The sequence below is a fragment of the Streptomyces sp. NPDC045022 genome, assembly GCF_056432605.1.
Window position 1 is genome coordinate 1 of the sequence record NZ_JBWKIR010000035.1, and the last position, 55,199, is coordinate 55,199.

The window sequence follows — 55,199 nt, forward strand, 5'->3', positions numbered from 1 at the left end:
GCTACCTCGCCGGCCTCCACCTCCGTGCCTCAATGATCTGGATCAACGACCTGCTGAAGGCAACTGGCTGATCACAACGTCACACAGGCCCTAGTGGAGGACACGCTCAGAGTGTGCCCTACACCCTCGGTCAAGCTAGCTTGATCTTTAACGACCGGCGTCGAATGGTGCGTCGAACTTGATCACTCGCTCCGGTAACTGCCGTACGCGAAAGCGGCCTTCGTCTGAACATGTGCTCCGACCAAGGAACACACACGTTCAGCACGAAGGCCGTGAGGATGAGTCTGCTGCATTGCGATGTCCGGCAGGAGGCGTTGGCGGAACTGTCACGCTTCCGGGGCGAGTGCTACCCCTGTCTCACCGCCCGTTCGGACGCGCTGTTCGAGCTGGCCGATGCCGTGTTGTGCGGTGACGGTCCGGTGAGGTCGCGCGGGTCCGCCTCGCCCTGGGGCGGACCACCTACTCCTCGCAGCAGGGACCATCGCCGCGGGTGCGGGGAGCAGGCCAGCCACCGGTTGGCGAGCTCGTGGCTGTGGGGACCATCCCCGCGTGTGCGGGGAGCAGGCTCATGTCAGCACCTGCACGCATCGTCAGGAGACCATCCCGTGGGTGGGGGGAGAGAAGTACTGCAGCGGGCTCTCGTCGGCGGCGACGAAGGGACCATCCCCGCGGAAGCGGAAGACCCGCCCCCTCGCGAAGCTGCGCAAGGAGCGGAACGCGAAGCTGCGCAAGGAGCGGAAGGAGAGCGCGATCCGCACCTCCGGTGTGGTCGCCGACGTCATCAACTCCCTCCTCGAGTACGCCCGCGCCGCAGCGGCGGCGACCCGGGCCCGGGTCGCCGCCGTGGCCGACATCGCCCTGGCGGCCGTGGACGTCGCCGCGACAGTGTTCGTGATGAACGGCGGCGGCCGGTTCCACCGGCGACACCTGCTCGCCGAAGCCCGCCGTCACCTCGCTCTCGTTCTTCGCGGCCGTCGCCGCGAGCCGGGCCTGGACGAGCGAATCGTGGACGCCGCGCTCGCCACCTACTGCCTCGACATCAGCGAGCCCAAGACGCTGCGCGGCCTGAGCCGGCCTACCGCCTCTACACCGCCCGCTGGTCGCTGGCCGACCTCGAACCATGACGGCGCTGCGGGCCTTGCGGGAGTCACGCACGGACGTGGAAGCCCTCGATCTCACGGCCGAGCGGCTGCGCCGCCTCCAGGACGCGTTCACCAAGGGGGCCTACGACTCCCGTGCCCGCGCGGACCGCTACGCCGACCGGGACGATGCCGACGCAACGCACCCGGTGCGCGAGGATGACCAGTAGGCGCACCGCCCGCAGCAGCCCGGACTGCACCGCGGCCGGGAGACCGGCCACTGAGGGCACCGGCTCTGGCAGCTCCCAGGTCACGACCTATGCCTCCCGCTGCCCCGGCCCGCCGTACAGGACGTCCGGCACGGCGGGCCGGGCCAGCGGGGACCAGGCCAGGGCGGCGCCGTCGCCCGGCGGGAAGAGAGACCCGGCGCGAGCACATCGTTCTGTACTCCGCGACAGCGTGCTCGCCCAATGACAGCGCCGACGATCGACCTACCAACCGACAGTAACCCGCGAGTAGCGGGTCGAAGGCTGGCATGCGAGGGTGGCGAAAGGGGGTTTTTCCGCCTTTCTCCCGGAGTGAAGGAAATTCGCCATGGCCACGGTTGCAGAGCTTCAGCCTGACCCGAGTCGGGAGGTGCGCGTTGTCAGCTACCGCGAGAGCAGCAACGGCGTGTACTACGACGGGATCGTACGCGCGGTCACGTGCGCGAACGCCGACCAGAACCTGTACGCCGTCACGCTGTACAGCCCGACGTACAACCGTGAGTCCACGTACTACGTCTACGGCACAGACAAGGTGACCGAGCCCACCCGGACGGCGGGGCCCGCGAACACTGAGCGGTCGTACGCCGATCGCCAGCGGGCATTCGACCGGCAAAACGCCGGGTTGCCCCCGGAGGAGTAATACTCCCTGCCTGGTCGCCGCCCGGGGCTGCGACCGCGTCGGCGGACGCCTCACCGTCCCTGCTGGGCGTCTCCGCGGGCACCCTCTACGGCAGTGGACGCGTCCCGGGCATCGGCGTGGCCCCACAGCGCTCGGTTACCAACCGGCCCACTCCACCGCCGCCTTGGCCACGCTCGCTACCGGCCTCCGTCAGGCTGCGGACAAGGGGGGCCTGTGCACGCTGCTCCTCGATTCCCCGCCCACCGAAGGGTGGCCCGAGCGAAGGAGCCACCGCGATGACCAGGAGCCCTCGGAGCGGAAGCAGGCCCGCACCGCCTCACACCTCGGGGCGCTCTCCGATCTGCGCAGGCACGGCCTGGTGGAGAAGGGCGGGAAGACCTCGGGCGGGGACACCCTGCTCAACCTGACACCCATGGGCCTGGAGGCCGCCTCCTACGAGCTGGGACGCCCGGTGGAGGAGATGCGCGGCCCGGCCCGTGGCGCGGGCCGCAGCGGCGCCTCCCACCCGATGGCCGTCAACGACGCCCTGTTCGCACTGCTGCGCCCGAAGCCGGACCTCACCCAGCTCGTTGGCGAGCCGGCCGATGTCCTCGCGGCCGCACAGGCCGCCGTCGAACGCCCCGGCCGGGCTGGGCACCATCCCTCCTACGCGACGGAGGTGGCGCTGCCCGCGACGGGCACGTGGTCCAACCCCGGCAAGCGCGGCGCCCAGGCGGACATCATGCTCACCTCACCGGAGGACGGCGTGCCGCTGCTGTTCGTGGAGATCGACAACTGCTACGAGTCCGCGCAGGAACTCGCCGGGTAGATCGACAAGTACACGCGGTTCTGCCAACGGAAGGTGAAGGACGCCGACGGCCGGGAGCGGCCGATATGGCGCACCCGCTGGTGGGTGCCCGACGGGCCGCCAGGCGATCAGCCGCACCCGCCGCTGCTGCTCGTCTTCAACCGCGTCGGGCAGGACACCGCTTCCGTGGGAAGCGTCGCGCTGGTCGATTTCGACCATGCGGGCTTCCCGAACGAGGTGGCCGTCACCGTCCGGTTGAGCGAACTGAGCGGTGGCGCCGTGTACATCAACCCAGTCGTGGGGAATGCGCAGCAGATGCACCTGGCCGCCGACTGAACGAGGCGCGTTCACCCGGAGCCGGCCTCCTGCCACCTGCGCATCAACACTGACGGCATCGGTGCGCCATCCGTTGGCGGGGGGCGGCCAGTCAGTCGTGCGCTTTGCCGCCAACCCCGGGCACAGCCGTAGCGCCAGGAGCACTCGGCACCCGCCGGGCCGCGACGAGGCGAGAAGAAGAGGCTCCGGGAGCGACGCCATCTGCTCGGCGGGGGAGTGGTCCTGACAGCTGCCGCGGCCTCCTTGCCCCGCCGACCGCTGCGCGGGCCGCCGCACACCGAGACATCCGGCTATTCGGCGCCGAGGTCGCCGCTGCCCGCCGCTCTTCGCCGCCGGTGGACCGGCCGCGTCGCTGCTTTGCGTGGACCTTCCGGCTCCTCGCCCGCCACCCCGAGGTCGAGACGAGGCTGGAAGAAGAACTCGACGGTGCGCTGGGCGGCCGTCCTGTGACCTTCGACGACCTGCCCACCCTGCCGTACGCGGGGGTGCCACCTTGGGTGTTCCCCGGCTGATCCAACGCTGTGCAACGAGGGTAAATGCTGGAGGTGCCCGGCGGCCCGCATCGCTGATGGATGCATGGTGGCCGTGGCGTTGTCCGTGGCAGCGATCGGAAGGGTCGGACGGTATGGCGCGTACGCGTGCGGATGCGAGCACCAGGCATCCTCGACATGAGCGCAGGGGGGAGGCACGGCTGCCGGCAGTGGTTGCGACGCTTGCCGCTATTGCTCTGTACCTGGTTCTGCCGCAAAGGTTGCTGGTGGCTCCGCGTTACGTGCTGCCCGCCCTGGAGTGTCTGCTGCTCATTCCACTCATCGCCATCAACCCGAAACGTTTGACCCGGCAGACGAAGGCCTTCCGGGTGCTCTCGCTGACGCTCGTAGCCGTCATTGCGATCAGCAATCTCCTGGCGCTGACCATCTTGATCCATGAGCTGGTGTACGCCGGGGTGAAGGACGGCCGGTCACTGCTGGTGGCCGCGTTGCAGGTCTGGCTCACCAACATCATCGTTTTCGGTTTGGCCTACTGGGAGCTGGATCGGGGCGGCCCGGTCAGCCGCACCCAAGCGCCCCGCTCTGCTTTGCCCCTGGCGGACTTCCGTTTCTCACAGGACGAGAACGACGACGCCGTCCAAGAAGTCGCCGACGGCGCCAGCGGCAAGTCGGACTGGGTCCCCACCTTGATGGACTACCTGTATGTGTCCGTCACCAACTCCACGGCCTTCAGTCCGACCGACACGATGCCGCTTTCGACCCGTGCCAAAGTCATGATGAGCATTCAGAGCATCTCCGCCCTCTTGACCTCGCTTCTCGTGATTGCACGAGCCGTTAGCATCCTGCACTGACCGCCGTTCACGCGGCGCAAGGGAGAGATCCCGCTGCGGCGGTCCGGATCGTTCGCCTTCCTGAGCACCGCCGCCGTGGGTGCCAAACGTCCCGTAGACGTGGCCCACCTGGTCGGGGCTCGGCTGTGGCGAACGGTTAGTAACACGTCTGCCGCAAACGACCGGTCCGCCGCTTACGGCGTATCAGTGAGCCAGCAGGACCGCGGCGGCCAGCATGACGAGCACGGAGGCGCCGGCGCCACAGAATGCGGGGCTTACTTGTGTTCGACTCGTCCTACCGCGTCGGGTCCAGCCGTCAGTGCCTCGCACGCGGCCTGCCACGCGGGGGCGCCGGGGTGGAGCTGGGTGTGGAGGTAGGCCGCGGTGAGCCGGGCGAGGGCGGCGACTCGCGCGGGGTTCTCGTCGGTGGTTTCGGCGGCGTCGTATCCGGCGATCCCGCCGAGTCCGTGCTCCGCGTCGAACAGGGTGAGCAGGGTCTTGGGTCCGGGGGCGAGGGTGTAGGGGTCGGCGTGCCAGGCCGGTCCCATGTCCGTGAAATGCCGGGAGTCGTCCTTGTCGCCGGCGACAACCAGCGCGGGTGCGGTCATGGTGGCGAAGTCGACGGCGCCGATGATCGGCCACTGTTCGGTCATGGGCCCGTTGAACGCGTCGCCCCCTCTACCAGGCGCGGCGAGGAGCACGCCGGCCTTGATCCGGGGCTCGACGAGGTGCACCACGTTCCCGGTGCCGGGGTCGTTTAGCCCGGCGCCCAGCAGGAGGGCGGCGGTGAAGCCGCCGAGCGAGTGTCCGGCGATGGCGACCTTGGTGGGGTCGATCCGCCCCGCGAGCTGCGGCACGGTGCGCTCGATCACATCGAGCCGGTCGAGGACGTGGGTCATGTCCTCGGCGCGGGAGCGCCAGAAGTCGGGTGCGCCGGGGGCGTCGGCGACCAGGTGGCTCAGTGTCCTGGAGGTGAGGTGGGTGGGCTGGATGACGGCGAATCCGTGAGCGGCCCAGAAGTTGGCGAGCGGCGCGTAACCGTTGAGCGAGGAGAGGTTGTTCGAGGCGCCGTGGCCGTGGGAGAGGAGAATGACGGGGAGGTGGGTTCCGGTCGCGGGTACGGAGACGCGCACCTGGAGGTCGACGGGACGTCCGGGCACGGACAGGACCACGGGACTGAAGGACAGTACCGGGACTGGCGTGCCCAAGGCGTCGGCGCTGGTGGCAGTGGGTGTACTCACGATGTGGATTCCCTTTCGGTGGCACCTGCCGTCCGCTGGTCTCCGCGACCGGCGACGGACAAGGCGGTCAGGAGCGACCCGCTTCGGCTAACCTGAAGCGGAGCGTCGCTCCACTTAGTATCCGGAGCGTTGCTCCGTTTTGTCAATCGGTGTGGAAGGAGTGCGTGATGGCTACCGACAGCCCTGCAGGGGAGTCGCCGTCCCGAGGCAAGCGGGCCGACGCCCAGCGCAACCGGCAGACGGTGCTCACTGCCGCCGCCGAGGTGTTCGTCACCTCCGGCGTCGACGCACCGATCCGCCAGATCGCGGCCAGGGCGGGCGTCGGGATGGCCACGATCTACCGCCACTTCCCGACCCGGGCGGATCTCGTCACAGCCGTCTACCGCCACCAGATCGAGGCATGCGTGCAGGCCGGCCCGAACCTGCTGGCCAGTGCCGACTCGCCGCTCGACGCACTGCGCCAGTGGATTGACCTCTTCGTCGACTTCCTCGTCACCAAGCACGGACTCGCCGACGCCCTGCAATCCGACAACGACCGCTTCGGCGCGCTGCACGCCTACTTCCTCGACCGCCTGCTGCCCGTCTGCGACCAACTGCTCGACGCTGCGGTCGAGGCCGGCGACATCAGGCCCGGTACGCAGCCGTACGAGCTGATGCGCGGCATCGGAAACCTCTGCATCGGACGCGACAACGACCCCCGCTACGACCCCCGACGCCTGATCGCTCTCCTCCTCCAGGGACTGCAGCGACCTCACGCGCCCTGATGCCGACGAGCGGCATCGCGACCTGGTCCCTCCGCGCCTCGAGGCGATCTGAGCGGCCGCCCCTCAACAGCAGGAGATGCCGGCAGGCAACAGCGCCCCTGAGCTGGTGCGGACGACCTGGCCGCGTGCCTCGGCGTCTCGCCCCGCACCCTGGCCCGACGCTTCGCCGACCAGCTTGGCACGAGTCCGGGAGCATGGTTGCTCGGTCGCGGACGAGCTGCACATCGTCTACCGCGGCGGGTGGCCGCGGCACGCACCCCGCGGGAGGAGACGGACTTGCCGGTCGAGGCGATCGCGGCCCGTGTCGGCCTCACCTCTGCGGTCAACCTGCGCGCCGCTTCCGCGCCCAGACAGGCACGACCCCGGGCCCCTACCGGCGAGCGTTCCGGGTCCCATGATCCGCCGGACAGGCCCTGGCCAGCGGCCTGGCGCTGCTCGAGGACGCCGGGGCCGTGCGTGGTGCGTCGTAACAGGGGCACGTCCGGCGAGGAGGATGGTCATTCACCCCGGGTGCTCACCGCCCTGGTGACCGCAGGTCGCGTGCCGCCAGGGCCCAGCTGAGCTCCACCGCGGTGTCCGGGGCGTCCAGGCTGGTGCCGGTCAGCTCCTCGAAGCGGCGCAGCCGGTAGCGGACGGTGTTGACGTGGACATGCGCGCTCCGTGCGACCTCGCCGACATGCCGTCCCCCCTCCAGGTATCCCCGCACCGACTCCTCGATGAGTGCGCCGAAGTCCCCCTCCGCCTCCAGCGGGCGCAGATAGCGGTCGAGCAGCAACTCCGCGAGCTCCGGTTCGGCGACGACCGCCACGCGCCAGGACAGGTCGCTCAGGTCGTACACACCGCGCAGAGCGTACGCACGGGCGGCTTCCAGCAGCCGGCCCGCGGCACGGAAGGAACGGTGCACCGCGGCCAGTTCCGTCGCCGGACCGAGCCCCGCTGTCGCTTGCAGGTCTCCGATCCCCGGCTTCGCCTCGACGACTCCGGCGACAGCCTCGTCCAGCACGGCGAGCAGCACGCCGCGCCCGTGCATACGGCAGTGCGCGACCAGGAGCCGTTCCAGCCCGTCCGGACCGACGGTGCCGTGCGGCACAGCCCTGATGGCGCGGTACTGCCGCGACGGCTCCAGTCCGTAGATCGCCGCACCGCTGTGGATGTCCACTGCACTCAGCGTCCCGTAGAGCAGTCCGCGCAGGAAGTCGGCGCGGCGGCGGGCGTCGAACAGGGCGGCGGCGACCTCCGCCTGCCGGTGGACGGTTCCGATCTGCAGGCTCGCGACGTCCGCCAGCTCCCACAGATCCTTGGTGCGGTCGACAATGAGGCCGGGGTCCAGCCCCTGCTCGGTCGCCTCGGCAATGAACAGGTCCCGTATCGCGCTCAGCGCCCGGCGGAAGGCGCGCAGGCCGTCGCCGAGCGGGACCCCCCGGGAGACCCGGTCTCGGGCCACATCCGCTTCCTCGAAGTCCTCCGGCGTGGGTACCGCCCCCTCTCGCAACACCGCGAGCGCCCGCTGGAAGTGCCGATGCCAGATCTGGTCGAGGAGTTCGCGCGGGACGGCGCGGTAGGACGGGATGCGGCCCGTCAGATCCGCGTACAACCGCTTGCCCACTTCCTGCTGCTTCGCGGTCATCGCGGCGATGACGCGTTCGAGGGCCGCCGCGCCCGGCTGTCCGGGCATGGACCTCACCTCCGCACCTTCCGGCACCACCGTTGTGCAACTGAACAATATGCCGTGCTTCGGCCTTGGCCGGGGGGCTGTCGACATCCGCACGCTCCCGGAAGCACAGTGGCTCCCGGCGGGGCGGCGCTCGCAGCGGCGCGCACAGCACTCACCGAGGCGCCGATCGACCCGTGCACTCCCCGCCGATCGTGCAACCGACCTTCCTGGACGAACGCGGAGACTGCCATGACCGACGAGCACCACCCACCCCACCGCGCCGCGGCGGACAGCGGCCCGCGCCTCGCCCCACTACCCGAGGACGGCTGGGACCCGTCCACCCGTGAGTTGCTCGCCCCGATCGCCCGGGACGCCGGCGGCCAGGTCGCCAACATCTTCACCACGTTGGTGCGGCACCCGGACCTCTTCCGGCGGTTCCTGCCGTTCGGCAGCTATCTGCTGCGAGGTGGCCGGCTGCCGGACCGGACCCGGGAACTGCTGATCCTGCGCACCGCGTACAACACCCGGGCCGGTTACGAATGGGGGCGGCATGTGCCGCTGGCCAGGGCCGCCGGGATCACCGACGAGGAGATCCGGCGGGTCGGCGCGGGACCGGACGCCGAGGGGTGGACGTCGGTCGACGCCGGTCTGCTGCGTGCCGCCGACGAACTGCACCGGGACGCACGCCTGTCTGCGCCCACCTGGTCCGCGCTCGCTGCCGACCACGACGAGGCCCAGCTGATCGAAATCACCATGCTCGTCGGCCAGTACCACATGGTGGCGTTCTTCCTGAACTCCGCCGGTACCCGGCTCGACCCCGGCTACGACACGGAGACCCTGCCCGCACCTGCCGACGTCGCCGAGGCAGGAGCACCCGGTGATGCCTGAGCCCCGGCGCCCCGCGACCGACCCGGCCGGTGACCTGACCGGCCGGAGAGTACTGGTCATCGGCGCGGGCACCCGTCCGAGCGACGACCCGCAGGCCCCCGTGGGCAACGGACGGGCGGTGGCGGTGCTCGCCGCGCGTGCGGGAGCCTCCGTGGCCTGCGCCGACGTCTCCCCCTCCGCCGCAGCGGCCACCGCTGCCCTGGTCCGCGAGGAGGGCGCCCGTGGCGTCACCGTAGTCGGTGACGCCACGGATCCCGGCGAGTCCTCCGCCATGATCGCCGAGGCCCACCGCGAACTCGGAGCGCTCGACGCGGTCGTGGTCAACGTCGGCATCGGTCTGGGCACGGGCCTGGCGGACACCTCACCGCAGGAGTGGGACCGCGTACTCTCGCTCAACCTGAGCGCCCCCTTCCTCGCGGCCAAGTACGGGCTGGCAGCGATCGCCGACGGGGGCTCGATCGTCTTCGTCGGTTCGGTGGCCGGGCTGCGCGCGGCGACCAACTCGCCCGCCTACGACAGTTCCAAGGCGGGCCTGTTCGGCCTCACCCGCCATGTCGCCAAGGAGGGCGGGGCGCGCCGGATCCGCGCCAACCTGGTCGTCCCCGGTCTGATCGACACGCCGATGGGCCGCGAGGCCTCGGCCCGGCGGACGTCGCGCACCGCCTCGTTCGCCCGCATACCGCTCGGCCGCCAGGGCACCGCCTGGGAGGTGGCGGAGGCCGTCACCTTCCTGCTCTCCGACCGCGCCTCCTACATCACCGGGCAGAGCCTGGTGGTGGACGGAGGGATGAGCGCCGTGTGAGCACGTGCGCGCCGCTGCGCACCGCTGTCGGCACGTACCGGCCACCCCGGTTCGGCCTCGGGCTCACAGCGGCCGGCCCCGCCTCTCCCTCCTTACGGACGAGAGGCGGGGCCGGCCGCTGTGGGCCGGGCCGTGGGAAACAGCGCCACAGCTCCCCGCAAGGCCACGGCGCACGGCTACGAGGCGAGCTTCTCGGCGACCGACATCCCGCCCAGATCCCGGCGCCTCGCCTGCGCGGAAGGTGAATGCCGCCGCAAGACTCACAACGCAATCTCTCCGCGTCCCGTCACGCTCGTCGATTCCGCGGTGCGTTCCTCCATCCAGGATCACCTGGGCGTCAGTCCCGTGGCCGCAGCTGCCCGGGCAGAGACGCACCAGGCCGCGGAGCCGGCCAGGCGCGAAGCTGACGACTTGTGGGCCGCGATCAGCCACGCCGACCAGCGGGGCCCTCTGCGCTTGGCCTGGCCGCGGCATCCTGGCTCTTCGCGGCCAACCCCGGACGGTTCCGTCCGAGTGCGCAGCGCGCTCTCACTCTTCGACGTCGACCATGACCCAGTCGCTGATCTCCTTCCACTGACGGATTGCCCGCTGGTGGAAGGGGTGGACGAGATAGCGGTCGACCGCCTCCATGTCGTCCAGGAGCCCTTCGACCAGGAAGTCGTAGGCGATCTCCCGGGTGGCCACATTGCGGCCGTAACGCCACTCGCGCAGTTCCGGCACTTCGCCGCCTACCTGGGCGGCCGTGCGTTCCGCTGCCCTGGCCCGGGGGTCGGCCCAGTCCATCCCGGGCCTGAACTTGAACAGGACGACGTGCCGTATCACGACGCGGCTCCTCCGGTTCGTGCGGCGGTGGGATGTAACGTGCCGGCACCCCGGCACAGTTTGAGGACGCTCAGCGCGATCTGTGTCCCGCACTCACCGAGGCCGTCGCGGTAGCGGGCGAGGATCTGCATCTCTCGGGTGAACACCGTGCGCGGACCGCCGGAGTCGGTGCGGATTTTCTGAATGCCCGAGGACACCCGGGCGCGCTGGGTGAGCAGCTCGATGATGTGCGTGTCGATCGCGTCGATCGCGTCGCGCTCCCGTCGGATGCGGGAGGTGTTGTCGACCGTCTCGGTCATGACGGGGCTCCTTTCGGGTCACTTGCTTGGTGACTGGTGCGGAGGCCGGAAGCCGGCCAGTCGCCGGGCCGCCTCCCGGAGCCGTTCCTCCGGGGCGAGCAGGCTCACACGGACGTATCCCTCGCCGTGCTCGCCGAACCAGCGGCCGGGGGCCACCGCCACGTGCGCGCGGGACAGCAGCTCGTCGGCGAACGCGACGGATCCCTCGCCGCCGGGTGGTACCGGCAGCCAGGCGAAGATCGAGCGGGGTGTGTCGACGGACCATCCGGAGTCCCGGAGTCCGTCCAGGAAGACGTCCCGGCGTCGTTCGTACGTCTTCACCAGGTGCCGGACGCTGTCCTGCGGTCCGGTCAGGGCCGCGACCGCCGCCCGCTGGATGAACGGGGGGAGCGAGACGTAGTAGTGCTCCTGGAGGAGATTGATCGCGGCGATGACGTCACGGTGCCCGACCACGGCACCGATCCGCCATCCGGCCATGTTGAAGGTCTTCGACAGGGAGATGAACTCGACGCCCACGTCCTTGGCGCCGTCCGTCTCCAGGAAGGAGACGGGGGTCTGCCCGTCGAGGTGAGGCCTCATCCGAGGCCAGGAATCCGATCACGGCGGCGACCTCGTGTGCCTCGCCGGGCCGGTTCGTGGGGATCGTCCGCATCATCCGCTCCTCCGCTTCCGCCCGCGGGATCCCGGCGGTCCGGCTCAGGTGGTGCAGGGCCCGGTCGTACCGCCGGGTCCGGACGGTGCCGGGGTGGACGCAGTTCACGGTCACGTCGTGCGGGGCGTACCGGCTCGCCAGGTATTTACTGGCATTGGCGACGGCCGCGTTGACCAGACCGGAGAGGAACAGGCCGGGGGTGGGTTCCTTCCCGGCGTTGCCGACGATATTGACGATCCGTCCGAATCCGTTTCTGACCATGACGGGCGCAACGGTTTTGACGGTTGCGAGGTACGGCACCAGTTTCTGTTGCATCGCGGCACTCACGTCGTCGGTTCGTATGTCGTCGAAGGATCCCGGTGACGGACCTGGCGCATTGTTGACGAGCACGTCGATCCTGCCGAACCGGCGGTCGACCTCACCGGCCAGTTCCTCACAGAAGGGCGGCTCGGTGACGTCACCCGGAATCACCTGGGCGGTCTTTTCGGCGCCCGACTCCTCGACGACCTCCTCCAGGACGCTGCGACTGCGGGCGCACAGAACCGTCACACATCCTTTCGCGTTCAGGTGCAACGCGGTGGCCCGCCCGATCCCGTGGCTTGCCCCCAGAACGACCGCCACCCGTGTCACTGGGTTTCCCGCTCGGTCTCCTGCTCGTTTTTCCGCTTGGTCTTCTGCCCGGGCACCCGATGGTAGCGAGGCGGGATGAAAATGTTGACGGAGCGCGCCACGTCGGCGTGGGGATTCACGGCGCCGTGTCCCTCCTGGCCGGCGCAGAAGTACGTGCCGCCGAAACGCAGCTCGTGGCTGGATTCCTCGACCGTCATGTCGTAGCGCCCTTCCAGGCAACTCCCTATCTGCTCGTGGGAGTGCCGGTGATAGGGCATCTCGCCGCCGGCCGGGATGTCGGCGATCATGAACTCGATCCAGTCGGCGACGAAGAACGTGACGTCCATCCCGACGAACTTGCGCGATCCGAACGCTTCGAGGAAGTAGCCGCTCGGCGCAGGATAGGACTCTCCCGGCTTGTTGCGCCGGAGCTCCAGTAAGACGGCTTCGGACTCGGTGGGGTTCACGGCCGAGAACACGACGTCCGGGGGGCCACGCAGACGTGGCGCTCGGGTTCCATCAGCCGGGTCACCTCCCCGACCGTAGCGGATATCCGGCCCTGTACGACCATCCCGACCTGCGCCTGTCCACTGGGGCGGTCCGGCACCCGGGCTCCGGGGGGGTATGACGGAGATCCTCACCTCCGTGTCGTCACGCCAGTAGGACTCCACCCGCACCCCGTTGTCGTGGAGGGCTGCGTCGGCGGCCGGGAAGTAGCGTCGTTCCTGCACGTGGGTGGTCATGTCAGTCATTCCTCCACGCGAAGACGGTCCATGTCATGGGAATCCGCGAAAACCTGCGGACGAACTTCAGGTGGTGCTGCTTGGCCGCCTCCTCGTTCGTGATGGCGACGTTGTACCGGCCGTCGGCCACATCACAGGCGGCGCCTGGCTCGTGGAGTCCACGGTGGCCATGTGCAGGGGCCGGCCGAGGTGGTAGCGCAGCAGCGGAATGGGCGCGGGGTGCGCCACGACGGTTTCGTTGTCGAGCAGTTCCTCGCGGAAGACGAAGTCGTCGCGGATGGCCAGGCCGTATTCCGGGGTGCTCCCGCGGAAGACGATTGCCGGTTCCAGCCCTGGATGCATGTAGAAGGCGTTGATGCCCGGATAGGCGTGCGCGACCAGGACCAGGTCGAGCCGACCCTCGGTGAGCGCGTCCACGCATTGCTCGTATTGTGTCCTCCAGGACGATCCGTAAACGCGCACCGTCCGCGACACTGCGCGACATCATCTCGGCCACGTACTCACTGCTGGTCCCGGCCGGCCCCAGCGTCCCCAGCCGTAAGGAACGTTGCTCGTCGCCGGGAAGGCGCGCGATCAGCTCTTGCCTTTCGACATCCGGAATCCGGAATATTTCCATACTCACACTCCACCTTCGGGCGACGGGAAGTCGCAGCCCACATCTCCGGAGCCCGACCAGACGGCCTCACGGTAGCCATCCGGTTCCTGCAACCGTCAAAGACCGATGCTTCTTTCGGGCCGCTCCCCCTCGTGCCGTCGCGCACATCACCCAACGCGACAGGCGCCCGCACCACTTCGCTGACCTGGCGCACCCCGGGGGCACAACGGCGACGCAGAGTTAATTTGTATGCCGCTGAATCACGCGGGTACTCACCGCCGTCGGCGGCGTTGCGTGCCCACGCCGTTTTCACCCCTCACACAGGCCGTCGCGCGACATGCGGTTGGCCAAAGAGGGCACTTCGGAAGGCAATCGATTGCCGCGCCCCTGGAGGAGATACGACAACCCGAACCCGGACCCGGACTCGATGTGGTGCAGCAGCCGTTGACCACCGAACCGAACTGCGCTCCTGGGGGAGTCCGGCACCTGGCCGCCGACCGGATCGAGCGCGAGCGCCCGCAGGCGGGCGACGATCCGGCAAAGGCGCGACAGGCGACCGTGCTCGGCAGGCCCATCGAGCACAAACGTCGCGGTCCACCAAGTGCGGGCGCTCCAGGTCTCCCTGGCTGAATGGACGTTGCCGGCACATGGCCACCGTGACCGGTTCACGTGCCCCAGGGCCACCGTCTACGGCGGCTCCGTCGTGACGGAGGACAGGCCGGCTGCCGAGGAGGTGGGGGAGCGGCACGGAACGCCACGGCACAATCAAGGGGCGGTCGGTCAGCTCGTCGCGGATGGTTGAGGATGCGCAGCGAGGAACAGGAGGTGCGTGGGATGCGGTGGTGGACCGGATGGTGGGCGGTCGCCGGGATGGTCGTGCTGGCCGCCTGCAGCGCATCCACCGGTGGCGGATCGGCCGGAACCCCCTCCGGGAGCCGCTCGGCGGCGCTGTCGGCCGGTGCGCCGGAGAACACGTCCGCAGCCCCCTCCGCGACCGTGTCCGCGAGCCCGACCGGAGGCCGCCCGTCTGCTTCGGCCACCGCGCCGCCCGCGTCGGCACGTGGATGTGTCGCCGGGCTCACGCAGATCACCGTCCACCCCGGTGACACGGCGGAACGGCGGCTGTGCGCCCGTCCCGGGACGGTGGTGTCCCTGGTCCTGCGGCCCCGTGAGGACGACCGGCGCTGGACGGCTGTGTACAGCTCAGCGCCGGTTTTCGTCCTGCCGTCCGGCTGGCAGACGGACTCGGACGGCACCGCCCGCGTCGCTCTGCGGTGCGCTGCCGGCCGGGCCGGCGTGTCCCTCATCACTGTGCGGGCGAAGGAACCGGACGTGGCGGGCGCGGCGCGCGTCGCCTTCACGCTTCACCTGAGTGTCGTCCCGTACGCGAAGGAGGGGTGACCCCGAGAGCCGAAGTCACCCCTGTCTCATGCGCGGCTGCGGTTCAGTCGCAGTCGCGCACCTTGATCGTGTGGATGCCGCGGCCATGGGTGGCTGCGTACAGCGTGGTGCCGTCCGGGCTGAGCTTGAGCTGGAGGACGGCGACGGCCGGCAGGTCGCCGACGCGCCGCCACTTCGTCTGGCCCGGGACGCGGTAGACGACCCCGAGGTCGGTGGCGACGGCGAGGCCGCCGTTCGCCGTGACGACCGCGGAGTTGGTCGGAACATCGGGGAGGTTCGCCGAGATGTCCTTCCAGGTGGTGCCGCCGTTCTGTGACTCGAAGACGTGGCCGACGCCGGCGCCGGGCCCCTCGGTCCAGTGCCGGGAGAAGCCGTTGACCGCGAGATAGACGTGGTCGGCGTTCTTGGGATCGATGGCGAACCCGCTGAGGTAGCGGTTGGGCACCGCACCGTCCGTGCCGGTGGCCGGGAGGGTGATGTCGTGCCAGCCGGTGCCGTCCGCGTTTCCGACGGAGATACCGCGGGCGAAGCCCTGGTTGTTGCAAGGGCCGCACCAGGCCGCGTAAACCTTGTCGCCGGAGGCCGCGACGGCGGTCGCGGTGCGGCCGGCGCCGAGGTCGTAGACGCTCTTCCACTCGTCGCCGCTGCGGATGGCGTAGCCGTGGGTCTGCACCCAGATGTGGCGGCCGCCGGCGATCCACGTCGAGGCGTTCTTCGCGTCGGCGGCGAGGGGGGCGATGAAGCGCGCCTCGCCGGTGGCGTTGTCGGCCGGGGCCACGTTGTACGACGTCACCTTGCCCGGATCCGTGACCCAACCACCGTTGTTGACCGCGCAGTTCTGCGTCACCTGGATCGCGAGGTAGACGTACTCCTCGGCGATGTTGCAGCCGTTGGCCGGGTCGGTGAGCGTGTCCCCACCGTCTCCGCCGAAGTTGGAGCCCATCACCTCGTCGTTGCTGCGCAGGATGGACTGGCCGTTGTCCTGCAGGCCACCGGTGACGGAGACGCCGCCGTGGTCCAGGTCCCTGCCGACGCCCACCGAGTAGTACTGCAGGGTGTCGATGGTGCCGTCGTTGAGCGAGATCCAGTCGGTGGCGTGGCCGGAGGCGTCCTGGGCGCCGTTGACCGGGCGCTTGTAGACACCGCCGTCGTTGCCTACATAGACGAAGCTCTTGCCGTGGTAGCGGCCGATCGCGACGCCGTGCTGGTCGGAGTGGGTGGTCTGGTCGCAGTCGCCGGTCTGCTTGGCCGGGTCGATGCTCCAGCAGGAGAAGCCGAAGTTCCAGTACGGGCCCACCGTCGACCAGTTGCCGCCACCGTCCTTGGTCTCGTAGACCTCTTCCACGCCCGCGTACACATGCTGCGGGTCACTCGGGTCCACGGCCAGGAACTGGTTGTACCAAGCCTGGACGCCCGGCATGTACCCGGGGTCGGTCAGCGCCGAGCCGTCGGCTGCGAGGCCCCTGTAGTCGGCGATCTTCGTCCAGGGGCCGGTGGGGGAGCCGGACTTGGAGACGTAGATGCCTTCCAGACCGCTGTCCGGGTTCGTGTTCAGCTGCTCCGGTGACTGGTCGATGGCGTAGTAGCGCGATCCGTCGGCGGAGCGGGCGAAGGTGACGTTGCCGACGTCGTCCGGGTCGGCGGGCAGGTCGCCCAGACCAGCGGTGATCCGCGTCCAGGCGCCGTCGGCTTTGGTGTAGAAGCCGTTGTAGTCGTCACCGCTGCGCCAGCCGACCGCGAGCACCACCTTGGACGGGTCCCTGGGGTCGATCGCGATGTCGTTGGTGATGTTCTTGTACGCGGCGCTCTCGTCGTCCGCCTTCGACCCGCCCGGCAGATACTCGGGGTTGGGTGCGTACTCCAGTTTCCAGGCACCCTTGAGCTTCTTCGTGGAGTGGCTCCACACGCCCTCGCTGGTCGCCGCCCACACCTTGCCGCCGCCGAAGCGCAGCTGGTGAATGGTGGTGGACTCCAGCTCGTCGCCGCCGACCCGGCTGCGCGCGGAGAACGTGCCGTGGTGCGGATCCGACAGGACGTAGACGCCGCTGCCGAGATAGGCGTCCGCGTTGGTGGTGGCCTCGCCGGTACCCAGCCACAGCCGCCCGCCGCCGTCCAGCGCGAGCGCGCCGGTGGACTGCGAGGGAAGCCGATCACTGATGGGCTGCCAGTGCCCGCCGCCGGAACGCGAGCGCCACACTCCGCCGCCCGCGCTGCCCGCGTACACATACCCGTCGCCGTCGGCGGCCATCGCGGCCATGCGGCCGGTGACGTTGCCCGAGCCGCCGCTGGAGTTGGAGTCGTAGTCGCGGTACCGCGGGTCGTCGGAGTTGTACGGCAGGTCGGTGATGTGGCGCCAACTGCCGCCGGTGCGCGGCAGCTTGGTCAGATCGTGCCAGGCGGAGCCGTACGCGCCCGGCGCGACGACGCCTGGTGAGGTGCGGGCCTCGGCGTACTGGTCCGCGCCCTCGGCGATCTCGTCGGCCTCGTTGCCGTCGTCGTCCTCCGCCGTCACCCTGGGGCTCGTTGCCCCCACCGACTGCGCGCGGTCTGCGCCGAGTTGGGCAAGCGTTCGCGCCCCGAAGGGGTTGTTGTGCTTGCCGGGCGCGGCGCTGGCGGGTATCGCGACGAGCGCGGCGGATGCAGTGATGGCCCAGATCGTGAGCCATCGTCTCTTACGGGTTGGTGCTGACACCAGGTCCTCCCAAACGGGCAGTGATTCAGCCGTCGCAGGAGACCCGATCACGAGGGGCAAGGTGCGTCCGCGGCTTGGCCAAGACTTTGTCCAGAACCTGTCACTACGGCGCCGGGGCTGGTGAACGAGGGCGACGCCGCCGGAGATCAGCAACGGACGCGGCCGTCGGTCGACCACCTCCTGGGACCCGCGCCATCTGGCTGATCGCGACCTTGATGGCGCAACTCCCGGCCAGGAAACGGGAGTTCCCGCAGAGCGGGTGACGAGCACTGAACAAGCGCTACCAGCCGGGCAAGTTCGGGTGGTCTGCCCTACCGGCATGTGGGTGCTGAGCTGCAACAGCACGACAGCGGCGAACAGTTGGGTGGTGGACCGTTCCAAGTCATCACGTTCCGGCGGCTCTCCATCCGTCGGCCGGTAGTGAGAGGATCGCCACCCGCCCACATCGGGGCGTTGGTGCGGTTCGAACAGGGAGGCGTGCAGAGTGGGGCTGGGTACAGTGGTCGTCACCGGGGCGGCAGGGAACATCGGCTCGGTCGTGCGCCGGGCGTTGCGCAGCGAGGTGGGCCGCCTGGTTCTGCTCGACCGTGTTCCCCTCCGGGCCGAGGCCGCGAACGAAGTGGTGCACACCGTCGATCTTCGGGATGCTCCCGCCGTCGAGGCTGCGTTCGCGGGCGCGGACGCCGTACTCCATCTGGGCGGTCTGCCGGACGAGGCACCGCTTGAGCATCTTCTGGACGCCAACGTGCTGGGCACCCACCATGTCCTGGAAGCCGCCCGCCGCGCGGGGATCGAGCGGGTCGTGCTGGCCAGCAGCAACCGCGTGACCGGTTTCTATCCCGCGGCCCACCGTACCGGGCCCCAGGAGCCGGTGCGCCCCGACGGCCTGTACGGGGTGAGCAAGGCAGTTGTCGAGGCACTGGGGCGGCTGTATGCGGACAAGTTCGGTATTTCCGTGATCTGCTTGCGTATCGGCAGCTTCGAGGAGGCGCCCACCGAGTCCCGACACCTGGCGACCTGGCTCAGTCCGCGCGATGCCGTCGGCTTCTGCCGCGCCGCGCTCACTGCCCCGCTCTCCACCCGCTTTGCCACGGTGTACGCCGTTTCTGCCAACACCCGCCGCTTCTGGGAACTTCCCGCGGAGTCCGAACTGGCCTACACGCCCCTCGACAACGCTGAAACACATGCGTCGCGCATCACCGACGCCGACGTCCCCACGGATCCCGAAGCTCCGCAGGCCGGCCCATATGCCCTGCCGGAATTCACCCTGAAACACATCCGGCCGTGACCCGCCTTCGGGCCAGTGGATGATCGGCTCTGTCTGCAGGGCATCCTGCATGTCCTGCACCAGGACATCGCCCGGCAACTCCTCCCGCTGAAGCTGGGTTGCGGGTCCGGGCAGACCTGCTGGTGGCGCCCGGACCGGTGGCAGCGGGCCGGAGTCTTCGAGCGGTTGCACCGGATCCTGCTCGCCGAGCTGCGATGCGGCTGGCGAGCTCGACTGGACCCGCGCGTGCGTGGACGGCTCCACGTGCACGCGAAAAAAAAGGGGGAGCCGCGACCGGTCCGTCGCCGGTCGACCGGCGGAAGACGGGCAGCAAGCACCACCTGATCTGCGACGGCAAGGACACCCCGCCGCACATCATCACGACCGCCGCCTACATCAACGACATCACCCAGACCCTCGACCTCGTCGACGGCATCCCGCCCGTCGCCGGACGACCCGGCCAGCCCGGACAGCGGCCGGAGTGCCTCCTACGTCGTCGCGCAGACCTTCGCCCTCCTCCACCAGTTCGAAGCCCTCGCGATCCGCTGGGGTCGACGTATAGAACTCCACGACCTCTTCCTCTCGTTGGCTTGCAGCCTCATCTGCTGGAGACGCCTCAAGAGGACCGGATCGTGATCGCGTTGCGAGTCATCGGAAAGGATTTGAGCGAGGCGGCGCCCCGCTGCTACTTTCATGGTGGACCGTGAAGTCGTCGTATGGAGGTGAGCCCCGTGAACACAGTTACCCGTGGGTGCTCCCTCAACCCGTCACGGTCCGGCGGCTGACGTTCGGTGTCGCCAGGAGCGCCTGAGATCGAGGCACTCCTGGAGGGAGACTCCGATGAACACGAAGCCTTTCACATCTGGCCTGAGCGAGAACGCGGTGATGATCACGCGCGTCGCGGACAGGCAATGGCATGCACTGGATGACGACCTGGTGGTCGGCCGCGGGCATGCGGAGCACCGGCCCGACGGACGCTTGTTCGTCAGCATCGATGCCTGGCACGACGCCGCCTTCGACCGGCTCGCCGAGGCGATGCTGGTGGAACTGCCGGCGCCGCTGTACACGGTGGTCGACGAAGCCGACGTCGAGCTGACGGCCGGCTGGCGGCGGGCCGGATTCACGATCCGGCGCCGCGAGTGGGAGTACGTCGTGCCGACCGACCCGCGGGTCACAGGGCTCGAAGCAGTCGTGCCGCCTTCGGGCGTGACGATCGTGCCCGCCGGTCAGGCGGACGAGAGTCTGCTGCGGGCGGTGGACCGCGCGATCCGTGACGAAGTCGAGGCGACCGTCGGGTGGCAGTCGATGCCCGCGGAGGTAATTCCCCGTCCCGCAGGCGACACCATCGTCGACCCGTCGAAGTACGCGGTGGCCGCGGCGCCGGACCACTACCTGGGGCTGATCCGGGTGGTGACGGTGAACCGGCCGCGCATCGGGCTGGTCGCGGTCCGGGCCGGCGAGCAGCGCCGCGGCATCGCGCGGGCGTTGCTGGCCCACGCCCTGGGGACGCTGCACCGCTCCGGGCTCGCCGCGGCCTGGACCGAAGTCCACGAGTCCAACCAAGCAGCCTCGGCGCTGTTCGAGGGCATCGGCGCCCGGCCGATGAGCAGCAACCTGGAGCTGGTGCGATGACGAAGAACAAGAACGTCATCGAAGTCGAGGGCAAGGTCGTCGAGTGCCTGCGCAGCGCCATGTTCACCGTTGAGCTCGAGAACGGCCACCAGGTGCTCGCGCACATCAGCGGGAAGATCCGCAAGAACTACATCAAGATCATGCTGGAGGACCGGGTGCTGGTGGAGCTCCCGCCGTACGACCTGACGCGTGGCCGGATCGTGTTCCGGTACCGGAACTAGCGGCGGTCGCCGCCTTCCGCGGTAGCTGATCCTGGGGCTCCGGTCACGGCGTTTCCGTGACCGGGCCCCGACGATGGCTCGCACGGCCGCGGCGGCCACCGCTCCGGCGGCGGCCAGCACGTCTGGCCCGAGCCGAACCCCAGCTCCGGGGGCGGCAGTTGCCAGGCGATGTCGTTGTGCAGCACGTACAGGATGCGCCCGGATCACTATGAGCTCGTAACACGGTCTTGTTGAACGGCCCTGTTCGGCCATGTCCCGTGTGACGATTCGACCGTGGCTTGCGGTGTTGTCGGCGGTGTCCGCCAGGGTGGAGGTACTGTTCTGCCGCGTCGGTCCGGCTGGGTCCGGCCGGCCGCGTCTTCCTGGGCGTGCCGTACGGCCTTCTTCACGGCCTGCACCGATCCCTGACGACGATGTCCTGGTCGGTTCATGCTCGGTGATCGTTGGTGTGGGTGAGTACTTGGATGCCGCGCCCTCGGTGTGGACGACCGCCGTGAGGGTTTGCGGGCTCGGCGGCTCGACCCCGCTCGCACGCGGCTGGAACCGTCCGCTACCTGTGTCCGTCTTGTGCGCTGACTGTGCACGGAACAAGGGGGCGTTGTGACGCGGAACGTGACGAAGGCCGGTCTGATGGTGGTCGCCGTGGTGACGGTGCTCGGGGCCTCGGCCTGCGGCGGGGAAGCCGGCGCGGCGGCCGGGGGGAGCGGCGGGAAGCTGCCTGCGCACGGGACGGCGGAGTCCGTGGCGCCTTCCAGGGACGCGGCGTCGTCCGGCTCGGTGCCGACGCCTTCCCCCACCGTGGGGAAGTTGTCCGGGATCCCGCGGACCGCGACGTCGCCGATCACCCGGCACGTGCCGTGGAACCTGGACATCCTGGACCAGCGGTCGCGGCCCCTGAACGGGCAGTTCACCACCGCCGCCACGGGCAAGGGAGTTCACGTCTACGTAATCGACACCGGGATGGACATCGCCCACAAGGAGTTCGGCGAACGCGCCCACCTCGGCGCCGACTTCGTGGGCCCCAAGGACTCCGGTGACTGCTTCAGCGAGGCAGGGACCGGCCACGGCACGTTCGTCGCGGGCATCATCGGCGGGGCGAGGTACGGGGTGGCGCCCGAAGCGGAGCTGGTACGGGTGCAGGGCATCCTGTGCGAGAGTGAGGGCGGCGGCTCCCCGGCGCTGGCCGAGGCGGCCCTGGTGAAGTCGGTCAAGTGGGTCACCGCGCACGCGCAGAAGCCTGCGGTGGTGAACATGTCGCTCAACCTTGACCACCGGTCGGTGGCTCTGGAGTCGGCCGTGAAGAAGATGGTCGACGCAGGAATCCCGACGGTGGTGTCGGCCGGCAACTTCCACGATGACGCCTGCAAGCACTCTCCGGCTGGCGTCCCCGGCACGATCGTCGTGGCGGCCTCCACCTCGAACGACCGCGCGTGGAGCGACAGCGGCTCCTATGGATCGGGCTACGGACGATGTGTGGACCTGTACGCTCCCGGCCAGAAGGTGACCGCCGCTCTCGCAGGCGGCGGTACGACCACGGAGAACGACGGCGCGACGTCCTGGGCCGCCCCGCATGCGACCGGCGTGATCGCGCTGTACTTGTCCGCACACCCCCACGCCACGGCCAACGAGGTCCATGTCTGGCTCGACCACACGGCCACCCGGGGTGCCGTGCGCGGTGTCCGCTCCGACACTCCCAACCGGCTGCTGAACACGGGTGGCCTCTGACCCGCCCCGGCCGCTCACCGTACGCCCTGGAAACTACCGTCATGGTCTGGGTGACCACACGGCTGAGACGGGCCGCGACGTGTCCGGGATGACCCGGGTGAGCTGCCCGGACGCACGTGGCAGGGTGCTCACTGTCCTGTGCGGCCGGACCGGAGCACGGTCGCGCGGAACGACTCGACCACGGGGTGCAGATCGACTCGGTGCCATGTCGCCCACAGTTGGACGCACCGGTCGTGCCAGGGCAGTTGGCGTACCGCGACGGTTTCCGACATGCCGCGGACCATGCTCTGCTGCACGAGCGCGAGTCCGAGCCCGGAGGCGACCACACCGAGTGCGGTCAGTGGCTCCGCGGCTTCCATGCGGATGTCCGGGGTGAACCCGGAGGCGGCGCACGAAGCGACGAAGGTGTCGCGCCAGCCCGGGTCCTGAGGGTTCTCGACGGCGATCCACGGCTGGCCGTCGAGGTCCTGCGGTGTCAGCTCCGCCAGGTCGGCCAGAGGATGGCGTGCCGGCAGGGCGAGCAGCAGGGGGTCCTCCAGCAAGGGCGCGGCCAGCAGGTCGGGATCATCGCCGGGCGGGGGTTCCTGGACGAGGGCGATGTCGAGGCTGCGTTGCCGCAGGCCCTCGAACTGCTCGGCGGGAGGCAGGCTGTACAGGGCGACGTGGATTCCTGGGCGTTCGTCGTGCAGAGCGCGCAGCGCACCGTGCAGGATGCCGGTGTGCATGGCGTCGGCGGTGTAGCCGATGCAGAGACCGCCCTCCTCACCTCGGCCGAGTCGGCGCCCCAGGTTCTCCAGGCGGTCCGCGTGCCGCAGCAGCGCCTGGGCCTCCGCCAGGAAGACCCGCCCGTCCGACGTCAGCCGGATCCTCTGCTGGCCCCGCTCGAAGAGGGTGAGTCCGAGGTTCTTCTCCAGCTGGGCGATCTGCCGGCTGAGCGGTGACTGGGAGATGTGCAGCCGCTCGGCGGCGCGGCCGACGTCCTCGACGAGCCGAAGCCGGACGCGTTCCTGCTCGCCGGCCGCTACACCCTTCTCGATCACGAGCGCGCCCTGCAGCGGCCGCTGCCGGCAGCAGCCGTACAGAACGTCGACATCGTGGTCGGCGGGCCGTACAGCTCCGGCGTCCTCGCCGGCGGGCAGCACTTCGAGTACCAGCAGGCACCGCCTTCCGTCATCGCCAGGTGGAGCGGATCAAGGCCCTCGCCGCGGAGCACGGCGTCAGCATGAAGGCGGCCGCACTGCAGTTCTCCCTCGCCCATCCGGCCACCGCGGCGGTCATCCCCGGAGCCACGCGGCCGAGCCGCATCGCCGAGGACGTCGCCGCGCTCGGTGAGACCGTTCCGGCGGCCTTCTTGACGGCGCTGCGCGAGGATGGGCTGATCGCCGAGGACGCCCCCGTACCCACCGTCTGACCCCTGCGTCCGCCAAGGAGACGATCATGGCCCACACCACCGCGTCCCTCGACATCCCCGCCGACCCCGACCGGGTCTGGCAGCTCGTCGGCGGCTTCGGCTCGCTGCCGTACATCCCGCAGAGAAGGCTCGGTGAGGGCGGTCGCGTCCGCACCCTCACCAACGAGGAAGGCGGCGTCATCGTCGAACGTCTCGAAGCGTTCGACAACGAGGCACGCACCTACAGCTACTCCATCCTTCAGGCGCCCTTCCCCGTCACCGACTACCGCTCCACGCTGACCGTGCACGAGGTGCCCGGCTCCGGGGCGTCGCGAGTGCAGTGGTCCGGCACCTTCACCCCCGCAGGGGTCGGCGACGACGAGGCGACCGCCCTCTTCCGCGACATCTACACCGAGGGGCTGGCCGCACTGAGGCAGGCGCTCGGCGCCTGAGGACGTGCGCGGGCAGTGCCCCGGGTCGTGCCGCCGGGCAGGCATCAGCTACCCGGCGCGGCCCGGTACAACCTGGTAACGCCCCGGCGCTCGGCGTGCAGGGGTATGGACGCCACCGACTTCCCCGACGGAGCAGCAGGAGCGGCTGTCCCGGCTGGGCGTTACTGCCTGACACTCATCCCGGCGTACTGACGGCGTACTGACGACGGCGACGACATCGGGCGATGGCTCGAACGGCAGAGGCAGCCGGCCACCTGGGCGCGGCTGTCGAGTGGGGACCGCGGGAACACATCGGTTCAGCGGAACCGCTGACCTTGTGCCCCTCCACACCGGGGTGCCCTGCTGGAGACCTGCATGGCTGTCCCGGCTGGGGCCGATCGGATGCCTCGGCAGTGGACCGGCGGTGACCAACCGGCGGCGTTCGGGCATCGCCCCTACGGTTGGTGGCATGGCAGTGAGCAACGGTTGGCGACGGGGAGTAGGAGCCCCGGTCGGCACGCTGGACGGACTGGGGCCGGTTGTGCTGTTCGTCCTGTCGGTCGTGGCCGCCTCCGTCATCCCGCACGAGCACCGTTTCTCGATCCAATGGCCTGCCGTCGCGCTGGCGGCGGTCGGCTGCTTCGCGTTGCTGTGGCGGCGCCGCCACCCGTTCGGGGTACTGGCCACCGCCCTCGCCTGCGGGGTGGTTTTCCAGGTGCTCGGCGTTCGGGAGAGTCCACTGGTGACGAGCCCGGTCATCGTGTCCGTCTACACCGTGGCCGCCCGCACCGACCGGCGGACCACCTGGATGGTGGCATCTGCCTCCGCTGCCCTGCTGGTCGGAGCAGCCATGGTGTTCGGCCCCGGCTCATGGCTCGCCCCGGACAACGCGGCGATGCTGGCCTGGACGGCCCTGCCCGCCGCCGTAGGGGATGGGGTGCGTTCCCGCCGCGCATACGTGGCGGCTGTGGAGGAACGGGCGGCGCACGCGGAGCGGACGCGTGAGCAGGAGGCGCGGCAGCGGGTGGCGGCCGAGCGGGTCCGGATCGCACGGGAGTTGCACGACGTGGTGGCGCACCACATCGCGTTGATCAACGCGCAGGCCGGTGTTGCTGTTCACCTGGTGGAGCGGCGGCCGGAGCAGCTGGTCACCGCTCTGGAGGGCATCCGGGACACCAGCCGGTCGGCTCTGGAGGAACTCCGGGTGACCGTGGGCCTCTTGCGGCAGTCCGACGATCCCGAAGCGCCACGGGATCCGATGCCGGGCCTGGCGCAGGTACCGGCGCTTCTGGCGTCCTTCGAGCGTGTCGGCCTGTCCGTCAGACACACATGCCACGGCCTGGCCGAGCCGCTCGCGCCGGCGGTCGACCTGGCCGCGTATCGCATCGTGCAGGAGGCCCTGACGAATGTGCGCAAGCACGCCGGAGCCGACCACGCCCGCTTGTGCCTGCACTACCGGCCTCAATGGCTGACGATCACCGTGGAGGACGACGGCCGCGCCGGACTGCACCGGCCCCACCCCGGGACCGGACACGGGTTGATCGGGATGCGCGAGCGTGCGACCAGCGTCGGAGGAAAGGTGGAGGCCGCAGCACGCCCGGACGGTGGCTTCACCGTGACCGCCGAACTGCCGCTGCGGCGCGGCGCGGCTGCGGGGGCGCCGATCGGGCAGATCACCGAGGAGAGATGGGTGTGACGATCCGCGTACTGCTCGCCGATGACCAGGCTTTGTTGCGGGGCACCTTCAGGATGCTGTTCGATTCCGCCGACGACATGGAGACCGTGGGCGAGGCGTCCAACGGCCGCGAGGCAGTCGAGCTGGCGCGGACGCAGCAACCTGATGTGATCCTGATGGACATCCGCATGCCCGAGATGGACGGCCTCGTCGCCACGCGGCTGATCGGCGAGGCGGAGGACCTCGTCGGGGTGAAGGTCCTCATCCTGACCACCTTCGAGGACGACGAGTACGTGGCAGAGGCACTGCGGGCGGGCGCGAGCGGCTTTCTCGGCAAGGGTGCCAGCCCCGAGGAGCTGCTTGATGCTGTCCGCACGGTCGCCGCCGGGGACGCGCTGCTGTCCCCCTCGGCGACCCGGGGGCTGATCAGGCGATTTCTAGCGCAGCCGGAACCGTGCACGGCAGCCGTGCACGAGCGGCTGGGATGCCTGACGCCACGGGAACGCGATGTCGTGGGGCTTGTCGCGCTGGGACTGTCGAACGACGAGATGGCCGAGCGTCTGTTTGTGAGCCCGCTGACGGCCAAGACCCACGTCAACCGGGCCATGACCAAGCTGGCCGCCCGCGACCGGGCCCAGCTTGTGGTCATCGCCTACCAATGCGGACTGGTCAGCCCGGGGGCGACCACGACTCGTCCCTCAGTGCCTGGCTGAACGCCCAGCGCAGCCGCGGAACGCCCTGTCCGGGTGGTAGGCCGACCTACCGCATACCGCGCCCGCAGTACCCGGGAATCGCCGCACGAGGACGACGCGCGAGGGCCCTTTCCTGGGCGATGGTGGGGGCATGGACAGAACTGGCATAGCCGTCGAGCTCAGCCCCGCGCCGCACGAAGAGCCCACCTCGGTCACCCCTCCCCAGGATTGCCGCACGATCAGCAACCTGCTGGCCGCACACGCGCTCAACATCCTGGAGCCCCACGAGGCGACCGCGGTCCGCGCCCACCTGGCGACCTGCGCCGACTGTCGGGACGAGCATCACTGCCTTGAGGCCGTGGCCGCCCACCTTTCCCCTCTCCGCAAGGCCTTGGCGTACGGCACCGGCCGGCAGCAGCCGTCGTACCTGCCCGGCCCCAGCGGGCCCCCCCATGGACGGCACCCACACCGTCGGCGCAGTACCGCCCCAGGGCCCCTGGCCACCTCGCTCACGCTGTCACAATGGGTGAGCAGGCTTGCCTGCGTCAGGTGAGCGACTGGGGAGCGTACTGATCCGCCCGGGCGGCCGTACTCGAAGTGGGGGGCCGGCGGCCACTGAGCTCATACCCACCGGTCCGGGCGGAGGCCGGCGTAGGAAGGCCCCTGTGATCACCAGCCCTCCTCGGCGGGAGCGAGTGGTGTTCGCCGTACGACGACCGCACATCCAGGGGCCTGGTGGTCTGGACATCGACCATCTGGTCCCGCTCGCCGAGGCCTGGGACTCCGGCGCCTCCGCCTGGAGCGCGAAGGAGCGCGAGGCGTACGCCAACGACCTCGGTGACGAGCGTGCCCTGATCGCGGTGTCGGCGGCCTCGAACCAGTTCAAGGCCGACCAGGACCCCGGCACGTGGCTGCCGCCGGCCGCGGGCTACCGCTGCCAGTACGTCACCGGCCGAGTGGCCGACAACCGCTGGGGCCTGAGCGTCGACACGGGCGAACACGCCGCGCTCACCGCGGCGCTCGGCCACTGCCCGAACGCACCCGTGGTCGTCACGCCGGCTCGGTAAGCCCTCGGGGCAAGTCCCCGCCGAGGCCTTGGATTTGAACCTTACGGAACAGACCAGCTTCCCAGCCGAGTGCGCGGGGGTGTGGTGGGGAGCGGCGCCGTTCGGCAGCGGACCAGGGCCGCGTGTAGTCCGCCCCGAAGTCCAGCAGGCACCCGGCCCGCGTCCACGTTGCGCAGGGGTTCAACGCCCACCAGGGGCAGGTGCCGACGCCGCGTGTCCCCGCCACCGCGTCCCGGGGCCCGAGGCCCGATGCCGCACCGTCCAACGAGAACGAGGCTGAGGTCGCGCCGTCACGCGGGCCGGCACGGCCGAGGGCCGCACACCCGCGCCCGGCCAGGAGGGGAGGGATCTCACGGAGCGTTGGTGGAGCGGTCGAGGTTGACAGAACCCCAGCACCGAGTGCCAGAAGGTCAGTGGCCGCCGCTCGGGGGCTCGCAGGCGGTGCCGTCGGGGTAGCCGCCGAAGGCATCGGCCTTGGTGGAGTCACTGCTCATCGTGCCCTCCACACACCAGGGGGAGGCGCCGATGTCGATGAGGAAGCCGACCCCGGCGGACCCGTCCTGGTGTGCCTGCACCTTCCCGGCGGAGTAGCCGAGGCTGGTGAGCGCGTTGCGGACATGGTCCGGCGCGAAGTCGCCGCGCCGGCGCAGTGGTTCGAGTGCACGCTTGACGCGTCCGACGGCGGTGAGTCCGTCGCAGCGGTTCTGGCCGTGGAGCGGGATGGGCACTTCGAAGCCGTGGTTTTCGGCGTAGTGGTCGGTCGGCGGCACGGTTGAGCTTGGGGTAGTGGCGGCGGTGGGCGCCGTCGGCTTGGGGCTCTCGCCGGGACAGGGGAAGTCCGCTGGTGTACTCGGCGTCGATATGCCGGTCGGCGTGGGATGCGAACGCCGGTAGGAGTCGGCGGTATCCTCCGCCCGCTGCGTTCCGCACCCCGCCGCCAGCAGGAGCATCACCGCTAGCGGCAGCATCCCGAGCCGGGCTCTCGTCTTCCTTGGCGTCGTCATCCCCCGATCATGCCCCGCAGCTCCGTAAGCGTCATGAGTACTTTTACTCATCGGCCACAACACCCGCATGCACATTCGGTGGCAAACCAAGGCACGAGCACACAACCGGATCTCCCAGTACGCGGGCGGCTACGGCGTCGCGGTGTGCTGTCTTCTCCGACGGAGCCGATGCTCGCCATGAGCCGACCACACCGGACCGCGCCGGAGATGACCTGCCCATCCCAGGCAGCGGGCTCTAGGTGTTGCTGGTCATGAGGTTGTTGGCGTCTCTGGGCTGTCGGGGCCGCGCCTGGCGCGGGTTCGGGGCGCGAGTGCGAACCGGTTCAGGGCCTGGGGCACGGCCGGCCTGGAGTCAGGACCCGCGAACGACGCTCTGGCGGCTGGCTCGGTAGCGGCCTGGGGTGGTGCCGATGATGTCGGTGAAGGCGGCGATGAAGCTGCTCGGGTTGGCCCATCCGCAGGCGTAGGCGGTTTGGGTGGTGTCGTGGCCGTCGGCGAGGAGCACGAGCGCGTGGTAGATGCGTAGCTGGGTGCGCAACTCATAGAAGGTCATGCCGAGTTCGTTGCGCAGCAGCCGGCTGAGGGTGCGGGAGCTGGCTCCAATCATCTTCCCGAGTTCGGTCAGCGAGGCGTTGTCTGCCGGTCTCTCGGACAGCATCCGCGCGAGGGACTGCAACCGGTCATCCTGTGGCTCCGGCAGGTGCAGTGGCTGCTCCTGTGTTGCCCGGAGTTCATCAACGAGGACCCGTAAGAGGCGAGAACGGGCGGCGCGGCTATAGGCCGGCGCGGCATGGCCGTAGTTGTGCGGCCCGGTCAGGGCGAGCAGGACCTCGCGCGCTAGGCCGGAGGCCAGGAACACGGCGGGCCGGTCTGGTATGCGCCGAGCCAGGGATGGCGCAAGAAAGACGATCCGCATGTCGGTGTCGCCGTGGGCGCGGTGCTGGTGCGTGTATCCGGCGGGGGTCCAGGCGATCCGGTGGGCGGGGACGATCGACGTGCCGCGGTCGGTGTGCACCGCCAAGACGCCGGTGGCCGCGTATACCAGGTGTCCACGTGCGTGCGACTGCACTGCGCTTGCTCCACCGGACGGCCAGCGGTGCCGTCCACCAGACGGCCACACATCTGACGTTACGGTGGTGGTTCTACGCGGTTGGCGGCGATCGGGCATCATGCGGCAGCTTATCGGTGGTCGGCCATGCCCCGGCGTGATGATCTGGAGTGGTTATGAGCCGCGGACAGCGCCCCGCAGAACCACACGTCATCGGGGGCGCGCCTCGATGACGCGGCTCAAGAGAGGAGAAGCCGATGGCGACGTTCGTCCTCGTGCCCGGCGGTTGGCACGGCTCTTGGTCGTTCGACGCGGTGGTTCCGCTGCTTGAGCGTGCCGGTCACACCGTTCACGCCCTGACCCTGACCGGTTTGCGGCCCGACGACGACCGTGTGACGGTTGCGACCGCCAACCTTGACACCCACGCCGACGACGTACTGCGCCTCCTCGATCGCGCTCACATCACCAGCGCGACGCTGGTCGGCCACAGCTACGGCGGGATGGTGATCTCCGCCGCCGCCGACCGTGCCCGCGGCCGGGTCTCACGACTTGTGCATCTCGACGCCTACGTGCCGCGCGACGGCGAGTCGTGCTGGTTGTCGACCACCGAGCGCTACCGACAAGCGTTCATCGCCGGCGCCGCGGGCACCGGCTACGCCGTGCTTCCGCCTGCCGGTGGCGATCCCCGCCGCCGTCCCCATCCGCTCGCCTCGTTCATGCAGACGATCCGGCTTACCGGTGCCGTCGACCGTGTGCCCCGCCGCGAGTTCATCTACTGCTCCGGATGGGAGGACCGCACCCCCTTCACTGAACTCCGCACCCGACTGCAAGCCGATCCGGACTGGCACGTGCACGACCTCCCAACCGGCCACGACGCAATGCGTGAGGCCCCGGGTGCCGTGGCCGAACTACTGACGTGAGCAGCCCGGAGTGCCGCACCGCAACAGCCGGTTGACCCCAGAAGGAAGCAAACGGCTCATGGAGCGCTGCCGCACCCGCCCGATCGCGCACGTCGCAGCCGAGATGGGCATCTCCCGTGCCACTGCATCGAAATGGTCGGCTCGCTGCGCTCGTAGCCGCCATCAACGAGTAGTTGTGACGTACTGGTTGGACAACAACTCGAACAACCGCACTCGCCGACCGCAGGTGGGATTGACGGTCTCACGGACCGGATGCATCCCCAGCTTGGTCGTGATCCGTTCGGAGGCGTCGTTGCCCACCTGGATGATGCTGACGATCCGCTCCAGCCCTCGCTCTTCGAACCCGAACCGTACAGCGGCCACAGCGGCCTCGGTGGCCAAGCCCTGCCCCCAGTGGGAACGTCCCAGCCGCCAGCCGACCTCAACCGCCGGCAGTACCTCCGGCAGGAAGTCGGGCACCGAAAGGCCGGTGAACCCGGCCAGCTCGCCAGTGGACCGGATCTCCACGGCGAACAGACCGAAGCCCTGTGACTCCCACTCGCTCTCCCATGCCTGGACCCCGCCGCGAGTCTGCTGTTCGTCACGGACGCTGCCGTCACGGATCCACCGCATGACCTCCGGGTCGGCATTGACGGCAGCCATGGGCGCAACGTCTTCCTCGCGCCAGCGACGCAGGATCAAACGGGGAGTCTCAAGCGTGACCATCCAGTCATTCTGGATCACAAATTGGCTCTCCACCATCCTCACCAGGCACTTTCGAGACACGCGTTGTTAACGCGGGCCGGTCTTGATCGTGGCGAAGGCCCCCGTGTGTGGTGGAGGTGTCGGATCTTCACCGCACGGAGGCCTTCGTGTCCCCGTAATGCCCGGCTGACTGTTCACGGCAGGTGGCTGCTCGTCGAACGTGTCCGCTCCGGCCGTCCCGTCGCCCACGTCGCAGCAGAGATGGGCATGGCCCGTCCCACGGCCCACAAGTGGATCCGACGCTGGGGCGCTGGCGGTCCGAGGGCGAGAGCGGACTCATCGACCGTTCCAGCTGTCCCCGCAGGACACCGCACCGCACCGGACCGCAGCCGCCACCGAGGCGCATGTCTGCAGGCTGCGGCAGGACCGCAAGCTGGCCCGGCACGTATCGGCCCCATCCGGGGCCTGCCCGCCTCCACCGTGCACCGCATCCTCACCCGGCACGGCCTGAACCGTCCGGCCTTCCTGGACCGGCCCACCGGCCGGCCCATCCGCCGCTACGAACGCGACCGGCCCGGCGAACTGGTCCCCGTGGACGTCAAGAAACTCGGCCGTATCCGCGACGGCGGCGGCCACAAAGTCCTGGGCCGCCAGGCCGGCCGGGGCCGGCTGGTGAGGCGGAGGGTGGGGCGCCTGCGGCAGAAGTCCGCCGACGCCGCCGGTCAGGTACCGACTCCCTTGGCTTCGTCCGCGACCCGGAGGACTCCGCCGGAGGCTGTACGCTCCGATGACCTCCGGACGCCGCCCCCGCCACCTCGTAGCCGCTCAGCATCGGCGTCAGCTCCTGAGCGCACCCGCACAGCGTGCACAGCCGCGTCCCGGGGTCCCCGCGACGTTCAGCGCGTGCTCCACATCGAGCAGAGGCGCGCCCTGCGGTGCCTCTTCGCAGTCCGGCGCGTGCAGCACACCCCGGGGTGGGCCCCGGCCCTCGCGGGCCTTCGCCGGCACCCAGCCCGAGGGCCGGCGCTCCCCGAGCACCTCACGGACCATCGACGTGGGCGGCGGCTCCAGCCGCTCGGTGGCGACCTGGTCGTAGTCGACGTCGTCGGCCGGCATGGTCGGGCGCGGACCCACACCCGGTACTCCGCGGCCTCCACGCCGCCGTCCTTCTGGTGAAGCGGCCCTGACGTGACCGCCACCTGTGCCTCATGCCGCGTACAGGTCCCGTCGCTCCCGGGTGAAGCGGCGTAGGGCCTCCGGGAGGGGCTCGACGCCGATTCCGGGGGTGGCCGGGACCGGGAGGTGGCCGTTGTGCAGGACGAAGGGCTCGGTGATGTCCTCGGCGAAGTAGCGGGACGAGGCGGAGGTGTCGCCGGGGAGGGTGAAGCCGGGGAGGGCTGCGAGGGCGAGGTTGGGGGCGCGGCCGATGCCCGTCTCCAGCATGCCGCCGCACCACACCGGGACCCCGTGCGCGTGCGCCACGTCGTGGACGCGGCGGGCCTCCAGGTAGCCGCCGACCCGGGCGGGCTTGACGTTCACCACCCGGCAGGCGTCCATCGCGATGGCGGCGGCGGTGTCGCGGGCGTGGTGCAGGGACTCGTCCAGACAGACGGGGGTGCGCAGCCGTTGCTGGAGGTGGGCGTGGGCGTGCAGGTTGTTCTCCTCCAGCGGCTCCTCGATCAGCAGCAGCCCGAAGTCGTCGAGGCGTCGCAGGTGCTCGGCGTCCGCGAGGGTGTACGCGGTGTTGGCGTCGACCTGGAGCGGGAGGTCGGCACCGAAGCGCTCGCGAACCGCGCGGACCGGGTCGACGTCCCAGCCGGGCTCGATCTTCAGCTTGATGCGGACATAGCCCTCGGCGAGGTAGCGCTCGACGTCGTCCAGCAACTCGGGCACCGAGTTCTTGATGCCGACCGACACCCCGGCGGGCACCCGGTCCCGTACCGCGCCGAGATACACGGAGAGCGGCATGCCGTACGAGCGCAGCTCGGCGTCCAGCAGGGCGGTCTCCAGGGCCGCCTTGGCCAGCTCGTGGCCCTTGATCTTCGCCAGGGCCGGGGCGAGGGCGGCGGTCGTGACCTCTCCCAGCGCCGCCACGCGCGGGATCAGGAAGTCCTGCAGCACGATCTCGGCGCCGGCGACGAACTCCGAGCAGTACAGCGGCTCGGGGTCGGCGGCGAACTCCGACCAGCCCTCGGCGCAGTCGGTGACGACGTGCAGGAGGAAGGAGTCCTTCGTCGTCATGGTCCCGAAGGACGTACGGAACGGGGTGACCAGCGGGATCGCGACGTGCACGATCTCGACGCGTTCGAGCTTCATGCGGGCCCCTCCGTCCGGGTGAGCGTGTACCAGCCGTCGCGGGACATCCCGGTGGCCCGGAAGCCGCGCATGAAAGCCGTCAGCAGCACCTCGCGCACCGCGTGCCGCCAGCGCAGCGCCAGCGCCGGGTCGGCGGCGCGCAGCTTGACGATGTCCTCGGGCACCCGGCACCACAGGTGCCGTTCGTCGCGGCGGGCGAGGGGGGCGCCGTCGGGGGCGGTGTGGGTGACGGGGGCGCCGGCGTGGGGCACGGACTCGTCCCCGCTCCGCGCGGTGTCCAGGTCCCACGCCACCGTCAGCCGGTCGCTCTCGTCGCCGTCGTTCATGCCGTCGGTCATGGGGCCGTAGAAGTCGACCAGGTACTCCGTGCCGGCGGCGCCCAGCTTGACCAGGTTGAAGCGGGCGTTGCGGCCGACCAGCGGGTCGAAGGTCCAGCGCATGGTGCGGGCGCCGAGCCCGGCCGCCCAGTCCCGCTGGGCCAGTTTCACGGCGTGCCCGAGCCCCCGGTCGGCGGCGGCCACCAGCGAGTACGTGCTGCGCTCGGCGCCGAGGACGGCGACGGATGCGCCGGCGAGCCGCTGCCCGTCGTACGCGGCGTGGACCGCGCCGCCGGCGTGCACCAGGCTGTGCAGGACCTCGGCCGGGTAGGGCGGGGCGGTGCGGGGGGTCTGCCAGACGTCGCTGAAGTAGTCGGCCACGGCCCCGAGCCCGGCGACGTCGTGGACGGTACGGATGGTGACTCCTGCTCTCATGGCACGAGTCTCGAAGGAGCCGACCCCTCGCGTGTTGTGCGAGTGGCCAAGGCATGCGAACGTTCGTTTCACCATCCGCCAACAGCCTGCTGGGAACCACTCATGGACGTCTGCACCCTCGGTGATCTCCTTGACGTGGTCGGCGGCCCCGCCCTGCGCATGCACACGGCCCCCGCCGGGCAGGCCGTACCGGTCACCGAGGCGGTGCTCTACGACGGCCGCACCCCGCTCCCTCGGCTGCCCGGCGCGCTGCTGCTGGCGGTCGGCGTGCCGGCGGCGGAATCCGGGCCGCTGCTGCGGTCGGCGAGTCAGGCCGGGCTGACCGGGGTGGTGGTGCGCGGCGCCGACGGACCGGTCGAGCAGGCGGAGGCGCACGGCGTGGCGCTGCTGTCCGTCGCGGAGGACGCCGCCTGGCACCATGTGCATCTGCTGCTGGCCTCGGCCATCGCCGCACGGCCCACCACAGCGGCCTCCGACAGCGGGCTGGGCGACCTGTTCGCGCTGGCCGACGCGATCGCGACGGCGACCGGCGGGGCCACCGCCGTCGAGGATCCCCGGCAGCGGATCCTCGCCTACTCCACCGTCCCCGGCCAGCCGGTGGACGAGGACCGCCGACAGAGCATCCTCGGCCGCCAGGTGCCGGCCAGCGCGGAGAACACCGGGCAGTACCGCCGGCTGTTCGCCGCCGACCGCCCGCTCCGCCTGCCCGCGCTGTGCGACGGGGACCTGCCCCGGCTGGCGATGCCGGTGCGGGCCGGCGGGGAGACGCTCGGCTCGGTGTGGGTGATCGACGCCGGCTCGCTCGCCCCGGACGCCGAGGACACCCTCGCCCAGGGCGCCTCCACGGCCGCCCTGCTCCTGCTGCGGGCCCGCGCGGCCCGAGAACTGGCTCGGCACCGGGGCAGCGAGCTGCTGCGCCGCCTGCTGGACGGCACGGCGGCGGATGCGGAGACAGCGGGCGAACGCCTGGGTCTGGCCGGGCCGGCCCGGGTGGTGGCCTTCGTGCTGGACTCCGCCGCGAGCGTTCCGGACGCCGAGCGCACGGCGCTGCGCCTGCTGGACGTCGTACGGCTGCAGTGCGAGGCGCGCTACGGCCGGCATGCGGGGGTGCTGGTGGACGGGGTGGTGTACGCGGTACTGCCCGGGCCGGGCGAGCGGCACAGAAAACTGGCAGAGGACATCGTGGCGCGGGCCGGGCAGGCGCTGCGGGTGCCGGTGCGGGCGGCGCTCGGCGAGGTCGTGCCGGACGCGGCGGCGTTGGCGGACTCGAGGGCGGACGCGGACCTGGTGCTGCGGGTGCTGGACGCCGAGCTGCCGGTGGCCACCGTGGACGAGGTGCGGCACCGGGTGACGCTGTTGCGGCTGGCCGAAGTGATGGGCGGACGGCGGGAGTTGAGCGTGGGAGCGTGGCAGCGGGTGGTGGCGTACGACGCGGCGCACGGCACGGAGTACGCGCGCACACTGGTCTGCTGGTTCGACGCGAGCTGTGACATGGCGGGCGCGGCGAAGCTCCTCGCCGTGCACCCCAACACCTGCCGCTACCGTCTCAAGCAGCTCCAGCAGCACGTCGGGGTGGACCTGGACGACCCCGACAAGCGGCTGGTGCTGTGGCTGCAGTTGAGGGTGCTAGCGGGTCTCAGCTCAGCCACGCCCTGAGCCTGCTCTCGCAGTGCTCGAGGTGCTCCACGGGGACGTACTCCCCGGCGGTGTGGGCGAGGGACGGGTCCCCGGGGCCGTAGTTGAGCGCGGGCACGCCCAGGGCGGCGAACCGGGCGACGTCCGTCCAGCCGAGCTTGGGCCGCGGCCCGGCACCGAGCGCGGCGACGAGCCCGCCGACCCGGTCCAGGTGAGGCAGGGCGCCCGCGACGACTTCCGTGACACGAACCTCGTACTCCGGGAAGAGGGAGCGCACGTACGCCTCCGCCTCCTCGGGTGAACGGCTGGGTGCGAAGCGGCAGTTGACGGTGACGACGCACTCGTCGGGGACGACGTTCCCGGCGACCCCGGCCCGTACGACGACGGCGCTGAGCCCCTCCCGGTACTCCAGCCCGTCGACGACGACCCGCTCCGGCTGGTGCTCGTCGAGCCGCCGCAGGACCCGGGCGGCCTTGTGGGCGGCGTTGACGCCCTGCCAGGCGCGGGCGGTGTGGGCGCGGGCGCCCTTGACCATGATGTCGGCGGTGAGGATGCCCTGGCAGCCGGCCTCCACGCCGGCGTCGGAGGGCTCCATGAGGACGGCGAGTGAGGCGTCCGCGAGCAGGTCGGGCCGCTCGGCGCTGATGCGGGCGAGCCCGTTCCTGTCCCCTTCCACCTCCTCGCACTCGTAGAAGACGTACGTGAGATCGCGGACGGGCGCGGACACGGTGGCCGCCAACCGCAGGGCGACGGCCACCCCGCCCTTCATGTCGCAGGCGCCGAGCCCGTGCACACGGCCGTCGGCGAGCCGCGAGGGCAGGTTCCCGGCGGCCGGGACGGTGTCCAGGTGCCCGGCGATCAGGGAGCGTTCGGGACGGCCGAGGTGGGTGCGGGCGACGACGGAGTTGCCGACCCGGTCGACGGTGAGGTGGGGCAGGGCGCGCAGGGCGGCGTGGACGACGTCCGCGATGACGTCCTCCCGACCGCTCTCGGAGGGCAGGTCGACAAGGGCGCGGGTGAGGGTGACGACGTCGGCGGTGAGGTCGAGGGTGCTCATGCGGGGTCTTCCCGTGGCTGGTCGAGCTTGGAGTGCCGGATGCCGTAGAGGCCGTAGATCACCAGCCCGGCGGCCATCCACGCGCCGAAGGCGATCCAGGTGCCGGCGCCCAGACTGCCCAGCATGTAGACGCAGAACCCGACGCCGAGCAGGGGCGTGACGGGCGACAGCGGCACCCGGAAGGAGCGCGGGGTGTCGGGGTTGCGCCGACGCAGCAGTACGACCGCCAGGTTGACCAGCATGAACGCGAAGAGAGTGCCGATGCTGGTGGCGTCGGCGAGGCTGCCGAGCGGGACGAGGGCGGCGAGGACGGCGATGAACGCCGAAACGATCACGGTGTTGGCGCGGGGCACGCCGGTGCGGGGATGCACCTTGGCGAACATCGGGGGCACGAGCCCGTCCCGGGCCATCGCGAACAGGATGCGGATCTGCCCGTACTGCACGGTGAGCACCACGCTGGTGGTGGCGACGACCGCGCCGACGGACAGCAGGATCGGCCACAGGTTTCCGCCCCCGACGGACCGTACGAGCACCTCGCTGAGCGTGGCCTCGGTCCCCGCGAACTGCTTCCACGGCATGGCACCGAGCGCGGCGACGGCGACGAGCACGTACAGGGCGGTGACCAGGACGAGGGACAGGATGATGGCGCGCGGCAGGTCTCTTTGGGGGTTGCGTGCCTCTTCACCTGCGGTGGAGGCGGCGTCGAACCCGATGTAGGAGAAGAAGAGCGAGGCCGCTCCGGCGCTCATGCCGGCAGCGCCGAGCGGGAAGAGAGGGTGGAAGTTCCCGGCGCGGAAGGCGGTGAAGGCGACGGCGCAGAACAGGACGAGGGCCGCGATCTTGACGGCGACCATGATGGTGTTGGCGACCGCGCTCTCCTTGGCCCCGCGCAGCAGGACGACCATGGCGAGTACGACGATGAGGGCGGCCGGGACGTTCATGGTGCCGCCGGCACCGGGCGGCGCACTGAGCGAGTCGGGAAGGGTGACCCCGAAGGTGAGCTGGAGCAACTCGTTGACGTACTGTCCCCAGCCGACGGCGACGGCGGCCACGGACACCCCGTACTCCAGGATCAGACACCACCCGCACACCCAGGCGACCAGCTCGCCGAGGGTGGCGTAGGCGTAGCTGTACGAGGAGCCCGAGCCAGGGATCATGCCGGCCAGCTCGGCGTACGAAAGCGCCGAGAACAGGGCGGTGACGCCGGCCAGCACGAAGGAGACGACGATGGCCGGTCCCGCCTGCGGCACCGCCTGGCCGAGCACCACGAAGATGCCCGTGCCGAGAGTGGCCCCCACGCTGAGCAGCGTCAGCTGGGCCACGCCCATGGTCCGCCTGAGCGGACTGCCGGCGGCCTCACCGACGAGGCGCTGCACCGGCTGCCGCCGGGTGAGCCGACGTGCCTGTGTCCCCTGTGGTCCGGCCTCCGGCCGGACCCCCACGTTCCCCATCCCACTGCTCCCTGTGCCTTCGGGCGTTGTCTGGCCCTCGATGATGCGGAGGGGGGTGGGGTGGTCGGGTGTGCGGATCGGCCAAAGGTACGGGTGGTCGATTGGCCGAGTGAACAAGGGGGTGGTGGGCGGCGTGTGCCGGGTGCGGTGCCTGGGGGCTACCCAGGCGCCGCAAAAAGCCGATACCGAGAGCGTCTGGAAGCCCTTAGCTGTCGTACGGGACCCAGGCACGCGCGCCTGTGTCGTTCGTGCCGTACCAGTAGCGCGGCATCCCCTTGATGCTGGTGGTGTCGAACGGGCGGCCGTGGTCGTCGATGCGGATCGTGCCGGTGCGGCCCTGGCAGGACCAGTCGAGTTCGAGGTACCAGCGGGCGTCGTAGGTCTGTGTCGTCGCGGCGACCAGCAGCACCTCCGGATCCTCGGCGGAGACGCGGTACGGAAAGTGCACGGCCGGGATGGTGTGTTCGCTGTCGGCGCCGTCCGTCGGGCGGGCGATGGGGCGGTCGACGTCGAGGTTCACGGTGAATCGTCGGGGAGCGAGGTCGCCGCCGCAGCCCTGGCCCATGGCGTACGCGCTCCCGGCGGCCGGGTTGCCGCGGCTGACGAGGCGCACGTGGAGCGCCTCCAGGACCACGGCCGTGGACGACCGCCCCTGAACCGAGATCTGCACCCTCGTCTGCCGCCCGTGCACTGCGCCCTGCGTCGCCGCCCACGTTCCGGCGTCCTGCTCCACCGGCGGCGGAGGCACCTGGGCGGGCGGCTTGTCGATGACGTAGTCGTGGTCGCAGCCCTTGTCAACACCAGGCCGCTCTCCCGTTCCTCGGGCGAGTAACCGAGTTCGGTGCGGCGAGCGTTGCGCCAGTAGTAGTCGGGCGCCAGCGCGGTGTACCCGGTCGCCGCCAACTCCGCGCAGGTCCCGCGGACGTAGGCATTGACTCCGTACAGTTCGGAGCAGACGACCACGGCGCCCAGCACCTCACCCGCGGGTCGGTGCACGTACGCCTCTATGCCACCTGCCTCGCCGAGCGTCTCCCACTGACCAGTCATCACTACCCCCGTGTCTGAGTTGGCGGCTCAACACTAGGGGTACGCAACGGATTTCACTTCCGACTTCCTTGCCGGAGGAGTTCGCAGAAGCGGTCCAGGGCGCGGTCGGTACGGCGGCGGTCGCCGGTGGTCGTGAGATCGAAAAGGAGACCCCGGATGACGGCCATGACCAGCGTGGGAGTAATAGCGTCATCGGGGCCGGTGGCGATGTCGCGGAACGTGGCGCCGAGGGTGTTGAACCAGTCCGTGATCGCCTCGGCCCGGTCCGGGTAGTTCTCGGGGTGAGCCAGGCCGTCGGCGTGCACTTCGAAGAACAGCCGGACGAACGGGGCGCGCTCCGGTGCGCTGATCCAGGCCCAGATGCCGCGCAGGCGTTCCTCCGGAGAGGCTGCCTCCCGGGGGAGGTTCTCGGCCAACCGCGTCGCACCGCGGCGGCGTGCCTCGGCAAGGACGGCAGATACCAACTCCTGCTTGCTGCCGAAGTCATAGAGCAGCATTCGCGGACTGGTATCGAGAGCCGCGGCCAACGGCCGCAGGCTCAGCCCGGCCAGGCCGTGCGCCAGTACGTAGTTGGTCGCCTGCGCCAGCGTGGCCTCCCGTCTTGTGGGATCTGGGGGTCGCCCCACGGTGGATCGTCCTCTCCGTACTGCGAATCCGAACCCGCATCAGTATATGGTACGACTGTTTCAATAACGGGAGGAGGCAGTCATGTGCACGCTCGACCGGGCACTCGCACTGGGCGCCGGAGGCCCCGTTGGTGCGGCCTGGATGGCCGGACTGGCCTGCGGACTGCGCCGCGGCGGGGTGGATCTCAGCGAGGCTGATCTGATTGTCGGCACGTCGACCGGCGCGATCATCGGCGCAGTGCTGGCCACCGGTCAGGACCCCAGCCGGCTCGCCAGTCCTGTGCGCCCTGCCGACTCCGACGGCACCCCGCCCCAGGTGGACGGGCGTCGGTTGGGCGAGGCGTTCGCCGTGCTCGGCAATGCCGCCTCGAACCCAGCCGAGGCGCGGCGCCGGGTGGGCCGGATCGCGCTCGCCGCCGAGACCGGCCCCGAGCAGACACATATCGCCCGGATGCGCGCCATGGTCGACGCAGACCAGTGGCCGGACCGGAAGCTGCTCATCACTGTGCTGGACGCTGAGACCGGCGAGCAGAAGGTCTTCGACCGTGCCAGTGGCGCATCGCTGCCCTCCGCCGTGGCGGCAAGCACCGCCTTCCCGGGCATCTACCCACCGATCACCATCAACGGCCGCCGATACATGGACGGCTCCCTGCGCTCGGCGACCAACGCCGGACTCGCGGCCGGAGCCCGCGTACTCGTCGTGATCGACCCACAAGCGCACCTGTTTCCCCCCGAGTTGCTCCACCAGGAGCTGGCGGTCGCCGGGGCGCACACGGCGGTAACCATCGAGCCCGATCCGGCATCAATACGCGCATTCGGCTCAGACCTGAACGACCGCACGGCCTGGGAACCGGCCTACCAGGCAGGTCTTCGCCAAGCCACCGATGCCGCAGAGCAGCTCCGCCTCGCATGGAAGAGCGGATCCGGCACGAACTGAGCGCCGCCCGGCCCCGGCCCTACTCGCGACAAGCACCAACCGCCAGCGGGTCGTCCGGTCGTCAAGATCACGATTTCCCGCTGGAGTACTGCTGCACGACCGCTTTGATGCCGCCCCGTCCCCGCTGGTCAGCGAAGACCTCGTCGCCCACTGATACCGCAGATCTCCAAACCCCGGGCGAGCAGCGCACGCCCATCTGCGCTGTTCCCCGGGGCTTGGCTCTGTTCACGAGAACCTACAGCAGCCGTACACGAGATCAGGAGGCGTCGGCGGCGCGTCGTGTTCGATGTTCATAGTGTTCCGACCCTTTGGCATCCGGCCACGGAGCCCGCGCAAGAACCCGTTTGGCGGCCCACGGCGACCGCTGCTACGTTTCCGGAGGCCGTGCGAGAGAACGAGGAGGTGGTACCCGTGAACGTATTGACATGGGTGCTCCACTCCGGGGTCACGGTCGGGCGATAGGTCGTCCGGGAGCGCCGTTCCAGAGCACTCCCGAAAGGCACGACCATGCGATTCACTTCTGAACAGCGCCTCGACGACGGCGTCCTCGAACGCGAGTTCACCCTCGGCGAGATCCCCGGCACCCTGTGGACGCCTGGATCCGCACCGGTTCCGCTGATCCTGATGGCCCACAACAACGGCCTGCCCAAGGGGGAACCCCGGCTGGTGGCTCGGGCCCGGCACTCCGCGGCGTACGGCTGCGCGGTGGCCGCTATCGATGCCCCCGGGTGCGGTGACCGGCCACGTTCCGCCGCCGACGAAACAGGCCCGCGCCGACCTCCGCCGGGCGATGCAGGCCGGCGAGCCGGTCGATGAGATCTTCGAGTCCTTCATCGGCCCGCTGGCCGAAAAGGCGGTCCCGGAATGCCGGACCACCCTGGACGCCCTCCTTTCGCTGCCCGAGATCGGCGGCCCGGTCGGGTACTTGGGGTGGACCGCCGTCGGCATTCGGCTGGCGGTGGTCGAGCCGCGCATCGCGGCCGCCGGTTTCTTCGCCGGGGGTTACGTGCCCCGCGCCCGGCGTGAGGAGGCCCGGCAGGTCACCATTCCGCTGCTGTTCCTGCTGCAGTGGGACGACGAAGGAAACCCCCGGCAGCGGGCCCTGGATCTGTTCGACGCCTTCGGCACCAAGGAGAAGACGCTGCACGCCAATATGGGCGGGCACACCGGCACCCCGTGGTTCGAGGTGGAGGACGGGGGCCGGTTCTTCGGCCGCACCTGAAGTGAGGCTACCTGGTCCAGTTGGGCCTGGACGCCCTGATGGCCGACATCGAGGCTCCCTCGCTTCCCCTGCTGGCTGGCCTCGCGCGTGGTGAGTATCCCCAGGCCCGCGAGCTGTTCGACCTTGTGCTGGGAGAGTTGGGTCTGCTGCTGCTGACCTCAGAAGATCTTGCCAGGGCGCGATGGACCGCGGCCCAGTGGTGGCCGGCCAGATCCTGGAGTGCCAACTCGGTCCCGTGCACGGAGCGAAGCTGATCTATGAGGAAGCTGCAGCCGAACTCGACTACCCCGACGCGCTGCAACCCATCGTTGATCTGGCGAGAGCGCTCGACCTGCCGAACGATCAACCTCCGGACCAGCAGCACATTCGCGACCGGGTTACCTCCGCGGCGCGAGACTTTCTCGCCACAGAAGCGCACCAGAACCACAGCCTTTGACCTACGTCGCATGACGCCGGGTGACCCGTTCACGGAAAGCGAGCCAGAACCGGTTCTCGTGAACGAAGCCAGAGGCCCGTGTTCAGGCCGCGACGGGCTCCTCCGGGGCGGCAAACGCTGCTGCGAGTGCGCTGCCGAGGACCACTCTGCGTGCGACCCCGCCTTGCCACGGCGGCCGTCGGCCTCGTCCGGTGCGGGCTGACGGTGTTCCCGCTCCCGGCCGGCGGTCGCTCCCGGGCCGCTTCCCCGCCGGCCGTCAGCCTGCCCAAGAAGGTGCCCGCCTCGAAGTGCGGTTGTGGATTGCCGCAGTTGGCGCCCTTCGGGAGTCACTGCGGCTGTCAGCGGGTCTGTGTGGAGCGTGATCCACCGGTCGCGGCGATGGTGTGGAGATGCGTCGAACCCCGCCGCAGCCCCTGGCCTGTGGGCGGCCTGCGCGTTGAGACTGGCATCCGGCGATGGCCTTCCGAGAGGTGCGCCAGCAGCCGAACCGCACCGGTCGACCCAGGAGTTCGGATGCGCCTGCGTAAGCGTGCACTTGCGGCTGTGTTCGTGACCACCGCGGCCTTCGCCGCTCTCGGGCCGCAGGCCCTGGCTGCGCCCATGCCCTGGGACTCCCACAAGGCACCGGTAGCCACCACACCGGACACCTCCTCTGCGGCGGCCGCCGAGAGCGGAACGGTCACCGTGCTGTGCGGGGCTCCCTGCTACGAGTAGGCAGCCGCGTGCACGGAACCGCCCCAAGCCGCCAGTCGAGGTGCGAGTGACTCCCTGGGCCGAGTGCCTGGATGTGCAACCGCTTCCATCGGCAAATACCTCGAAGGGCCTCCCCGGGGCATGCACGGGAAGGCCCTTCGAATGAAAGAGACGACGTCAGTGCTTGAAGGCGTCCTTGGTCTTTTCCTTTGCCTCACGGGCATCGCCCGTGCTCTTTTCCGCCTGTCCTTCGGCAGCCATGCGGTCATTCCCGATGGCGCTTCCGGTGGCCTCCTTGGCCTTGCCCTTGGCCTGCTCGGTCTTCGCCTTGGCCTTCTCGCCGGCAGTCATGGAATGCGCCTCCTCATTGCTTCGGTGTCGCTTTCGCGGTAGCCCACTCGTGCCCCGGCTCTCCCTGTGCAAACAAGCCAGAGCTGCGGAATGAACGACCAGTCGCGGGGCATACGGCGGCTCAGGAGGTTGATAACTATGGTTCCCCTGCTGCTTGTTCTGCTTCTCGCACTGATCCTTTTCGGCGCCGGCTTCGCCATCAAGATCCTTTGGTGGGTCGCGGTCGCCGTCCTGGTGCTGTGGCTGCTCGGCTTCGTCATGCGGTCCACGAGCGCCGGCGGCGGCCGCGGCCGCTGGTACCGATGGTGATCTGACCCGCACACACAACGCACCCTCTTCGCAGGGCCCGGCCGGCATGACGGCCGGGCCCTGCGCGCATGCCGGGCCACGCACGGCGACGGCGGCTTCATATATGTCGTGGGCACGTCGTCGTACGAGACCCCCTCAACGCGCTTCACGTGGGCGGGGGCCTGAACCCACACCGTGTACCAGGCAGGCTCTACGCCGCCCTCAGCGGTGTTCTGCCAGGCCGGGACCGAGACGCGGAACAACGAACCAGTCCTCGGGCGTCTGCTGGCGCTCGTGGAGGCGTCCTGCTTCCCGAGCAGGTCGTTCAGTGCAGCTGGTCGGTGGGCTCGGTCGTCTGGGAGCGGGTGGCTGCGAGGCTGGTGAGGAGCTTGAGTCGGTCTTCGGAGGTGGTGCCCGGTTCGGCGGTGTAGAGGGTCAGGTCGTGCACCGCACGGTGGGGCATGGGCAGGTCCAAGGACTGGTAGGTCAGCTCGACGAGGCCGACGTCGGGGTGCTGGAGTCGCTTGATGCCGTCGTGCCGGATGCGCACGTCGTGGGCGGCCCACTGGCTGCGGAACTCGGGGCTGAGGGTGGACAGCTCGCCGATGAGCTCGCGCAGGGCCCGGTCGTGGGGCTCACGACCGGCCTCGGCGCGCAGCAACGCGGCGGTGGCGACGGTGGCGGCGTCCCAGTCGACGAAGAAGTCCTGGGCGCCGGGATCGAGGAAGATATAGCGGGCGACGTTGGGACGGCCGCGTTTGTCGGTGGTGGTGCTTTCGTACATCGGGGCGTGCAGGGCCCGGGCCAGCGGGTTGTCGGCGATGACGTCCTGGCGGCCGTTGCGTACGAACGCGGACGAGAGGGTCATGGAGTCGAGCAGCCATTGGATGCGGGGCGGGACCTCGACGTCCTTGCGGCGGGACGGTATGCGGTGGGCGGGCCGGGCGGCGCGGGCCAGGTCGAACAGGTAGGTGCGTTCGTCCTCGTCCAGCTGCAGTGCCTGGGCGACCGCGGCGAGAACGTCTTCGGAGACACCACTGATGTGGCCCTTCTCCAGCCGTGTGTACCACTCGGTGCTCACACCGGCGAGCACGGCGACTTCCTCGCGCCGCAGGCCCGGGACCCGGCGGCGGGCGCTGGTGGGCAGCCCGGCCTGCTCCGGGGTGATCTTGGCACGCCTGCTGGCGAGAAAGTCCCGGATCTCGGTGCGGTGGTCGACACGGCTGTCGGGTCGCTGGTCCATGCCCTCCACGGTAGCCACGGTCGCCCGGGGAGGGAGGTTGAGCTTGTCCCCCCTATAAACGCGACCTTCTCCGTGCCCGAGGAAGCCGGTTTCGTGGGATCAGTACCCCGATCACCACCCCCACGGAGTTGATGCATGAGTACGCGAGGAGGAGTCCTCCAGGCCCAGGCCGACGTACGGGCCGAGCGCCGCGAGCAGGCGACGCCCGCCCGGCTGCCGCTCGTCGTCTACATACTGGCGCTGGGCACGTTCCTGATGGGCACCACCGAGTTCGTCGTCGCCGGTCTGCTGCCCGAGATCGCGGGCGACCTGCAGGTCAGCGTGGCCCAGACCGGGCTGGTGATCACCGTCTTCGCCGTCGGGATGATCGTCGGCGCGCCGCTGATGGCGATGCTCACGCTGCGGCTGCCCAAGCGGCTGACCCTGATGCTCGCCCTGGGGGTCTTCGCCACCGGACATGTCATCGTCGCCTTCGGCTCCGGCTTCACCCTGCTCCTGGCGGCACGGTTCCTGACCGCGCTGGCTACCGGAGCGTTCTGGGCCGTGGCCAACGTGGCCGCCACTCAGGCCGCCGGCCCTGCCGCCAGCTCCCGCGCGCTGGGTCTCGTGGGGGCAGGGGCCATGCTCGCCAACGTCGTCGGCGTGCCGCTGGGTGCGTTCGCCGGGCAGCTCATGGGCTGGCGGGGACCCTTCTGGGCCCTCGCGGCGCTCGCCGCGGCGGCCATCGTCCTCATCGCCCGCACCGTGCCGCACGACGGCCCGGCCCAGCAGGCGGGGTCGATCCGCGCCGAGCTGACCGCGCTGCGCTCGACTCGCCTGTGGCTGGTACTGGCCGCCTGCGCCACCACGACCGGCGGCGTCCTGGCCGCGTACTCCTACATCGCACCGCTGCTGACCGACCGGACCGGTCTCCCCGGCGGGCTCGTACCGCTGGTCCTCGTCGGCTTCGGCCTCGGCGCCCTCGCCGGCTCGATCGTCGGGGGCCGTCCGGGCGACCGCCGCCCGCACACGGTGACCCTCGTGGCCGCCGCGGGCGCGACCCTCCTACTCCTCGCGATCTCCCTGCTGGCCGGCTACGCCGTTCCCACGGTCATCCTGGTCGCCCTGCTGGGATTCTTCGGCCTCGGCGCCAATCCGGTACTGATGGCTTTGGCCGTCCGCTACGCACGGCAGGCACCCGTCCTGGCCTCCGCCCTGGCCGTCTCTGCGTTCAACCTCGGCACCGCCATCGGCTCCTGGATCGCCGGCCTCACTCTCGACTCCGGCCTCGGATCCACCGGCCCCGCCGTGGTCGGCACGGCCGTCGCCGCACTGACCCTCATCCCCACCACCGCCCTCGCCCTGAGCCGGCACCGCCGCTCGGGCGCACCCGGCGCCGCCGTCCGAAGTGCACCCGCGGTCCACGCCGAACAGGTGTGAACCGGCCCGCGATCACGTCTTCGTCCACTGCGCGCGGCCACACGCACACGGGGGACCGCACCGGCCCCGGGGTGAGCGACCGGGGGCCACTGCCGGAAGCGGTTGTGGACGGTCAGCCAGGCGCCGAACTCCCGCGGCATCTCCCGCCACTGCCAGCAGGCGGCGGCCGACATCATGTCGGCCGCCGCCTGGCGGAAGGGACTCAGGGTCATACGGGTGGAGCGACGTGGCGTCAGCCGGTCGCGCTGCCCGAGACCCACTCGGTCCACGGCATGTTCCAGTCGCTGAGGCCGTTGTCCGGGGCCAACATGGTCTTGTCCCCGGAGTTCTTGACGATCACGACGTCCCCGATCATCGAGTGGTCGAAGAACCACGCGGCGGGCTGCCTGCCGTCGCTGCCGCCCCTGACGTCCTTCAGGCCCACGCAGCCGTGGCTGGTGTTGACCTTGCCGAAGACCGAGTCGGCACCCCAGTAGTTGCCGTGGATGAACGTGCCCGAGTCGGTCAGGCGCATGGCATGCGGTACGGCCTTGATGTCGTACGAGGGCTTGCCGTCCTTCTCCGTAAGACCGACGGTCGTACCGTTCATATGGATCTGCCGGAACTTCTCGGAGATCACCATCTGACCGTTGTACGTCGGGTGCTCGGGGCTGCCGGACGAGATCGGGATGGTCTTGATCGTCTTGCCGTTCCGGACGACGGTCATCTGCTTCGTCCTGGCGTCGACGGTGCTGATCTGGCTCCGGCCGATCTTGAACGTGACCGTCTTCCGGACGCCGTGGAGGTTGAGCTCGACGGTGACGGTGGAGCCGGGCTTCCAGTAGTTCTCGGGGCGGAAGTCCAGGCGGTTGTCGCTGAACCAGTGACCGACGACCTGCTGGCCGCCGCTGGAGCTGACCTTGATCTTCGACTCCACAGCGGCCTTGTCGCTGACCGCCTTGTAGAAGTTGACCGTCACCGGCATGCCCACGCCGACGGTCGAGCCGTCCTCGGGGGAGAGGTGCCCGATGAAGTCGTTGGCCGGGGACACTGTGGTGATCGTGGCGTTCCCGGTGGCGGAGCGGCCCTTGGCGTCCTCGGCCTCTGCGGCGACCTGGTATCGGGTGGCCCGCTCCAGCCGGCCGTACGGCTTCCAGGACGTGCCGTCCGCGGACACGGTGCCCGGAACCTCGGCACCGGTCGCGACGGCGGTCATGGTCACCTTGGTGAGCTTGCCGTTGCTGACGGTGACCTTGACGGGGCCGTTGATCCCGACGTTGTAGGCACCCTGCCCGGGCGTGATCTCTATTCGGGCGTCGGAAGCGTCCTGGGCGCCGGTCTCAGCTGCCTGCGCATGCGCTTTCGGGTCGTTCCCGGGGTTGTTGTCGCTGGTGGCAGCGTTGCTGGTACCGCCGAGGGCCGTGAGTGCGAGTACGCCGCCGAGTACGCCGGCCGTAGCCACCAGCCCCGTGCGTCGCTTACGTGCCGTGATCAAACGCTTCTCCCATGCCACTGATCGTTGTTATCCCTGGAGCTGGTTACCGGAGGCGTGCAACCGGCTGCAAAACCCACTCTTATGCTTCATTCCTCTTGAACGGTATAGATTGTGGTGAATTCCACGCACAGCGAGAGCGTTGCCGAGGCTCGGCTCGACGGGTCGGACGGCGCGTGGTCGATCTGCTCTCGCCGCCCGCTGCGGGCCGGGGCAGGGGCGCTGCGCTGGGCGTGGCGCCGGTCGCGGACGACAGCCCGCACAGCTGAAGGTCGCCGTCGACGGCAGCGGCAACGCCTTCATGAACGGTGTGCAAGCCGTCGTTCTCGTCACCGTCGTCCTGTGCGTCGCGGGTGCTCTCCTCGCTCGAAGCCGGTGACCTCACGCGACGCGCGTCGTCCGGGAGGGCTACGGGCACGTCACCGGCGGCATGCGCGGAACCGTTGACTCCGGCGGCGTCATGGTCGAACTACAACTTCGGCCCCGTTCTCCAGGGCCAGGAGCTGTACGACCTCCTCGAGTGGGTTGCCGCGCAGCTGTGGTGTGACGGCATCGTTGGCGTGATCGGCGTCTCCTACTTCGGCTCCTTGCAGGCGCTCGCCGCGGGATCACCGAGCCCCGTTGCAAAGCATCGTCTTCACCCATGTGTGGCACCGCGCGAGGCGCTACCGCCGGGATCGAGCCCAGGCCGGCTGTTGTCGCTGGTCGGTGAGCTGGACACCCTGACCTTGCCCCCGGCCTGACGGCCCGGCCGGCGGCGGAACCGCAGGCGATCGCCGGTAGGCTGCGGCGGTGCGCACGGTCGAGCTCCTGCTGGATGAGGCGGCGGACCTGGCGGTCCGGGAGGCCTGGCGGCGGCTCGCGGACGCGGGGCTGCCCAGTCAGGCGCGCCACCGCTCACCGACCAACAGTCCGCACCTCACCCTGGCCGCCTGCCCGGAGCTGACCGCCCCGATTCGCTGGGAGCTCGCCGAGGTGGCCGCCGCCCTGCCGCTGCCGGTGCGGTTCACCGGCGTGGTCCGCTTCGAGCGGCCCACCTCGGTGCTGGCCTGGGCGCTGGACCTCGACTCCGCGCTGGCCGGCTTGCACCGCCGGGTGTGGGAGGCGGTCGCCTCGGACAGCCCGCCCGAGACCCTCAACCCCTTCCACCAACCCGGACGCTGGAGCCCGCACATAACCCTCGGCCGGACCCGGCGGGCCGGTGCCTTCGCCGGCCGGCGGGTCCCCGAGCTGCTGCCGGCGCCGCCGCTGTCGGTCCGGCTCACCACCCTGCGCAGCTACGACACCGAAACCGGCGCCCTGGAGGTGCTGGAGCCCCGTTCCTGAGACGCCCCCGACCCCGACCGGTCAGCGCACCGCGAAGTGGTACCGCGCGCTGTCGCGTCGGTGGGTGGCCAGCGCTTCTCCACGGCAGTGGGCTCCTCGACGCGATCACCGCCCGCGCGCGCTTCCTTTCGTTCGGCCGCCGTCTTCTTCCTGTTCGAACAGCGGCAGTCACAGCTCCGGGACGCGTGCGCGTCGGCGCCGCCCGCGTCTCACGTCTGATCGCCGCCACCACGTAGGACAAGGGCCTCCGACTCAATCGTCACGACCCGGGGTCGGCCACCGTCCCCCGCGTCCGTGAACCCCGGCACCGGGGAACCGTTCGTCCGGCCCTGCCGGAACACGCCCCGGTAGGGTGACGGGTGTGGACATGCTGCACCTGCGTTACTTCGTCGCCGTGGCCGAGGAGCTCAACTTCTCGCAGGCGGCGCGCAAACTGCACATGGCGGCCTCGCCGCTGAGCCAGCGGATCAAGGACCTCGAACGTGAACTCGGCCACGAACTCTTCGAGCGCACCACCCACCGGGTGGATCTCACCCCGGCGGGCGCCGCCCTGCTGCCGATGGCGCGCGACATCCTGGAGCGGGCCAACTCGATCCCGTGGCGGCTGAGCGAGGCGGTGCGCCCGCAGCTGGACAGGCTGTTCATCGGGATGCCCGCCGGAGTGCATCCGCTGCTGCGGGAGCGGGTCCGGCTGCTGGAGGACGCCTGCCGGGGGATGTGCGAACTCAAGCGCTGGCCCGGTACGTCCGCGGACCTGGCGGACGCGGTGCACGACGGCAGGCTGGCGATGGCGCTGGCCCGGCTGCCGGTCTCCGATCCGGCGTTGGAGATCATCGAGGTGATGCGCGAGGTGCTGGGTGCGGCGGTCCCGGCCGACCGGTTCCCCGGGCGGACGTCCGTCACCCTGGAGGAGCTGGCCGACCTGTCGTACGTCGCGACACCGAACGACGCCACCCCGGCCTATTTCGAGGAAATCGACGCCCGGCTGAATTCGGCCGGCGTGAAGAAAAGAATCCGCATCAAAATGGCGGACTATTCCGGAAGCTCGGAGCTGATCTCCTCCGGTATTGCGTTTTCGATGACCATGCTCTCACCGGAGAGTCCCATGCATCTGTACCGGCTGGACAACGTGGCCGTGCTGCCCGTCGAGGACTTTCAACCCACCCTGGTCACAGGGCTGTTGTTCCGCGGCGACCGGGCGGGTGGCGGTGGTGACCTGAGCGGGGTCGCCGCCCGGGCCCGGCAGATCTTCGACGAGGTCATCACCGTCTGACCGATTTCCAGCGACCTTTTCCAGAGAATGCCGGAGTGGGTGTGACCACTCTGGTCATACCCTTGTTCGCCAGTTGATCATTCCCTTTCGGTCTGCTCACGCATAACGTCGTCGGTGGAAACATTCACCTTGAAATTACTGCGTGAACAGGAGTGATGATGGACATCACGGCCGCCGGCACCACAGGTCCGCTGGACGGCGTGCGGGTCATCGATCTGTCAACGGTGGTGATGGGGCCCTACGCGGCGCAGATCCTGGGCGACCTGGGCGCCGACGTCATAAAGATCGAGTCCCCGTCCGACACGGTACGGGTGGGCCCCTACCGCACCACGCCCGGCATGACCCCGCTCAACCTCAACGTCAACCGCAACAAGCGCAGCGTGAGGCTGAACCTCAAGGACGACACCGACCGCGCACGAGCCCTCGAGCTGATCGACAGCGCCGACGTGCTGGTCACCAACATGCGCCCGGGCGCGCTCGCCCGGCTCGGCCTCGGCCACGCCGACATCGCCGCCCGCAACCCCGGCCTGGTCTACGCCCACGCCCAGGGGTTCCGCAGCGACTCCGACCGGGCCGGCAACGCGGCCTACGACGAGACCGTGCAGGCCGCCTCCGGCCTGGTGGACGTCGCCAACCGGGCGCTGGGCACCCCGGCGTACCTGCCGACGATCATCGGCGACAAGGTCTGCGCGCTGACGATCGTCTACTCGGTGCTCGCCGCGCTGGTGCACCGCGACCGCACCGGCGCCGGCCAGTACGTCGAGATCCCGATGACCGACACGCTCATCGCCTTCAACCTCGTCGAGCACCTGGCGGGGCACGTCTTCGAGCCGCCGGAAGGCCGCACCGGCTTCCCGTTGTCGATGAAGAAGGGGCATCGAGCGGTGCCCACCAAGGACGGCCTGGCCTGCGTCATGCCGTACAACCCGCCGAACTTCCGGGACTTCTTCCTCGCCGCCGACCGTACCGATCTGGCCGCGGACCCCCGCGTCAACGGTGATTCCATCGACGACGACGACGTCGACGCGCTGATGGAGCTGGTGGGGGAGTGCTCGCCGAGCCTGACCACCGAGGAGTGGACGCGGATCTGCGCAAAGCACAGCATCCCGATGGCGCCCGTGCTCGAACTCGACCGGGCCGCCGAGGACCCGTACGTGCGCGGCGGCCGGCTGCTCGACGTGGTGGACCACCCCAGCGAGGGCTCCATCCGCTCGGTCGGCATCCCGGTGCGGTTCTCCGCCACTCCCGCATCGGTCCGCCGGCTCGCTCCGCTGCCCGGCCAGCACACCGAAGAGGTCTTCGAGGAACTCGCCGCAAACCGCTGACCGACCGTCAGGCAAGGACTCACAGCATGCACAGCACCACAAGCGAGGTGCGGACCGAGCTCATCGGTTCGTCCCTGCTCATCACCATCGACCGGCCGAAGGCACGCAACGCGGTCAACGCGGCCGTCGCCGCCGGACTGTCCGCGGCCCTCGACCAACTGGAGGCGGACCCCGGCCTGCGGGTCGGCGTGCTCACCGGCGCCGGAGGCACGTTCAGCGCCGGGATGGACCTCAAGGCCGCCCTGGCCGGCGAGTCGCCCGAGATCCCGGGACGCGGCTTCGGCGGTCTCACCCAGGCCCGGACGGCCAAGCCGCTGATCGCCGCTGTCGAGGGCTGGGCCATGGGAGGCGGCTTCGAACTGGCCCTGGGCTGCGACCTCGTCATCGCCGCGGACGACGCCCGGTTCGGTCTCCCCGAGGTCAGCCGCGGGCTGATCGCCGCGGGCGGCGGGGCGATCCGGCTGCCCAAGCGCATCCCGTACCACCTGGCGATGGAACTGCTGCTGACCGGCGAACCGGTCACCGGCGAGCGGGCCGGCCGGCTCGGCATCGCCAACCGTGTCGTGCCGGCCGGCCGGACCGTCGAGACCGCACTGCAACTGGCCGAGCGGATCGCGCGGAACGCCCCCCTCGCCCTGGCCGCCGTCAAGGAACTCGTCCGCGCCGCCGACGGCACGCCGGAGGAGGAGGCGTTCGCCGTGCAGGGGCGGCAGATGGCCCTCCTCGCGGCCTCCGCCGACGTGCGCGAAGGCATGACCGCCTTCACCGAGCGCCGCTCCCCGGTCTGGCAGGGCCGGTAGGAACGGAGGGAGAACACATACCATGCAACAGCACGACGTACCCGGGCACATCGCGACGCCACTGGCCAACCCGGCCTACCCGCCGGTCGTGCCGCGCTTCACCCACCGCGAGTACCTCAACATCGTCTATCGCACCGACCACGAGTCCCTGCGCGCCGTGGTGCCGGAGCCGCTGGAGATCGACGAGCCCCTGGTGCGCTTCGAGATCATGCGCATGGGCGACGTCAGCGGCTACGGGCCGTACACCGAGTCCGGCCAGGCGATCGCGGTCCGCCACGAGGGCGAGCGGGGCGAGTACCTGCACGCGATGTACCTGGACAACCTTCCGGCCATCACGTCCGGCCGCGAGGCCGGTGCCTACCCCAAGACCGCCGGCTCGCCCGCCCTCTACATCGACCACGGAGCGCTCGTCGGCGTCCTCGACGTCGGCACGCTGCGGGTGGCGACCGCGACGATGGGCTACAAGCACTACGAGCTGTCGGTCGAGGAGGCCGTGGCCCAGGTCGGTGTGCCGACCTACATGCTGAAGCTGGTCCCCGGCTTCGACGGGGCGCCGCAGGTCGCGCAGTTGGTGCGCACCGAGATCACCGACATCACGGTGAAGGGCGCCTGGACCGGCCCCGCCCGGCTGCAGCTCTTCGAGCACGTGCTGGCACCGCTGGCCGATCTGCCGGTGCGCGAGATCGTCTCCGCCAGCCACATCCTGACCGACCTCACCCTGGCCCCGGTCAAGCCCGTCCACGACTACCTGGCCCAGCCCGCCCACCCCGTGCGGTGAACGCGGCCACGGACGCAGAAGGAAGAGATGTGATGACCAAGCCATTCACGACCGCCGCGGTGGTCGGCGCCGGGACGATCGGCCTGTCCTGGGCCGCGCTCTTCGCCGGCCATGGCCTGCGGGTGCGGATCACCGACCCGCGGCCGGACCTGGCCGAGGCGGTCGCCGAGGCACTCGACCGGGCGGCCGGACAACTGGCCGCGCAGGGCCTGAACGTCGACGGCCTCGCCGAACGGGTGGTGATCGCCGACGGCCTCGCCGACGCGGTGGGCGACGCAGACGTCGTGCAGGAGAACGGCCCGGAGAACGTCGACTTCAAGCGGGAGTTGTTCACCACCCTGGTCGGCGCTGCCCCCGCACACGCGCTGCTGCTCAGCTCGTCCTCGGCGATCCCCGCCACCGCGTTCACCGACACCATCGAGGACGCCGGCCGGATCCTGATCGGCCACCCGTTCAATCCGCCGCACCTGGTGCCCCTCGTGGAGGTGGTGCCGGGCAAGCGCACTTCCGAGGAAAGCGTGGCGCGGGCCGTCGAGTTCTACCGCTTCGTCGGCCGGGTCCCGGTCGTGGAACGCAAGGAGATCCCCGGCTTCGTCGGCAACCGCCTGCAGAACGCCCTCAGCCGGGAGGCGATCTACCTGGTCGAGCAGGGCGTCGTCAGCCCGGCGGAGCTGGACACCGTGATGGTGAACTCGCTCGGCCTGCGCTGGGCGACGGTGGGGCCGTTCCTCGGCGCGCACCTGGGCGGCGGCCCCGGCGGCTACCGGCACATGGCCGAGCACATCGGCATGTCGATGCAGAAGATGTGGGACTCGCTCGGCCGCCCGGAGCAGAGCCCCGAACAGACCGAACGGCTCGTCGCGGCCGTCGAGGACGCCTACGGCTCCCGCTCGTACGCCGACCTCGGCGAGGAGCGCGACGCCAAGCAGATCGCCGTGCTGTCCGCCCTGGACAGCGCCACCCGTGTGGAGAAGGAGACCCGCTCATGACCGCCCTGCTGCCCGAGAAGGCATCCGAGAAGGCTTCCGTCGACGAGCGGTTGGCCGCGGACTTCTACGACGTCGAGTCGCTGCTGCCCCCACACGAGCGTGAACTGCTGCTCCGCGCCCGGTCCTTCATGCGCACCGAGGTCAAGCCGCTCGTCAACGAGTACTGGGCCAAGGGCGAGTTCCCCCACGAACTCATCGGCAGGTTCCGTGAACTGGGACTCGCAGGCGTCCCCTACGAGGGGTACGGCGACCCCCTGCCGGCCGGAAGCAACCTGCTGGTCGGCATGCTGTCGATGGAGTACACCCGCACCGACGCATCCAGCGCCACCTTCTTCGGCGTGCACAGCGGCCTGGGGATGTACAGCATCTACCGGGGTGGCGACCAGGAGCAGCGGGACCGCTGGCTGCCCTCGATGG

Annotated in this window: 59 protein-coding genes and 8 pseudogenes (1 of these 67 running past the window's edge); 41 read left to right on the top strand and 26 right to left on the bottom strand. The window is 70.1% G+C overall.

Translation table 11 applies throughout. The annotated features are described in order from the left end of the window. Positions 1-278: 278 nt before the first annotated feature. Positions 279-497, top strand: a pseudogene (locus tag AC07C1_RS36040) (hypothetical protein); the annotation flags it as partial. A gap of 93 nt (positions 498-590) precedes the next feature. Here the strand turns inward: AC07C1_RS36040 and AC07C1_RS36045 are convergent. Next, a complete protein-coding gene (locus AC07C1_RS36045; RefSeq protein ID WP_478946209.1) occupies positions 591-782 on the bottom strand; it encodes a hypothetical protein in 192 nt (63 codons plus the stop codon). Positions 783-1,120: 338 nt separating this feature from the next. Between AC07C1_RS36045 and AC07C1_RS36050 the strand changes: the two genes are divergently transcribed. The 6 genes from AC07C1_RS36050 (at position 1,121) to AC07C1_RS36075 (ending at position 4,450) form a co-directional block, all read left to right on the top strand. After that, complete coding sequence (locus AC07C1_RS36050; RefSeq protein ID WP_478946087.1) at positions 1,121-1,309, top strand: hypothetical protein; 189 nt, start codon at positions 1,121-1,123, stop codon at positions 1,307-1,309. A 364-nt stretch (positions 1,310-1,673) separates the two neighbouring features. Further along, positions 1,674-1,985: a hypothetical protein gene (locus tag AC07C1_RS36055; protein WP_478946089.1), complete on the top strand. Its 312-nt coding sequence runs from the start codon at positions 1,674-1,676 to the stop codon at positions 1,983-1,985. Positions 1,986-2,148: 163 nt separating this feature from the next. Beyond that, positions 2,149-2,793 carry a hypothetical protein gene (locus tag AC07C1_RS36060; protein ID WP_478946091.1) on the top strand — a complete coding sequence of 215 codons (645 nt, stop codon included), beginning with the start codon at positions 2,149-2,151 and terminating at the stop codon, positions 2,791-2,793. A gap of 33 nt (positions 2,794-2,826) precedes the next feature. Next, complete coding sequence (locus AC07C1_RS36065; protein WP_478946092.1) at positions 2,827-3,108, top strand: hypothetical protein; 282 nt, start codon at positions 2,827-2,829, stop codon at positions 3,106-3,108. 335 nt (positions 3,109-3,443) lie between these two features. Continuing rightward, positions 3,444-3,620 carry a cytochrome P450 gene (locus tag AC07C1_RS36070; RefSeq protein WP_478946094.1) on the top strand — a complete coding sequence of 59 codons (177 nt, stop codon included), beginning with the start codon at positions 3,444-3,446 and terminating at the stop codon, positions 3,618-3,620. Between the two features lie 188 nt (positions 3,621-3,808). Beyond that, positions 3,809-4,450, top strand: coding sequence for a hypothetical protein (locus AC07C1_RS36075; RefSeq protein ID WP_478946095.1), 642 nt, complete (start codon positions 3,809-3,811; stop codon positions 4,448-4,450). 254 nt (positions 4,451-4,704) lie between these two features. On the opposite strand, the gene AC07C1_RS36080 is transcribed toward AC07C1_RS36075, so the two are convergent. Beyond that, the gene (locus AC07C1_RS36080; protein ID WP_478946097.1) at positions 4,705-5,670 is read right to left on the bottom strand and encodes an alpha/beta hydrolase family protein; all 966 of its coding nucleotides are present in this window, start codon (positions 5,668-5,670) and stop codon (positions 4,705-4,707) included. A 167-nt stretch (positions 5,671-5,837) separates the two neighbouring features. On the opposite strand from AC07C1_RS36080, the gene AC07C1_RS36085 reads away from it, so the two are divergent. Continuing rightward, positions 5,838-6,434 (top strand): TetR/AcrR family transcriptional regulator, encoded by a 597-nt coding sequence (locus AC07C1_RS36085; protein WP_478946099.1) that lies wholly within the window; start codon positions 5,838-5,840, stop codon positions 6,432-6,434. A gap of 111 nt (positions 6,435-6,545) precedes the next feature. After that, positions 6,546-6,832, top strand: a pseudogene (locus AC07C1_RS36090) (helix-turn-helix domain-containing protein); the annotation flags it as partial. Between the two features lie 116 nt (positions 6,833-6,948). Here AC07C1_RS36090 and AC07C1_RS36095 read toward each other — a convergent pair. After that, positions 6,949-8,109 (bottom strand): PucR family transcriptional regulator, encoded by a 1,161-nt coding sequence (locus AC07C1_RS36095; protein WP_478946101.1) that lies wholly within the window; start codon positions 8,107-8,109, stop codon positions 6,949-6,951. A gap of 228 nt (positions 8,110-8,337) precedes the next feature. Here AC07C1_RS36095 and AC07C1_RS36100 point away from each other — a divergent pair, with 228 nt between their 5' ends. Then, positions 8,338-8,976 (top strand): carboxymuconolactone decarboxylase family protein, encoded by a 639-nt coding sequence (locus AC07C1_RS36100; protein WP_478946103.1) that lies wholly within the window; start codon positions 8,338-8,340, stop codon positions 8,974-8,976. Continuing rightward, complete coding sequence (locus AC07C1_RS36105) at positions 8,969-9,778, top strand: SDR family NAD(P)-dependent oxidoreductase (protein WP_478946104.1); 810 nt, start codon at positions 8,969-8,971, stop codon at positions 9,776-9,778. The genes AC07C1_RS36100 and AC07C1_RS36105 overlap by 8 nt, the downstream gene beginning before the upstream one ends. Before the next feature lie 528 nt (positions 9,779-10,306). On the opposite strand, the gene AC07C1_RS36110 is transcribed toward AC07C1_RS36105, so the two are convergent. The 7 genes and pseudogenes from AC07C1_RS36110 to AC07C1_RS36140 form a co-directional block, all read right to left on the bottom strand. Further along, positions 10,307-10,600, bottom strand: a complete 294-nt coding sequence (locus AC07C1_RS36110; protein ID WP_478946105.1) for a Dabb family protein — start codon at positions 10,598-10,600, stop codon at positions 10,307-10,309. Beyond that, complete coding sequence (locus AC07C1_RS36115) at positions 10,597-10,899, bottom strand: chorismate mutase (protein ID WP_478946107.1); 303 nt, start codon at positions 10,897-10,899, stop codon at positions 10,597-10,599. Before AC07C1_RS36115 ends, AC07C1_RS36110 begins: the two co-directional genes overlap by 4 nt. Positions 10,900-10,917: 18 nt before the next feature. Next, on the bottom strand, positions 10,918-11,478 hold the full coding sequence (locus AC07C1_RS36120) for an aminotransferase class I/II-fold pyridoxal phosphate-dependent enzyme (RefSeq protein ID WP_478946109.1): 561 nt from the start codon (positions 11,476-11,478) through the stop codon (positions 10,918-10,920). Positions 11,479-11,527: 49 nt separating this feature from the next. Further along, positions 11,528-12,181: pseudogene (locus tag AC07C1_RS36125) on the bottom strand (SDR family NAD(P)-dependent oxidoreductase); the annotation flags it as partial. Continuing rightward, the gene (locus AC07C1_RS36130) at positions 12,178-12,627 is read right to left on the bottom strand and encodes a cupin domain-containing protein (protein ID WP_478946111.1); all 450 of its coding nucleotides are present in this window, start codon (positions 12,625-12,627) and stop codon (positions 12,178-12,180) included. The pseudogene AC07C1_RS36125 and the gene AC07C1_RS36130, both read right to left, overlap by 4 nt. A 342-nt stretch (positions 12,628-12,969) precedes the next feature. Then, the gene (locus tag AC07C1_RS36135) at positions 12,970-13,320 is read right to left on the bottom strand and encodes a hypothetical protein (RefSeq protein WP_478946113.1); all 351 of its coding nucleotides are present in this window, start codon (positions 13,318-13,320) and stop codon (positions 12,970-12,972) included. Between the two features lie 487 nt (positions 13,321-13,807). Then, positions 13,808-14,080, bottom strand: a complete 273-nt coding sequence (locus tag AC07C1_RS36140; protein ID WP_478946115.1) for a hypothetical protein — start codon at positions 14,078-14,080, stop codon at positions 13,808-13,810. A 222-nt stretch (positions 14,081-14,302) separates the two neighbouring features. On the opposite strand from AC07C1_RS36140, the gene AC07C1_RS36145 reads away from it, so the two are divergent. Next, positions 14,303-14,899 (top strand): hypothetical protein, encoded by a 597-nt coding sequence (locus AC07C1_RS36145; RefSeq protein ID WP_478946116.1) that lies wholly within the window; start codon positions 14,303-14,305, stop codon positions 14,897-14,899. A 43-nt stretch (positions 14,900-14,942) separates the two neighbouring features. Here the strand turns inward: AC07C1_RS36145 and AC07C1_RS36150 are convergent, their stop codons facing one another. Then, positions 14,943-17,591: a beta propeller repeat protein gene (locus tag AC07C1_RS36150; RefSeq protein ID WP_478946118.1), complete on the bottom strand. Its 2,649-nt coding sequence runs from the start codon at positions 17,589-17,591 to the stop codon at positions 14,943-14,945. 484 nt (positions 17,592-18,075) lie between these two features. Between AC07C1_RS36150 and AC07C1_RS36155 the strand changes: the two genes are divergently transcribed. From AC07C1_RS36155 to AC07C1_RS36175, 5 genes are all read left to right on the top strand, one after another. Then, positions 18,076-18,879 carry an NAD-dependent epimerase/dehydratase family protein gene (locus tag AC07C1_RS36155; RefSeq protein WP_478946120.1) on the top strand — a complete coding sequence of 268 codons (804 nt, stop codon included), beginning with the start codon at positions 18,076-18,078 and terminating at the stop codon, positions 18,877-18,879. 15 nt (positions 18,880-18,894) lie between these two features. After that, entirely contained in the window at positions 18,895-19,203 is a 309-nt protein-coding gene (locus tag AC07C1_RS36160; protein WP_478946122.1) for a transposase, read from the top strand. A 495-nt stretch (positions 19,204-19,698) separates the two neighbouring features. Further along, positions 19,699-20,490 (top strand): GNAT family N-acetyltransferase, encoded by a 792-nt coding sequence (locus AC07C1_RS36165; RefSeq protein WP_478946124.1) that lies wholly within the window; start codon positions 19,699-19,701, stop codon positions 20,488-20,490. Further along, positions 20,487-20,711: a translation initiation factor IF-1 gene (gene infA / locus AC07C1_RS36170; protein WP_010981942.1), complete on the top strand. Its 225-nt coding sequence runs from the start codon at positions 20,487-20,489 to the stop codon at positions 20,709-20,711. Before AC07C1_RS36165 ends, infA begins: the two co-directional genes overlap by 4 nt. Positions 20,712-21,311: 600 nt before the next feature. Continuing rightward, entirely contained in the window at positions 21,312-22,436 is a 1,125-nt protein-coding gene (locus AC07C1_RS36175) for a S8 family peptidase (protein ID WP_478946127.1), read from the top strand. 128 nt (positions 22,437-22,564) lie between these two features. Here the strand turns inward: AC07C1_RS36175 and AC07C1_RS36180 are convergent, their stop codons facing one another. Further along, complete coding sequence (locus AC07C1_RS36180) at positions 22,565-23,473, bottom strand: LysR substrate-binding domain-containing protein (protein WP_478946197.1); 909 nt, start codon at positions 23,471-23,473, stop codon at positions 22,565-22,567. Between AC07C1_RS36180 and AC07C1_RS36185 the strand changes: the two genes are divergently transcribed. From AC07C1_RS36185 to AC07C1_RS36210, 6 genes are all read left to right on the top strand, one after another. Continuing rightward, entirely contained in the window at positions 23,374-23,847 is a 474-nt protein-coding gene (locus AC07C1_RS36185; RefSeq protein ID WP_478946129.1) for an aldo/keto reductase, read from the top strand. The genes AC07C1_RS36180 and AC07C1_RS36185 overlap by 100 nt on opposite strands. A 26-nt stretch (positions 23,848-23,873) precedes the next feature. Next, positions 23,874-24,278, top strand: coding sequence for an SRPBCC family protein (locus AC07C1_RS36190; RefSeq protein WP_478946131.1), 405 nt, complete (start codon positions 23,874-23,876; stop codon positions 24,276-24,278). A gap of 448 nt (positions 24,279-24,726) precedes the next feature. Further along, positions 24,727-25,953 (top strand): sensor histidine kinase, encoded by a 1,227-nt coding sequence (locus AC07C1_RS36195; protein WP_478946133.1) that lies wholly within the window; start codon positions 24,727-24,729, stop codon positions 25,951-25,953. Further along, complete coding sequence (locus AC07C1_RS36200; RefSeq protein WP_478946199.1) at positions 25,950-26,645, top strand: response regulator transcription factor; 696 nt, start codon at positions 25,950-25,952, stop codon at positions 26,643-26,645. Before AC07C1_RS36195 ends, AC07C1_RS36200 begins: the two co-directional genes overlap by 4 nt. 130 nt (positions 26,646-26,775) lie before the next feature. Further along, the gene (locus AC07C1_RS36205) at positions 26,776-27,177 is read left to right on the top strand and encodes a zf-HC2 domain-containing protein (protein WP_478946135.1); all 402 of its coding nucleotides are present in this window, start codon (positions 26,776-26,778) and stop codon (positions 27,175-27,177) included. Between the two features lie 112 nt (positions 27,178-27,289). After that, on the top strand, positions 27,290-27,691 hold the full coding sequence (locus tag AC07C1_RS36210) for an HNH endonuclease family protein (RefSeq protein WP_478946137.1): 402 nt from the start codon (positions 27,290-27,292) through the stop codon (positions 27,689-27,691). A gap of 410 nt (positions 27,692-28,101) precedes the next feature. Here AC07C1_RS36210 and AC07C1_RS36215 read toward each other — a convergent pair whose 3' ends face one another. Continuing rightward, a complete protein-coding gene (locus tag AC07C1_RS36215) occupies positions 28,102-28,461 on the bottom strand; it encodes a hypothetical protein (RefSeq protein WP_478946139.1) in 360 nt (119 codons plus the stop codon). Between the two features lie 586 nt (positions 28,462-29,047). Continuing rightward, positions 29,048-29,764, bottom strand: coding sequence for an AraC family transcriptional regulator (locus tag AC07C1_RS36220; RefSeq protein WP_478946141.1), 717 nt, complete (start codon positions 29,762-29,764; stop codon positions 29,048-29,050). A 236-nt stretch (positions 29,765-30,000) separates the two neighbouring features. Here AC07C1_RS36220 and AC07C1_RS36225 point away from each other — a divergent pair, with 236 nt between their 5' ends. Together AC07C1_RS36225 and AC07C1_RS36230 are read left to right on the top strand one after the other, a co-directional pair. Further along, positions 30,001-30,663, top strand: coding sequence for an alpha/beta fold hydrolase (locus AC07C1_RS36225; RefSeq protein ID WP_478946143.1), 663 nt, complete (start codon positions 30,001-30,003; stop codon positions 30,661-30,663). A 10-nt stretch (positions 30,664-30,673) separates the two neighbouring features. Beyond that, positions 30,674-30,808: pseudogene (locus tag AC07C1_RS36230) on the top strand (IS481 family transposase); the annotation flags it as partial. Positions 30,809-30,825: 17 nt separating this feature from the next. Here AC07C1_RS36230 and AC07C1_RS36235 read toward each other — a convergent pair. After that, positions 30,826-31,368 (bottom strand): GNAT family N-acetyltransferase, encoded by a 543-nt coding sequence (locus tag AC07C1_RS36235; protein WP_478946201.1) that lies wholly within the window; start codon positions 31,366-31,368, stop codon positions 30,826-30,828. Positions 31,369-31,473: 105 nt separating this feature from the next. Here AC07C1_RS36235 and AC07C1_RS36240 point away from each other — a divergent pair. Further along, a pseudogene (locus AC07C1_RS36240) lies at positions 31,474-31,662 on the top strand (helix-turn-helix domain-containing protein); the annotation flags it as partial. Positions 31,663-32,184: 522 nt separating this feature from the next. Here the strand turns inward: AC07C1_RS36240 and AC07C1_RS36245 are convergent. The 3 genes from AC07C1_RS36245 to AC07C1_RS36255 all read right to left on the bottom strand — a co-directional run bounded on the left by AC07C1_RS36245 (position 32,185) and on the right by AC07C1_RS36255 (position 34,415). Beyond that, positions 32,185-32,481 carry a DUF6233 domain-containing protein gene (locus AC07C1_RS36245; RefSeq protein ID WP_478946211.1) on the bottom strand — a complete coding sequence of 99 codons (297 nt, stop codon included), beginning with the start codon at positions 32,479-32,481 and terminating at the stop codon, positions 32,185-32,187. A 72-nt stretch (positions 32,482-32,553) separates the two neighbouring features. Next, entirely contained in the window at positions 32,554-33,663 is a 1,110-nt protein-coding gene (gene menC / locus AC07C1_RS36250) for an o-succinylbenzoate synthase (protein ID WP_478946145.1), read from the bottom strand. Then, positions 33,660-34,415, bottom strand: coding sequence for a chorismate synthase (locus tag AC07C1_RS36255; protein WP_478946147.1), 756 nt, complete (start codon positions 34,413-34,415; stop codon positions 33,660-33,662). Before AC07C1_RS36255 ends, menC begins: the two co-directional genes overlap by 4 nt. Positions 34,416-34,517: 102 nt before the next feature. On the opposite strand from AC07C1_RS36255, the gene AC07C1_RS36260 reads away from it, so the two are divergent. Next, positions 34,518-36,071 (top strand): PucR family transcriptional regulator, encoded by a 1,554-nt coding sequence (locus AC07C1_RS36260; protein ID WP_478946149.1) that lies wholly within the window; start codon positions 34,518-34,520, stop codon positions 36,069-36,071. Here AC07C1_RS36260 and dapE read toward each other — a convergent pair. The 5 genes and pseudogenes from dapE to AC07C1_RS36285 form a co-directional block, all read right to left on the bottom strand. After that, positions 36,052-37,107: a succinyl-diaminopimelate desuccinylase gene (dapE, locus tag AC07C1_RS36265; protein WP_478946151.1), complete on the bottom strand. Its 1,056-nt coding sequence runs from the start codon at positions 37,105-37,107 to the stop codon at positions 36,052-36,054. The two genes, AC07C1_RS36260 and dapE, sit on opposite strands and share 20 nt — an antisense overlap. After that, on the bottom strand, positions 37,104-38,558 hold the full coding sequence (locus AC07C1_RS36270) for an amino acid permease (protein WP_478946153.1): 1,455 nt from the start codon (positions 38,556-38,558) through the stop codon (positions 37,104-37,106). Before AC07C1_RS36270 ends, dapE begins: the two co-directional genes overlap by 4 nt. Before the next feature lie 205 nt (positions 38,559-38,763). Next, a pseudogene (locus AC07C1_RS36275) lies at positions 38,764-39,348 on the bottom strand (transcriptional regulator); the annotation flags it as partial. Between the two features lie 95 nt (positions 39,349-39,443). Further along, positions 39,444-39,605, bottom strand: a pseudogene (locus AC07C1_RS36280) (hypothetical protein); the annotation flags it as partial. A 53-nt stretch (positions 39,606-39,658) separates the two neighbouring features. Further along, positions 39,659-40,231, bottom strand: a complete 573-nt coding sequence (locus tag AC07C1_RS36285; protein ID WP_478946155.1) for a TetR/AcrR family transcriptional regulator — start codon at positions 40,229-40,231, stop codon at positions 39,659-39,661. Positions 40,232-40,313: 82 nt separating this feature from the next. Between AC07C1_RS36285 and AC07C1_RS36290 the strand changes: the two genes are divergently transcribed. The 4 genes and pseudogenes from AC07C1_RS36290 (at position 40,314) to AC07C1_RS36305 (ending at position 43,540) form a co-directional block, all read left to right on the top strand. After that, on the top strand, positions 40,314-41,168 hold the full coding sequence (locus AC07C1_RS36290; RefSeq protein WP_478946157.1) for a patatin-like phospholipase family protein: 855 nt from the start codon (positions 40,314-40,316) through the stop codon (positions 41,166-41,168). Positions 41,169-41,675: 507 nt separating this feature from the next. Continuing rightward, positions 41,676-42,390: pseudogene (locus tag AC07C1_RS36295) on the top strand (dienelactone hydrolase family protein). 199 nt (positions 42,391-42,589) lie between these two features. Next, the gene (locus AC07C1_RS36300; RefSeq protein ID WP_478946160.1) at positions 42,590-42,826 is read left to right on the top strand and encodes a hypothetical protein; all 237 of its coding nucleotides are present in this window, start codon (positions 42,590-42,592) and stop codon (positions 42,824-42,826) included. A gap of 543 nt (positions 42,827-43,369) precedes the next feature. Further along, on the top strand, positions 43,370-43,540 hold the full coding sequence (locus AC07C1_RS36305; protein ID WP_478946162.1) for a hypothetical protein: 171 nt from the start codon (positions 43,370-43,372) through the stop codon (positions 43,538-43,540). A gap of 156 nt (positions 43,541-43,696) precedes the next feature. Here AC07C1_RS36305 and AC07C1_RS36310 read toward each other — a convergent pair whose 3' ends face one another. Beyond that, a complete protein-coding gene (locus AC07C1_RS36310) occupies positions 43,697-43,870 on the bottom strand; it encodes a CsbD family protein (RefSeq protein WP_478946163.1) in 174 nt (57 codons plus the stop codon). A 138-nt stretch (positions 43,871-44,008) separates the two neighbouring features. Here AC07C1_RS36310 and AC07C1_RS36315 point away from each other — a divergent pair, with 138 nt between their 5' ends. Further along, positions 44,009-44,179 carry a hydrophobic protein gene (locus AC07C1_RS36315; protein WP_345052063.1) on the top strand — a complete coding sequence of 57 codons (171 nt, stop codon included), beginning with the start codon at positions 44,009-44,011 and terminating at the stop codon, positions 44,177-44,179. A 304-nt stretch (positions 44,180-44,483) separates the two neighbouring features. Here AC07C1_RS36315 and AC07C1_RS36320 read toward each other — a convergent pair whose 3' ends face one another. Beyond that, complete coding sequence (locus AC07C1_RS36320) at positions 44,484-45,401, bottom strand: helix-turn-helix domain-containing protein (protein ID WP_478946165.1); 918 nt, start codon at positions 45,399-45,401, stop codon at positions 44,484-44,486. A gap of 135 nt (positions 45,402-45,536) precedes the next feature. On the opposite strand from AC07C1_RS36320, the gene AC07C1_RS36325 reads away from it, so the two are divergent. Next, positions 45,537-46,820 carry an MFS transporter gene (locus AC07C1_RS36325; RefSeq protein ID WP_478946167.1) on the top strand — a complete coding sequence of 428 codons (1,284 nt, stop codon included), beginning with the start codon at positions 45,537-45,539 and terminating at the stop codon, positions 46,818-46,820. 232 nt (positions 46,821-47,052) lie between these two features. On the opposite strand, the gene AC07C1_RS36330 is transcribed toward AC07C1_RS36325, so the two are convergent. Next, on the bottom strand, positions 47,053-48,291 hold the full coding sequence (locus tag AC07C1_RS36330) for a L,D-transpeptidase (protein WP_478946203.1): 1,239 nt from the start codon (positions 48,289-48,291) through the stop codon (positions 47,053-47,055). A gap of 353 nt (positions 48,292-48,644) precedes the next feature. On the opposite strand from AC07C1_RS36330, the gene AC07C1_RS36335 reads away from it, so the two are divergent. The 8 genes from AC07C1_RS36335 to AC07C1_RS36370 all read left to right on the top strand — a co-directional run. After that, on the top strand, positions 48,645-49,034 hold the full coding sequence (locus tag AC07C1_RS36335) for a CocE/NonD family hydrolase (RefSeq protein WP_478946169.1): 390 nt from the start codon (positions 48,645-48,647) through the stop codon (positions 49,032-49,034). A 49-nt stretch (positions 49,035-49,083) separates the two neighbouring features. Next, positions 49,084-49,617, top strand: coding sequence for a 2'-5' RNA ligase family protein (locus AC07C1_RS36340; RefSeq protein WP_478946171.1), 534 nt, complete (start codon positions 49,084-49,086; stop codon positions 49,615-49,617). 367 nt (positions 49,618-49,984) lie between these two features. Then, on the top strand, positions 49,985-50,890 hold the full coding sequence (locus AC07C1_RS36345; protein WP_478946205.1) for a LysR family transcriptional regulator: 906 nt from the start codon (positions 49,985-49,987) through the stop codon (positions 50,888-50,890). Between the two features lie 155 nt (positions 50,891-51,045). Continuing rightward, complete coding sequence (locus AC07C1_RS36350; RefSeq protein ID WP_478946173.1) at positions 51,046-52,215, top strand: CaiB/BaiF CoA transferase family protein; 1,170 nt, start codon at positions 51,046-51,048, stop codon at positions 52,213-52,215. A 26-nt stretch (positions 52,216-52,241) separates the two neighbouring features. Further along, complete coding sequence (locus tag AC07C1_RS36355) at positions 52,242-53,015, top strand: crotonase/enoyl-CoA hydratase family protein (protein WP_478946175.1); 774 nt, start codon at positions 52,242-52,244, stop codon at positions 53,013-53,015. A 22-nt stretch (positions 53,016-53,037) separates the two neighbouring features. Beyond that, positions 53,038-53,793, top strand: a complete 756-nt coding sequence (locus tag AC07C1_RS36360; protein ID WP_478946177.1) for an acetoacetate decarboxylase — start codon at positions 53,038-53,040, stop codon at positions 53,791-53,793. After that, complete coding sequence (locus AC07C1_RS36365; RefSeq protein ID WP_478946179.1) at positions 53,790-54,782, top strand: 3-hydroxyacyl-CoA dehydrogenase NAD-binding domain-containing protein; 993 nt, start codon at positions 53,790-53,792, stop codon at positions 54,780-54,782. The genes AC07C1_RS36360 and AC07C1_RS36365 overlap by 4 nt, the downstream gene beginning before the upstream one ends. Continuing rightward, a protein-coding gene (locus AC07C1_RS36370; RefSeq protein ID WP_478946181.1) for an acyl-CoA dehydrogenase family protein crosses the window boundary here: on the top strand, positions 54,779-55,199 show its 5' portion. Its footprint extends 803 nt past the window's final position; only the first 421 of its 1,224 coding nucleotides appear in the window; it begins with the start codon at positions 54,779-54,781; its stop codon lies beyond the right edge, outside the window. Before AC07C1_RS36365 ends, AC07C1_RS36370 begins: the two co-directional genes overlap by 4 nt.

Coding starts and splice junctions, on each gene's coding strand:
- AC07C1_RS36045 (WP_478946209.1), bottom strand. CDS start 782: ATGACGTCGGCGACCACACCGGAGGTGCGGATCGCGCTCTCCTTCCGC.
- AC07C1_RS36050 (WP_478946087.1), top strand. CDS start 1,121: ATGACGGCGCTGCGGGCCTTGCGGGAGTCACGCACGGACGTGGAAGCC.
- AC07C1_RS36055 (WP_478946089.1), top strand. CDS start 1,674: ATGGCCACGGTTGCAGAGCTTCAGCCTGACCCGAGTCGGGAGGTGCGC.
- AC07C1_RS36085 (WP_478946099.1), top strand. CDS start 5,838: ATGGCTACCGACAGCCCTGCAGGGGAGTCGCCGTCCCGAGGCAAGCGG.
- AC07C1_RS36095 (WP_478946101.1), bottom strand. CDS start 8,109: ATGCCCGGACAGCCGGGCGCGGCGGCCCTCGAACGCGTCATCGCCGCG.
- AC07C1_RS36100 (WP_478946103.1), top strand. CDS start 8,338: ATGACCGACGAGCACCACCCACCCCACCGCGCCGCGGCGGACAGCGGC.
- AC07C1_RS36105 (WP_478946104.1), top strand. CDS start 8,969: ATGCCTGAGCCCCGGCGCCCCGCGACCGACCCGGCCGGTGACCTGACC.
- AC07C1_RS36115 (WP_478946107.1), bottom strand. CDS start 10,899: ATGACCGAGACGGTCGACAACACCTCCCGCATCCGACGGGAGCGCGAC.
- AC07C1_RS36120 (WP_478946109.1), bottom strand. CDS start 11,478: ATGAGGCCTCACCTCGACGGGCAGACCCCCGTCTCCTTCCTGGAGACG.
- AC07C1_RS36145 (WP_478946116.1), top strand. CDS start 14,303: ATGCGCAGCGAGGAACAGGAGGTGCGTGGGATGCGGTGGTGGACCGGA.
- AC07C1_RS36165 (WP_478946124.1), top strand. CDS start 19,699: ATGAACACGAAGCCTTTCACATCTGGCCTGAGCGAGAACGCGGTGATG.
- infA (WP_010981942.1), top strand. CDS start 20,487: ATGACGAAGAACAAGAACGTCATCGAAGTCGAGGGCAAGGTCGTCGAG.
- AC07C1_RS36190 (WP_478946131.1), top strand. CDS start 23,874: ATGGCCCACACCACCGCGTCCCTCGACATCCCCGCCGACCCCGACCGG.
- AC07C1_RS36195 (WP_478946133.1), top strand. CDS start 24,727: ATGGCAGTGAGCAACGGTTGGCGACGGGGAGTAGGAGCCCCGGTCGGC.
- AC07C1_RS36205 (WP_478946135.1), top strand. CDS start 26,776: ATGGACAGAACTGGCATAGCCGTCGAGCTCAGCCCCGCGCCGCACGAA.
- AC07C1_RS36225 (WP_478946143.1), top strand. CDS start 30,001: ATGGCGACGTTCGTCCTCGTGCCCGGCGGTTGGCACGGCTCTTGGTCG.
- AC07C1_RS36235 (WP_478946201.1), bottom strand. CDS start 31,368: ATGGTCACGCTTGAGACTCCCCGTTTGATCCTGCGTCGCTGGCGCGAG.
- menC (WP_478946145.1), bottom strand. CDS start 33,663: ATGAAGCTCGAACGCGTCGAGATCGTGCACGTCGCGATCCCGCTGGTC.
- AC07C1_RS36255 (WP_478946147.1), bottom strand. CDS start 34,415: ATGAGAGCAGGAGTCACCATCCGTACCGTCCACGACGTCGCCGGGCTC.
- AC07C1_RS36260 (WP_478946149.1), top strand. CDS start 34,518: ATGGACGTCTGCACCCTCGGTGATCTCCTTGACGTGGTCGGCGGCCCC.
- dapE (WP_478946151.1), bottom strand. CDS start 37,107: ATGAGCACCCTCGACCTCACCGCCGACGTCGTCACCCTCACCCGCGCC.
- AC07C1_RS36270 (WP_478946153.1), bottom strand. CDS start 38,558: ATGGGGAACGTGGGGGTCCGGCCGGAGGCCGGACCACAGGGGACACAG.
- AC07C1_RS36290 (WP_478946157.1), top strand. CDS start 40,314: ATGTGCACGCTCGACCGGGCACTCGCACTGGGCGCCGGAGGCCCCGTT.
- AC07C1_RS36310 (WP_478946163.1), bottom strand. CDS start 43,870: ATGACTGCCGGCGAGAAGGCCAAGGCGAAGACCGAGCAGGCCAAGGGC.
- AC07C1_RS36315 (WP_345052063.1), top strand. CDS start 44,009: ATGGTTCCCCTGCTGCTTGTTCTGCTTCTCGCACTGATCCTTTTCGGC.
- AC07C1_RS36320 (WP_478946165.1), bottom strand. CDS start 45,401: ATGGACCAGCGACCCGACAGCCGTGTCGACCACCGCACCGAGATCCGG.
- AC07C1_RS36325 (WP_478946167.1), top strand. CDS start 45,537: ATGAGTACGCGAGGAGGAGTCCTCCAGGCCCAGGCCGACGTACGGGCC.
- AC07C1_RS36345 (WP_478946205.1), top strand. CDS start 49,985: ATGCTGCACCTGCGTTACTTCGTCGCCGTGGCCGAGGAGCTCAACTTC.
- AC07C1_RS36350 (WP_478946173.1), top strand. CDS start 51,046: ATGATGGACATCACGGCCGCCGGCACCACAGGTCCGCTGGACGGCGTG.
- AC07C1_RS36355 (WP_478946175.1), top strand. CDS start 52,242: ATGCACAGCACCACAAGCGAGGTGCGGACCGAGCTCATCGGTTCGTCC.
- AC07C1_RS36360 (WP_478946177.1), top strand. CDS start 53,038: ATGCAACAGCACGACGTACCCGGGCACATCGCGACGCCACTGGCCAAC.